Here is a 48,939-nt window from a genome sequence, read left to right on the forward strand (position 1 = left end):
TTGTGGTTCCACCATTCGAGGGTTCGAGTCCCTTCGTTCGCCCTTATTGCGGGTCTCTGGGCAAATGGCTTGCCTAAAGCTTGCCTAAATAGAAGCCCCCAGATTTTGTGAAATCTGGGGGCTTCTGCGTTCAAAAGCTGAGTTAGGCCAATACCTGCCCTGCCATAGTGAACCCAATAGTGTTGGCGTTGTATGTGCCGTTGTTACTGCGCTCCAGTATCGTGATCGAGGTATAGCCTACTGCTGGCAAGTGGTGCAGCGTGGCGATCACGGTCAGGTCATCGGCGACGACATTGGAGCTTGCACCCTGCCCGTCTACCGTGGGAGTCGAGGTGCTGTTGATGCCGAATGCCAGCACCTGGTCGCCGCTGTTTGCAAGGCCGACTGTGGTCAGTTCGATCAAGTCCTCGGATAGCCCGCAAACCACCTCAACTCGGATGTTCGGGTCATTGTTAAGTGGCCTGAACGTGCCCACTCCGTAGCTGTACACCTGGTTCCCTGCCTGAACCCGCAGCTTGCGCCCCACTCGGTTTTGGGCGTTCCAGACGAAGCGCCTGCCGTCGGAGTCTTCGGACTGGCCTGCTGCTACGGTGCGGAACGTACCCAGATAGCGGCGTGTAGCTGCCCCAGAGCGCACCCACACGCCATCCTGCAAGGCAAGGCCGAGGGTGCGGGTTGTGGCGTTTGTCCAGGCGTTCACGTCGATGGCTAGACTGCCTGAATTGTCATACCCGAAGACGTCGAAGACGGTGTTTGCCGTTAGTCCCGAGAGCGAGATCGACATCTGGGTAAATGTCCGGGTCACCCATTCGGTGCCCGTGTAGAGCGAAATTCGGTTACCCCGAAACGGGGTGTAGAAAAGCGTCGTTGCTGCGGCAATGCCAGCGGTGGGAACAGCTACACCGTTCTGCAGGGTGAGTCTGCCTTCGGCTAGCCCGTTATCGACCCATAGCGGCACTGTAGCCCAATTGCCTACTCCAAGCCGCCGAGCCAGCCCCGTTCCGGTCAGTCCTGCTAGGGCGTCTAGGTCGAGATCCCATGCCTGCACCTCTTCGCCTATTGTCAGGCCGATGAGGCCCTGCAGCAGCGCATCAACCTGGCCCTTGAGCCATCGGGTGCGGTCTGTGAGTTGCTTGAGCTGCAGGTTAGGGGCGTTAATTTCATTGCCGCCCAGAGCGATATCATTCGCCTCAATCCGGGTGACAGCAGCCGTAAAGCTGTTGGATTCGCTTAAATCGACCATCAGATATTCCTCTCTCCGTCAAAGGTTTGTGCGCCGTTGTAACCCCACAGCCCATCGTGCAGCTGCAGGTTGCTGAACAGGCTGATATTGCCAATTCGCAAATCCACAAGGGAGCTGCGGGCGTTTTTCCACTCGTTAATCAAGGCCACAATCAGTTTGATCAAATCAGCGCTAACGAGCGATTGCTGCGAGTCAAGCGTGACAACGAAAGTGCCGTAACTCACGCCTGAAAACTGCCGGGTGCCGTTGAACCTCCAACTACCGTCGAAGCGAAGCCCCGGATTCTCGGTGATGGTGGCATTGGGATACCCCACTAGGGCCATCGCCCGCTTCACGGCATAGGGAGTGCCTGCCGTGCGGTGCAATGCGATCGCCTCCTTGATGAGCGCTCGCCGCTGCGTCTCATTCCCGGCCAGAGTCCACCCGCGGAGGCCGAGCACGTTGAACTGGTCGGCCAGGTCATACAGGGCCTCAGGCGTCACGTTGTCGATGTCGTAGACGGCCAGCACCGAGAGATCTAGCTCTGAGAGCCGGTCCAAAACGGCCTCAAACGCTAGGAAGCGCTCATCCCGAATCGCTAGTGGCAGCAGGCTAGCCGTCATTTGACCCCGCAATGGTGATGGTGACGGCGGTGCAGTTAGCCCACTGGCTGGGAGTAATCACCAGGTCGGTGGCAGGCGTGCTGAGCGTGACCTGATAGACTCCTGCCAGACTCAGTGCAGCGATGATTTGGCTACGGATGATGTCCTGCCCTAGCTTTGCCCGCTTAGCGGTGGCAAAGGCCTGGGCTGCGGCATTGAGTTGAGCCGTGAGCGCGGTTGCATCAGCAGTGCGATACAGGGTGATGCTGGCCGTGATGGTGTAGCCCACAGCCGTTGGAGCCAGGACACTCACCTCGTCTGTCAGCGGCCGAATTGTGTCTCCACTGAGCACCGATTGGACGGCCTGCAAAATCTCTGCGCTAGGTAGTCCTGTGCTGGTGAGCGGGTAGACCTGCACCAGCACAGGGCCGACCCCGCCTCGGTCCTCAGGCCCCAGCACAGCCACATCAACCACCGTTGGGCTAGCTGTGAGCGCCCAATACTTATAGGCCCCCTTTGAGCCAGCTACTGAAAACTGGTTGGGAGCCAGCTTAATGCGGGTACGCAGCCGCTCGTCGGTTTCGATGTCGGTGCCGCCGTTGCTGGTGGTGATGTTGGCTGCTGATACGGTGGCGATCGCATCGAGCATCTCGCTGATTTGGCCAGCGGTGAACCCATTGCCAGCCGTGCCGGTGCTCGCGGCTTGAGCCACAACATTAACGCTGGTCCCATTGGCTGGAATTGTTGCTGCCTCGACGGTGGCAAAGCGCATCTCTGAGCCAGAAACGCCTACCCGCGTGCCCTGCGGAATCAGCAGGGAAGCAGGAGCAGCTGCTCGGCTAAAGCGCAACGTCACCCGGGCAGCTGCTGCAGGCAGTCGAATCACTCCCAGCAGTGCCCCCAGCTGATCAAGCCGGTTGTCCACGGCGTAATTGACCAGGTTTTGCTCAGCTGCGTACTGAATGCCAATGCGGGTTAGGGCCTCGCGGTAGACCAAGCCGTTGAGCAGTAGGCGCTCTGGCTGGCCTGGCAGCAGCGATTTACCCAGCGCCGCCTCAAAGGTTGCTAGGGCCTGGGCTTCAATGGTAGTCGGGTCGCGCTCAATAAAGTTTGGTTCAGCCAATGGCCACCTCCGTCTGCCCTTCTACTGAGCCAATAGTCCACTGGGCGTTGATGGTCAAAGCTGCTTGGTTAGGGCGATACGGATTGACTGAAACAGACTCAAGCTCAACCCTGGGCTCCCAGGTCTCCACGGCCAGCATCGACTCACGGACCACATGGGGCGTGGCCCGAGGTACCGGATAGTCGATGTAGAGCCAGATGTTGCTGGCGAAGTCAGGTCGGTGCGGGTCGCTGCCGTAGGGCGTGGCCAAAATGATTTTGATTGCCTGATCCAGGTCGGTGGCATCTTGCACAATGCCGCTCCTGCCCACAGCAAAGCTCCACCAGACGGCATCGATGCCGTTGGTCGCCAGGGTCGGATCGACCTCGGCTAGCTTTCCCTGCCACCACGCTTCTAGGGCCGCAGTAGTCATCAGTTGCCCCCCAGAGCGGCGTAGACCACCCCAAACATCAAACACAGGACGAAAATATCAAGCATCGCTATTGACCAGAGCTAACGATAGAGTGCCCTGCGTTGTCTGCAGCGCCGATTACGGCCATCTGCTTGCCGTTGATCGCATTGCCGCTGCCACTGATTTTGAGTGTGCCGGTGAGGTCTACATCGCCCTTGATGACTACTTTTCCGGTGAGGATGTGCAGCTGGTTGGCGCTGCTCGCCGGCGGCGGATCAGCTTCGGAGTAACAGCCGCCCAGAATTGCCCCGCCTTCGCCTTTCTCATCAAGCAAGCAGCAGACCAGCTCACCCACTGACGGCATCCAGTAGGCCTGATTTGCCCCAGCGCGGAACTGCAACACGGGCAGCCAGTAGCTCTCCATGCCCAGCTCGGCCACGTTGACTCGCGCCGTACATTTGGCTGAATCTATAGCGCTGATGCGGCCAAAATGAAGGCTCACAACGCCGTTGCTACTGTTGTTCTGTTTGGCTCTGTTGGCTGTCATTTGGTCCTCGGCGCGACAGCCTCAGCGTTCCCAGGCGGGAAACCTGGGGGCATGAATAATCTAGCGATCGCACCCCAAACCCCCGGCCATCTGGTTCCCCAGCAGGCCAGCTCCGACGACCACCTGATTGAGCTTTGGCTGGCGGGCTTCGATTCTCCCAGCACCCGCAAAGCCTATACCAGCGCCATTAATCGGCTGCGGAAGTGGCTTGGCGCTGTGGGCCTGCGCCAGGTCACCGCCTCCGACCTGGTGGACTACCGCGATAGCTTTAAAGCCAGCTGGAGCGACGCTACCCGCAACCAGCACCTGGCGGCCATCAAAAGCCTGTGGAGCTTCGGCTGCGACCTGTGCTACCTGCCCTTCAACGTCCCCCACGCGGTCTACAAGCTCAAAAAGCCGCGCCCGGTTACAGCAGAGCGCATTCTGACCGAGAAGGAAATGCTCAAAGCCATCCAGTTAGAGCCTGACCCAGGAGCCCAAATCTTTCTACGAATTTTGTACGGAACTGGCATCAGAGCCAGCGAGGCTATTAGCCTGCGGTGGTGCGACTTTCAGCGCCGTGGGAATCGAGTTTTTCTGCAGGTTCAAAACGGCAAAGGTGGGCAGTTTCGAGAAATCGGCTGCCCCCCAAAACTGTACCAAGAGCTGATGGCCCGCCAAAGCCCCACGGCAAGCGGTTCTGAGCTGGTTTTTGGGGTGCCCTATATCCACGCCTACAGGTGGGTGAAGCAGGCCCTCACCCGCATCGGCAAACCCGAGGCCTCTCCTCACTGGGCCAGGCACTGTCACGCAGTGGTCAGCCACGAGCACGGAGCAGATTGGCACTCAATCGCCCGCCAGCTGGGCCATAAGCGGGCCTCATTCACGATGGACCGCTATGGCCACTTCACCGGAAAGGCCAGCTCTGACTATATCGACTGCTAAAACCCTGAAAGTCTTGCTATCAGAAGCTTTTAGGCTCTTTAGCCTTGATAAGATAATTACCCTTAATTATCGTTAGTTGTGCCCACGCTTGAAAGCCTTGATCGCCCATGCTACAAAGGCTTCAGCGTTTACAACTTTTGGATTCCTATGAACAAGGGCGAACTCGTAGACAAAGTTTCAGAGAAGGCATCGGTCACGAAGAAGGAGGCCGATGCCATTATCAGCGCGATTATTGACTCCATCGTAGAGGCCGTTGCTGACGGCCAGAAGGTTACCCTGGTAGGCTTTGGTTCCTTCGAGCCGCGCTCTCGGGCCGAGCGAGAGGGCCGCAATCCCAAAACTGGCGACACGATGGTCATCCCAGCCAGCGTAGTACCGGCATTCTCGGCAGGTAAACTGTTCAAAGACCGACTCAAGCCGGAACCCGAGCCGGTGGCCGCCGCTCCAGCCAAGGGCAAAGGCAAAAAGTAGTTTCTCTCGCGTTCTTTCTGCTCTCTATTACCCCGGCCCGTTGGTCGGGGTTTTTTATTGGGCCGGCAGCAGATATTTGCTTAATGCAGCCTCAACCACATCAACCAAAAAGCACCTGTCCTGCTCAGCTCTGTCCTCAATCGCCTCGACCAAGTCGGCATCGAGCTTGAATTTTTTCTCCACCTTGGGCCGATCGCCAATCTGCCGAGCAGGCTTGGCTATGACGTAGTGAGTTATCCGGCCCTGAACGATGGTGCCTGTAACTCGATCCAGCAGCGCTGCTGTCGTGGGCTTCTTTTTAGCTAAGAAATACGCTTTTCCAAACTCATCCAGCATCACCTGGTTGGGATCTTCATCCGGGTGTGCATCAATTCTTCGCTGGCGTTTAGTGGGCACTTTCTGTCTCCTTCAAAAGGGTTCCTATTGACACTTGCCTACAGGGTTCCCGCACTTTTCAATGCAACAGGGGAAATCCCAAAATCCTTCCCTCAAAACCCCCTCTCAGGTTCGTAGGCTTTAGGCTTTGCCCAAAGGAGGAATCCGCGAATCTACTGATATACAACGGTTTTGGCAATTCTGGGCACTCTCTGGGACAGCCGGAGAATAGTTAATATGCAACGCCGAACCAGTCAGAAAACCCAAGGGAAAAAAGCCTCTCAAGCTGTTATTAATAAGGGCTTTAAGCTCTTTTGTCAGCAGCAAACTTTAGCTGCGATCGCAAAGGCAACTGGCTACAGCTCTGAAACTGTCAGCAAGTGGGCCAAAGGCAAATCCCAGACCAACCCCAGCGGCGATAGGAGCGGTCCCTGGAAAGAGCGGCGCATGGAGCTGCTGCTCAAGGCCCAGACCACACCTCCCGCAGCAGCTGCCCTGGCAGTGGCCCCAGCAGCGCCCCGGCAACAGGCCGAGCGGGTTGTGCTGGAGGTGGCCAGCGAGGTGGCCAGCAGCAATGTGGTGGACTTTGGGGCTAGGCGCGATCGCAAATCAATTCTGGAGGATTGCAAGACCATCCGGCAGGAGCTGCGACGGGCGGTGGAGCGCCTGGTGGAGCACGATGACTTTCGCCCCCTAGGCAGCTGCGCCACAGCGTTTGAGAGAATCGCCCGGCTGGAGATTGAGCTGGACCCTGCCACACCGATGGAGTGGGTTCGGACGGCAGTTGAGCGGGGTTGGTCGGTGCCTGATCTGGCAGATGCGATCGTGGCCGAGCGGAGGGTTAGCTAGGTGTGGCCCTTTCATCGCTCAAGCAATGGCATGAGGTAGAGCAGTGGGCGCTGGCTAAGAAGCGCCAGGCCGAGGCATCAGACAAGGTGCTGACGTTCCGTGAGTTCGTCTGCCAGGTGATGCCCTCCTACCAGTGGTATCGGCACTGCGAAGTGCTGGCTGACATTCTGCAGGAGGTGGCCGACGGTAAGCGCCACCGGCTAATGATTTTCATGCCGCCCCGGCACGGCAAAAGCCAGCTCACCTCTCGCCTCTTCCCCGCCTACTACCTCTACCGGCACCCAGAGCGCTTTGTTGGCATCAGCAGCTACGCAGCAGATTTGGCTCACGGCTTCAGCAGAATTTGTCGGGAGAATTACCGCAAGGTAGGTGGCCAAATCAAAAACGATTCTGGCCAGATTAAGCACTGGGAAACGGTCAGCGGCGGTGGCCTGTGGGCGGCAGGGGTGGGCGGCCCCATCACGGGCAAGGGCTACCACCTGGGCCTGATTGACGACCCCTTGAAGAACCACGCCGAGGCCTTCAGCGAGACCATCCGGCGAGGGCAGAAGGAGTGGTATGAATCGACTTTCGCCACTCGTGAGGAGCCTGGCGGCGCTCAGATTGTCATCCTGACCCGATGGCATGAGGACGACCTGGCAGGCTGGCTGCTGGGCCGGGAAGTGGGCGATGACGAGGAAAGCCCGCCGGAGCACTGGCACGTCGTCAACCTACCTGCGATCGCAGAGGACGAGGCGATCAAAATCCCCGATACCTGCACCCTGGAGCCGGACTGGCGGCAGCCAGGGCAGCCGCTGTGCCCCGAGCGCTACTCGCTCTCGCGCCTAGCCAAGTTCAGGAAAAACCCCTACTTCTGGGCGGCCCTCTTCCAGCAGCGCCCCAGCCCACTGGAGGGCGACTACTTCAAGCGCGACTGGTGGCAGTTCTACCAGCAGCCCCCGGCCAAGTTCGACCGGGTGATTATCTCGGGTGACTGCGCCTTCAAAGAGACCAGCAGCAGCGACTTTGTGGTGCTCCAGGTGTGGGGCGTGGTGGGCGGCCTGTATTACCTGCTAGACCAGGTGCGAGGTCGCATGGACATCAACGCCACCCTGACGGCGGTGCAGGCCCTCTCGGCCAAATGGCCGCAGGCCCGCGCCAAGCTGATTGAGGACAAGGCCAACGGCCCGGCGGTGATCGACCTGCTCAAGCGAAAGCTGCCAGGTATGATTCCGGTCAACCCCGAGGGCGGCAAGGTAGCGCGGGCAGTGGCTGTGAGCCCCTACGTGCAGTCGGGTAACGTGTTCCTGCCTGAGTCGGCGCGGTGGGTGCTCGACTTCATTGAGGAGTTCGCCGCCTTCCCCAATGGCTCACACGATGACCAGGTGGATGCGATGACCCAGGCGATCAACTGGCTAGAGACCGAGGCTCGCAGCCACGGCCCTGCTCAGAAGTCTGGCCGCCGCTTTGCTTAGGCGTACTACAAGCGGCCTGGGCTAGATCTGGACTAGATTTGGCCTACTGGCACATAGGTTTTGGGCGTAATCGGGCGTACTACAGAGGCCTCAACCCCGCATTCTCGCGTTGATTAGTTGCCTATACAGCAGCTAGTCACGGCTGGGAGATTACCCACTAGGGAACTCTGAGGGCACCTGAGCCGCAGCCCTGCCATGACCTACGACCGAAGCGCCGAGAGACTTAAAGCCACACCCATCAACGACGGCCAATCGCCCTTTCCTGACAAGGTGAAGGCGGCGGCTGAAGACAATAAACCTGGCCCCCGCACCCCAGGGGCAAAGTACCGAGAGATGGAGCGCTTTTGGCAAAAGCTGCGCGATGTGCGCGGCGGCACCGAGGCCATGCGCGACGCGGGCAAGAGTTACTTGCCAGAGGAGCCCGACGAGGCCCCAGAAACATACGCCAACCGACTGGGCCGAGCCACGCTGGCCCCCATCTACGAATGGCTGGTGGGCGTGTTTGTCGGCATGATTATGCGCAAGCCAATTGCTCTGCCGACTGAGGGCATCCCCAGCGATGTGCAGGCCCACCTGGCCAATATCGACTTGGAGGGCAGCAGCCTTGATCAGTTCGCCAGTGACCTGCTAGAGTCGGCCATCGACTACAGCTACTGCGGCGTGCTGGTGGAGTACCCCACTGCCGAAGGTATCGCAACTCGCGCCGATGAGGTGGCTGCGGCCCTGCGGCCCTACTGGGTGGCTTACCCCGGCGATCGCATTCTCGATATGCGCTGGCACCAGCAGGGCAGCCAGCACTACCTCAAGCAGCTGCGGCTGCTGCAGCACCTCTGCGAGCCCGACGGCGACTTTGGCGAGCGCTCAGTGGAGCAGGTGATGGTCTATGACAGAACCCCTGCAGGCGTGACCTGGCGGACGTTTCGGGAGAGCAAAGAGAAGAAATGGGTGGAGCACCAGCAGGGCACTCTCAGCCGCGCCGAAATCCCCTTTGAAGTGCTCTGGACAAATCGCAAACAGAAGATCACCAAGCCGCCGATGATTGAGGCTCTAAACCTCAACATCAGGCACTACCAGCTATCGGCTGACCTGGATTACAGCCTGCACATCGCCAGCGTCCCCCGCTGGCTGTTCTTCGGCACTACGGCTGAGGATTTGGGCAGTGTGGGCAGCGTGAGCGAGGCCATCTGCTTCCCCAACGAAAACGCCCGCGCCGAGTGGAGCATCCCCGATATTTCAGCTTTTGAGCCAGTGCGCGATCGCATGGGTGAGGTGGAGCGCCAGGCCAAAGCAATGGGTCTAGCAGCGATGGTGGCCCAGAAGAACGTGGGTGAAAGCGCCGAGGCAAAGCGCCTGGACCGTGGCCAGGGTGACTCTCGCCTGGCAGTGCTGGCCCAAACGCTGCAGCAGGTGATCGACCGCTGCCTGGGCCACCACTACGGCTACATGGGCCTAACCCCTGCCCAGGCTCCGGCCTGCCAGGTCAACCGCGACTTCGACACCACCACCCTCGATGCAGGGATGCTCGGTGCCCTCACCGGCGCTGCCAATGCTGGCAAGCTGAGCGACCTGACCTACCACGGCCTGCTCAAGGCGGGCGAAATCGGGCTGCCGGACGATTGGACCCCTGAGCTAGAGGCAGAGCGGCTGGAGCAGCAGCGAGCCCGCGACACGGCTCGCCCGCTGCTGGCCAATGGCCTGAAAAATCCGCTCGATTCGCTCCTAGAGGGCTAGGGAACACTGCGGCTGTAAGCTCTGTGAGCCCCTAGTAGGGAAGAAGCCAATGCCTTTTCAGCTCAAAACCGAATTTGAAAATGTCGATGATGCGATCGCATACATCAAAACGCAGGTAGCCCCTGAACTAACGCGACTAGCAGTTATCGAAGAGACCGATTTGCCTGCTGTCAAGCGAAACCGTGATGCCCTCAAGGCCGAAAAAGTGGCGACTCAGGAGAAGCTCACCGCCGCCGAAACCAAGGTGAGCGAGCTGGAAGGTAAAACCGCATCCACCGCAGACAAAGACGCCGAGTTCAGTCGCATTCTGGCTGACCAGAAGGCTGAATTTGATAAGCGCCTCAAAGAGATTGAGGACCGTGAGGCGGTGAAAGAGAAGCAGGCCGCCCAGAATGCTCTGGAGCGAGATGCGATCGCAGAGCTGAGCAAGGGCCAGTATCGGGTCAATAACGCGGCTCAGGTGTTGGCACTCCACAAGGCCAAAGTGCTTGGCGTGAACGGCGACCTCAAGCGCGACGAGGCCACCGGTGAGGTATACGTTGACCTAGGCGACTATAAGCGCCAAAGCATTGAGCAGTTTGTCGAGTCGGTAGAGGCCAAAACCGAGAACCAGCACCTGTTCAAGCCTAAAGGCGGCTCGGGTAGCGAGACTCCGGCGGGCGCTGGCAGCACCGGCGGCGGCGGTGGGGCGGGCGTGAACCCCTTTAAGAAAGAGACCTGGAACATGACTGAGCAAACCCGTCTCTACCGCACCAACCGGCCCCTCTACGACCGCTACAAGGCCGAATCTGGCAAGTAATTTAGCTTTCCATCCCAACAGACCATAGGCAGCGCCCCGACTCAAAACCGGGGCGCTTTTTTTCGGGAACGTTGAGAGCAGCGCAGGGCAGTGCCCGCGCCATCCGAGGCAGTGCCGACGATGCACAACCCCCACTGACCTCAACACTTCAGAAAAATGGCTACTACTTCTATTGCAGACATCATCGTTCCAGAGATCTGGGTGCCCTACATGCAGGAGCGCACCACCCAGAAATCTGCCCTCTTCCAATCCGGCATCATCGAGCAGTCTGAGACCTACGACGACCTGATCACTAAAGGCGCTAACACCGCCAATATGCCTTTCTTTAAAGACCTCTCTGGCCGCTCTCAGGGCCTGAGCGAGGACATTCCCCTCAACCCCAAAAAGATCGGCACTGGCGGCGATGTGTGCGTGATTCAGCGCCGTGGTGATGCCTGGAGCAGCTCCGACCTGGCCAAGGCCCTCTCTGGCGCTGACCCCGCCGATGCGATCGCAGAACTGGTCTCGGATTACTGGGTGCGTGACATGCAGACCACCCTGCTGTGCATTCTCAAGGGCGTGTTTGGCTCCACGGCAATGGCAGCCGAACATGTTCGCAACCTCGCCATTGAGGCCGGTGCTACGGCCACCGAGGACAACCTGATTAGCTCTGGCGGCGTGCTCGATGCCTTCAAGCTGATGGGCGACAAGCTCGACGCTTTTGCTGGGATCGCCATGCACGGCGATATCTACTGGGAGCTCGAAAAGCAGGACGTGATTGAGTTCTTGGCTCCGAGCGGGCAAAACGACCAGCCGATTCGCACCTATAAGGGAAAAATGGTGATCGTCGACGACACGATGCCCAAAGTTCCTGGCACCACCAGCGGCTTCAAGTACACCACCTACCTCTTTGGCATGGACACCATCGCTTACGGCGAAGGCACGCCCATGGGCGAGTTTGGCGAGGACATCAGCGTCGAAACTGACCGCGACATCCTGGCCGGTAAGGGCTACCTCACCAACCGCCGCCACTTCACCATGCACCCCAAGGGAGTCAAGTGGAAGGGCATCCTCGCAGGCGCTACCCCCACCGACGCTGAGCTCGAAGCAGCTGCTAGCTGGGAGCGGGTGTTTGAGAAGAAGAATGTGCCGATCGCAGCCCTAGTCACCAACGGCTAAGGCCAAAGCCACCCTATTGAGGCAAAACCCATGGGACTAACAGGCTTTGAGCTGGCCCGACGGCTGGCACAGGCAAATGTCGATTACGAGGCGGCCCAAAACCTGATCCGCCAAGTCAGCGCTGCACCTGAGTTGCAGCCACCAAAGGCAGACAAGCCTGCGGTGGTCATCCCCCACGCCCTGGCGCTGATCAATTCCACCGATTCCGCTGCAGCGGAAAAACTTGTGCCACTACCAGGCATTGGCCCAGCTGCAGCTCGCAAACTGCTGGAACGGCGGCCAGAGGGAGGTTACGCCTCCCTGGAGCAGGCGGCTGAGCTGAACCCAGAACTGGCCGAACGGCCTTTCAACGTGAAATGGGATGCGATCGCATCCTGGCAACCCAAAGGAATGCACGATGGCTGACTTCAACTCATTCTCTAAATCAGCGACCAGAACGACCACGGCCGCCAACAGAACCAAAGCTACTGCTAGGCCCAAAGCTAAAGCTGCTGCCAAAACCAAAGCGGCCAAAGCCAAAGCTGCGGAGAAGGCCAAGGCCGCCAAAGCTAAAGCTGCTGCCAAAACCAAGGCCGCCAAAGCCAAAGCTGCGGAGAAGGCCAAGGCAACCAAAGCTAAAGCTGCTGCCAAAACCAAAGCGGCCAAGGCTAAAGCTGCTGCCAAAGCCAAAGCAACCAAAGCCAAAGCTGCTGCCAAAACCAAGGCCGCCAAAGCTAAAGCTACGGCCAAAGCCAAAGCTGCCGCCAAAACCAAGGCCGCCAAAGCTAAAGCTACGGCTAAAGCCAAAGCTGCCAAAGCCAAAGCTACGGCCAAAGCCAAAGCTGCCAAGCCCAAGGCTACTAAGCCCAAGGCCACTAAGGCTAAAGCTACTAAGCCCAAGGCCACTAAGGCTAAAGCTACTAAGCCCAAGGCCACTAAGGCTAAGGCCACTAAGGCTAAGGCAACTAAAGCCACCAAGCCCAAGGCCACTAAGACCAAGGCTACTAAATCTAAGGCAACGGCTGGCAAGGTCAAGGGTGCTAAGCGGGTCATGACTGCTGGCAAAAAAGGTGGCAAGGGCGGCGGCGGTGGCGGCGGTGGTCGCACCTATAACCGCGATAGCAAGGGGAGATTCGCCTAATGCCTTGGACACCAACCACCAAGGCCCGTATCATGGCAGCCCTCCGGCTGCCCCAGGCGGCTCCCCGCTGGTGGGAGCTGGTTGAGGATGCCATGACGCGGGTTGAAATGCTCAGCGGGGGCAGCTCCATCGGCTATGTCGAGGGGCTGCTCACCTCCATTGAGGCGGCTAAGACTGCGATCGCATCTGGGGCGGGGGATTCAGCCCTGGTTCGGGCGGATGTGCTGGAGTGGCAGCCCGGCCAGCGCAACGCCGGGTTTTCTCAGGAGTTGGCGGGCAAGAAGGAAGACCTGATCTGCGCGCTCTTCACCGAGCCTGAGCAGGTGCAGATCCGCCGCATTGCCAGCGGCAGCGGCAACAGAGTGAGGATTCGCAGGTAATGGATAAATCAGAAGTTAAGGCCATTGTCCACGAGCACATAAATCGGCTCATGAACGAGCTGGGTCCAGTGCGCAGCTGGAACGTGACGGTCAAATATGACCGCCTGTCCAGTGATGCCCACACCACGATCAACGCTGAGATCGGCTTTGACTATGCCTATGAGCAGGCGGTCATCACGATAGACCCCGATTCGCAGGATGACGCTAACCACGTTTTGCGCAACCTACGGCATGAGCTGATACATCTGCTGCTAGCCCCCATAGAGGCTTACAGGGGCGTTGTTCGCTCAATGCTGGATGAACAGCAGGAGGAGGTTGAGGCTGCGGCTGAGCGTGTCGCCATTGAGCGCTGCGTGATGAACGTTGAGCGGGTTCTCGACTGGGGCCTGAAGATTCCCCTGATGCCTGAAGAGGCCGCACCTGAGCAGCCCCAGGCAGCCGAGCTTAAGACCCCCCGAAAGCGATCGCAAAGCTGAGAACCATGCCTCAACCTGCCCTCCGGCAAGCCCTTATCACCTTCGCTGCCACCACTACAGAGGGGATGACAACCATGGGTTGGCTCGATGAAGCCCACGAACCAGGGCGTATCGTGATTTGGGCTGATGAGCAGCGCACCGCAGGGCTCTCAATCCCAAAAGAGGCAGCAACCTGCATCACCTACTGCGATCGCAACCCTGAGTAACCCCTAATGCCTGACTACCGCAAGCTCGAAAACCTGGTAGAGCGCTATTCCAACGCCGTTGCCGGGCTCGACGCTGATGTGGTGGAACGGCTATCGGACGCGCTCGATGCGAGCTACCGCAACCTGGAGCGGGAGCTGCGCAAGATTTACCCAGAGTGGGAGAGCATGGGCAGCCTCTATGCTGCTCAGCGTCGCCTACTGCTGATGGATCAACTAAAGCCGGTGCTAGCCATGGTGCGGCCCGACCAAGAAGCTGAGTACGAGGCACTTTTCACCGAGGCCATACGGCTAAGCCACACCAGTGGGGGCACCCTGGCCGATGAGCTGGTGCGCATTGTTGATCCCGGCTACCCGCTGCAAGAGTTTTCGACTATCCCGATTGAGGCTGCGGCATTGCAGGCCCGAGATGGCCTGCAGCGGCTGCGGCGACACGATGAGAAATTTCGTAGCAAGGCCAGTGCGATCGTTGAGCAGGGGCTCTTGCAGGGGTGGGGTGCGGCCAAGGTAGCCCAGCAGCTGGCCAGCGAGCTGGGGGCGCTTAAGAGCAAAGCGGAGACCATTGCTCGCACCGAGACGATGTCGGCTTTTAACGATGCGGCTCAGCAGCGGTACGAGAAGAACGGCATTGAGGGCGTGCAGTGGCTGATTACGCCCAATGAGAACTTGTGCAGTATCTGCGTCGCCCGCAACGGTAACGTGTACCCCGTGGGCAAGGTGCGGCTGCCGGCCCACCCCCGATGCCTCTGCATCTGGCTCCCCTGGTCCAAGGACTGGCAGGAGATGGGCCTCATTGATGAGGCGTTCATGCGAGATTACCACAGGGACAACTTGACCAAGGCCAAGGGAAAGGGCATTGAGCCCGACAACGGCCCTACCTACTGGGAGCGTAAGGCCGGGCAGCAGAAAGCCCCCAAACCCCTATGGAAACCGGCCAACAAGGCTGGCGATGCCAAGGCTGAAGCGGTTGCTCCTAAGCCTAAGCCTAAGCAGGGCAGCGCTGGAGAGGATAAGGGGCCGGTAGTGGTGCGCCCTGCCAGGCCAAAAGGCCCGGAGCCAGCAGTGCCACAGCAGCCCTACCAGACCCCAGCGGCAACGCGCCGGTGGGAAGACGGCAAACGCCTTCAGCCATTTGAATCAGCAGCCATCTTTGACAGCAACGGCAGCCTCATTTTTGAGAAGGACGGTGGCAGCTTTAATGTTGAGTTCAGCGATGCTGAGCTGCGACGGCTGCGAGGGCAGATCCTTACTCACAACCATCCGCCCGACCTGTTGCCGGAGGCAGAACTCAAAAACCACGGCTACAGTTTTAGCCAGGCTGATATTCTGTTTGCGATCGCAAACGATTTACAGGAAATGCGGGTTGTGTCCCCTGGCTACCGCTTCAGCCTGCTGCGGCCTGAGGGTGGATGGCCAGAGTGGACTGGCAGGAGTGAGGCTGAGCTAGGAAAGAGCTACCAGAAGATTTTGAACGGCGAGATAGGGCGGCTACTCAAAGAGATGGACGAGGCCCTAGGGAAAGACCCAGACCTAGCCAAAGCTCTGGATCGCCAGTTCAATACCAATGCCACTCACGAAGCAGCTCGCCGCTTCGCTGAGCAGGAGGGACTAATCTACAAGCGGGAGCGCTGGAAGGAGCAGAAAGGTGACTGACGGCCCTAAGGTGAACAAACTAGATGACGCGCCGCTCTACCAGATGCCAGGACGTGTTTGCCGCAGCTGCAAGCACGTCACCAGCCTGAGAGACCGCACCTGCATCGCATTCTCTCGGGGTATCCCTGACGAGATCTGGGGTGGGGACAACGATCACCGCCAGTCCTACCCCGGCGACAAAGGTATCCAGTTTGAAGCGAGGTAGCTAGGCAACAAATTGGCCGCAGGGAGATACCCCCCGATCACCGCCTTGACTAGCTGCCGAGAGACGCAACTAGTCAACCGTCACAAACACTGGCACAATCGCTGATCCTGCAAGAGGTTGAGGCTGTTTTTGCAGGACTGATAATACAAATCGTATTACACGAGATTTCAACGTTTTAGGTGTGTGACAGTTGGGTTCAAAAGTCCAAAATTAGTCCAACCTGCTTTGTAGTACGTTTTGCGATCACAAGGGTGGGGGGTGCGATCGCCCCTCGATCCTAGCAGTGGGCACTCTGAGGGAGTCCGATGCACCGGAAAAGTTTTATGCCGACTCCGCCAATCCTTCAGCTCCACCAAGCCCTAGAAGCCGTCGCGCCCATTGATGGCGTGGCGGATCTGGGAGACGGCACCTATCGCATTGACTTCAGCGATTCAGCCACTTCAGAGCAGCAAGCTGCTGCAGAGGAACTGGCCAAGATCTGGCAGCCTGAGCCTGAGCAGGAGTGGGCCAAATTCACCGACGCCCTGGCTCAGGTGACAGGCTTCTACGCTGCGGTGGCCCAGTCCCCTATGTGCTCATTCATCACAGCTCGCATGGTGCGACTGGCCAGCAGAGAGGCCTTTCAGGACGCAGCTGACCCGCTGCTGCAGATCTGGAATGCAGCCCCGCCGAACCTGACTGCCGAGCAGCGGGCTGCGGTGCAAGCCCTAGCCGATGCTCACCACCTCCCCCTAGCCTTCCGTGCCAGCAATCAGATTGAGGTGCAGTAATGGCGTCCCCTCTGGCTAGATACGCAAATCTGAGCCTGCTCTTTCAGGTGCCCACCGGCGAGCCGATCGAGAATGCTGACGGGGATGTTGCGATCGCAACGGTGCCCCTGCCGGTGGTGGCCTACGTCAAGCAGCAGTCGAGGAGCAACACGCCCCGCCAGGATGGGGAGCTGTGCCAAACCAATCTCAGTGGGTTCTACCTGGCCCCTCAAATCATCCCGGCTGAGGTTGAGGGTGAGTCGGTGGCTGAGGCTATCGAGTGGGATTTAGAAGGCGGGTTCATCCTGCCTGCTGATGGCTGGGCCACGCTCGCGGAGTATGAGACCTTCATCACGGCCAACACGACCCGCATCCGGCGGCGCAGCGAGTTTGTGTATGCTCCCAACCTGCTCAACCAATTCGGCGTAGACCGGCTGCTGGGGCAGAAGCTGGAGGGTTTCCTGATCCAGCGTTCCGACTGGGTCAACAAGGTTTAGTTGTGATTCGGGTCAAAGTTAAGTCGGCCAGTGCGCTCAAGAAGCTGGCGACTCTGGCTGAAAAGGCCAAGCACATGGATCGGCCCCTGCGGCAGGGTGCGCTTTACAAAGAGCGCTCTACCAAAGAGCAATTTGCTAGTGAAACCGACCCAGATGGGGCCGCCTGGGCACCGCTGGCTCGCAGCACCCTCAGACGGAAGAAAACCAGCTCGATCCTACGCGAAACCGGCTCGACAGCGGTTTCTGTCGCGATGGTCGGCCCTTCTGGGCTGGTGGTGCGCGTTGTGGTGGGGACGGGCTATGCAATCTACCACCAGACGGGTACGACGAAGATGCCTCAGCGCAAAATTCTGGGCTGGGCGGACAAAGACCGAGAAAAAATTGCCAAAATTTTTGAGCGCTACTTTAGCGTCTAACGGCCTGCTCGATCCGCACAGGGAATACTGCGATCGCAACCCTCTGAGCAAAAACCTCATGGATCTCAGCCCTGCAGAACAGTCTATTAAGGTCCGGCTAGCCCCCCTCAAGCAATTGGGCCTGCGCACCCTGCCTGAGACGGCAGCTGAGGCAGGCGTGGTAAGCGGCAATGGAACCCTGACCCTGCAATGGACCTCTGACGAACCCGGCGCGGCCACCGACACAATGAGCCGAATGCAGGACTGCGCGGTCAATTGGGAAATTGACGGGCGTGTGCGTGGCCTGCGTAACCCCACTCAGGGACTGATCAAAATACGGCAGCTGCTCTACTGGCTGACCATTGGCTTTAAGCCAGACGGCTGCGGCCCGCTCTACGCTACGGGGTTTCAGTTTCTTGAGCGTGAGAACAACTACTGGCGGTTCAAATATCAGATGGCCTGCAAGAGCAAGCTGATTGGCCTTGGCATGGAAGAACCCGGCGACCTGGGTGTGAACCTGAGAGAAATCTTCTTCGACGCCGTGGAGTTGAGCGATCGCTACGGCATCAGCATCTCGGAGGGAGACCTGCCAGAACCGCCCCCAATTATCTAGGGAACACTGCGGGGGACAAAGCATTTTGGCCCCGCCATGCCCAGATATCTCTACAGCGGCCCCAGAACCGCCATCAGCCTTCCCCCTGCCTCTGAGGGCCAACCGCCTCAGGAGGTGGCTTTGGTTCCCCATCAGGAGGTGGAGCTGCCTGCTGAGCTGCCCTATGTGCAGCGGCTGGTTGGCAAAGGCCAGCTGGTTGCGATCGCAGCAGAGCCTGAGGCAGAAGCTGAGCCCAAACCCACGCGCAGCCGCACCACCCGCACAACCAAGGAAGAGGGGGATAGTTAATGGTTACAGGTTTTTCCCACGGCGTATTTACCCGCTACGTCGATACCGTCCCCCGCCCAGTCACGGTGGTTCCCAGCGCAGTGATTGCGATTGTGGGCACTGCGCCAACCTACCGATTGGCAGCTGTTGACAGGCATTTGAACGACCCAGTGCGCGTGATCAACGACGTTGATGACGCTCAGTTTGGAGGCCCTAAAAGCATGGGCTTCACTATCCCCTATGCTCTCGACGCACTGCGCGACAACGGCGCGGGCACCGTCGAGATTGTCAACGTCTTTAATGCGAACGTCCACAAGACCACGGCCCAGGCCGTGAGCCACACCTTCGCAACCACTGGGGCAATGGCTGACAAGCTGCAGCTGCAGCAGGTAACGGGCACTGCTCCCACCCAGACGGTGGTAAGCGGAACCAAGGCTGAAGGCCTGACGGACACCTTCACCCTCACCAACCAGGCCGGGGGCACGACCTACGCGGCGGGCACCGACTACACGTATGACGCCATCACGGGCATCGTCTCTCGCGTGAGCGGCGGCACTATCCCCAGCGGAAGTCAGGTCAAAGTGACCTACACCTACGCTGACCCATCGAAAGCAACCTCGACTGACGTTGTTGGGGCGGTCACCAATGGCGATCGCACTGGCCTGCAGGCGCTCAAGGATATCTACAACCTGCGTGGCTACCGGCCCAAAATCATTATCTGTCCTGGCTTTAGCGACCTGACCACGGTGGCTGCTGAGATGGGTGCGATCGCAAATGACCTGGAAGCCTACTACATCCTCGACAGCGCGGTGGGCCTCACTCGGGATGAGGCTGTTGCAGGCCGAGCTGGGACATCGCCAGCGGCCAACTTCGGCACGGCATCCCGGCGGGCCATCTTGGCCTACCCCCGCGTCTATGACACGCAAGAGGTGCCTCAGTTACAACCCTATAGCCAGTATCTGGCTGGCGTGATGGCCAACACCGACGCTGAGCTGGGCTACTGGTGGAGCCCTTCTAACAAGCCAATCCAGGGGATTACGGGCGTTGAGCGCCGCCTGACGGCAGATTTTACCGACCCCAATACGGACGTGACAGCCCTCAACGCGGCTGGCGTGACCACCATTTACAACAATTTCGGCAGCGGGTTCCTGGTGTGGGGCAACCGCTCTGCGCTGTACCCCAGCGACACCACGCCGCTCAACTTTATCGCCGTGGGCCGCACGCTGGACATCTTCCACGAGTCGCTGCAGCGGGCCTCGCTCCCGTTTGTAGACCGGCCCATCAACAACGCTCTGATCGATGCGATCGTCGAAACCGGCAATGGTTTCATCCGTGAGCAGGTCATCCTGGGGGCGCTGCTGGAGGGCTCAAAACTGTTTTACGACAAGGCTAAAAACCCGCCCACCTCGCTGGCTGCGGGCCGCATCGTGTTCAGCATCAGCATGATGATCCCGACCCCCGCCGAGACCATCATCTTCGAGACCACGCTCGATATCAACCTGCTCGGCAATCTGGGAGGCAATAGCTAAATGAGCAAAATCTACAACTTCGACACCCTGGCGGTCTGGCTTGACGGTGTTAGCTTGGCAGGCCACATCAATGAGGTTGAGCTGCCGGAACTGGAATTTGACATGCGCGAGCACGAGAGCCTAGCGCTGCGGGGCACTAGCGAGTATCCCACTCGCATGAATGCCCTTGAATGCACCATCACCTGGGCAGACTACACCCCCGAACTGGCCAGGGCAGCAGCCAACCCGTTTAAGGCCGTAAACCTGCAGATGCGAGCCAACTTTGCTGAATACACGGCTGGCAGCAAGACCGGCGATGTGCTCCAGGTGATCAGCCTAACTGGGCGCTTCAAAAACAATCAGCTGGGCTCCTACAGCCCCGGCGAGATGGAGCGCGAGTCAGTCTTGGCCATCGACTACGTGAAAGAGGTCTGGAACGGTCAGGTCATGCTGGAATTCTCTGTCAACCCTCCCATCTACCGCTCTGGCCCCGGGGCTCCTGACCTGTTCGCGCTACTGAGAGCCAACCTGGGTCTCTAGCCTTCTACCTTTCATCCTCCGCCCCCTGCCCTCTACCCACTCACCCCTAAATCATGACCACCAACCTAGAAGTTATCCGCACCCTGGAACCCGCTGCAGCTCCTGCTTCCAGCGTCAGCCTGCCCTCCTCTGATCCGGTGGCTCACGCCTGGGACGGTCGGCCCATCTACCAGATCTCGGAAGAAGACTTGGATGCGGATGCATATTTCCAATTTCAACGGATGGCCACGCAGAACAAAAAGAACCCCGATGAGGCCATGCGCTGGCTCATGATTCGGCTGTTCACGCTGGGAGATTGCGATCGCATGACGCTAGACCACATCAGCGGCAAACCCTCGCAGAATCCCCAGTGCATCGGCTTTAAAGCGCTAGCCATCCTGGGCACGCTCACCGGGCAGTTTGTCTCGGGGATGCCCTCGGGAAAGGACTCGTCCACCTCTGCCGATTTGCAGGATGGAGTTTAGGCGATTTTAGAGGGCTCTCGGTAGCTGAGCTGCGCTATTGGATTGACGAGATATCAGCAGCTCAGAAGGACGTGGCTGAGGCAGAAGAGCAGGCCCGACGTGAAGCGGAGAAAAAGCGAAAATGAGCGTCGAGTCACTGCAAATCTTGCTGGAGGCCGTAGACCAGGCCTCTCAACCGATTCAGGCTGTTGCCGATTCGATTGAGGGGCTAACTAAGCTATCAGGCGACATGAAGTCGCTCGGCCAGGGCGTCTCTGACTTTGGCCAGGGCATGGTCCGCAACGTCACGCTGCCCATTGTGGCGGGCCTGGGCGAAGCGGCGCGGGTGGCGATTGAATTTGAGTCAGTAATGGCCGACCTGAACAAGGCCTACGGCTTTGAGCAGGGCACTCAGGAAGCAGCCGAAGGTCAGCGGGTGGTCAAGAAGCTCAGCATGGAGCTGGGACGAATGCCCACCGACATTGCTGCGATCGGCACCGAGGCCGGTAAGCTCGGCGTCAAATTTGACCAGTTCGAGGACTACACGCGCCTGGTCACCAGTGCGAGCGTGGCCTTTGACATGAGCGCCCAGCAGGCCGGTGAGAGCATTGGCGTGATTACCAACGTGCTCGGCTACATGGATAACCAGGGTCGGGTCAACATTGAGGGCTTGGGCAAGCTCGGCGATGCCATCAACTTCCTGGCTGACAGCGGGGCCACCTCCGAGAGCGCCATCATTGGCGTGCTTCAGCGGGCGGGTGGCACGACCCGAACTTTTGGCCTGGCCAGCGAGTCGGCGGCAGCGCTGGCGGCGAGCTTCCTCAACCTGGGCTACCCCCCTGAGGTGGTGGGGACGGCGCTCAACGGAATGCTGCCAATGCTGCAAAATGCCACCCAGCAGACGAGCAAATTCCAGCAGACCCTAGAGGATATCGGGCTCCCAGCGGCTGAGCTGGAGAAGATGATCAAGCAGGATGCGGTGGGAGCTATCGACACTCTGCTGCAGACCATTGCAGACTCGGGCGACACATCGGTCATCTCTAAGATGTTCGGCACCGGCAGCGATGCGGCCATGATGACCAGCATGGTGCAGAACTTGGAGCTATTCAGAAAGACCATGGGCAGCCTCGACAAGGTGGAGGCGGGCTCGATGATGGACACGTTTGCCAAGCGCAGTGCCACGACAGCGGCTGGACTAGAGCGGCTGCGGGCTACCACCTACATCTTGAGAAATGAGATCGGCTCGGCCCTGCTGCCAGCCATCAACAGCATTTTGGGGGCTTTAACGCCTCTCGTGCAAAAGTTTGCGACCTTTGCAGAAGCCAACCCTCAAATCGTCAAAATGGGCATTGCCCTGCTGCTGGTGGCCGCCGCAATTGGCCCTATTGCGATCGCAATAGGCGGCGTCATAACCACTCTTGCAGCCATCCCAGCGGCTCTAGCAGGCTGGCAGGCGCTGATGCTGATGTTTGCCTCAGGCGGTGGCATAGCGGCGGCTCTGGGGACCGTGAAAGCGATGATCATGGGCGTTGTGACCAGCGCGGCAAGCCTAGGAGCCATCCTGCTTGGGGTGGTCTATGGCGTGTTTGCCCTGGGTGGCGCACTGATGGGCGTGAGCGTGAGCTTCGGCACCTTTCTGCAGACCATCAAGTTTTCGCTGATGGAGCTGCCTGCCAACCTGGCAGCGCTGCCCGCAGCGGTGGGAGCAATCTTCTCTGCGATGGCTGCAGCAGCCCGCATGGCTGTGATGAACATCGTCATCACGTTCAGGATGATGGTCACCACCATGAGCAGCGTGTGGGCCCAGGTGAGGGCGGTGGCCACCGCTGGCGTAATGAGCGTTGTGGCCGCTATTCGCGCCGGAGCATCTGCTGCTGTGAGCGCTGTAACAGGCATGGGCAGTGCAATTCTCGCTAGCATCCGTGCGATCGCATCCCAAGCATTTGCAGCGGGCAGAAACATCGTCACCCGCATCGCAGACGGCATCAGGTCGGGCATTGGGGCGGTGCAATCGGCAGTCAGCTCGGTGGCCGCAGCGGTGCGCTCCTTCCTGCCCAACTCGCCGGTGCCAGAAGGGCCTTTGACCATCCTCAACAACCTCAGCAACAACCCAGGCACCAAAATCGTGGAGATGCTGGCGGCGGGCATGGCCGGAGCAGCTGGCACCCTGGGCGACACAATGGGTGCGGTGGGTGGCGGCGCGGTGGGTGGCCTGAATGTGCCGGTGAGCGCCGGCGGCGGCAGCGCCCCTGTGAGCATCGTCGTGCAGGTGAATGGGGTGGGCAATGCGCAGGAGGCTGAGGCTATTGGCGACAGCTTCGCTCAGCGGGTGCGCCAGGTGTTAAGCGACGTGGAGCGGCAGAAGGCACGAGTCAGCTATGGTTAACAGCGCCATTACCCCTAACAAACGGCCTAAAGCAGGCACCCAACCCTTTGGCCTGCTGGGCGATATCGAGATTGAGGTCAGCCTGGCCCCGCGCAAATTTAGCTACAACGAGGGCAGCAGCTTTGCCGAGCACCCCCGCATTGAGGGCACACCAACCCTCCAATACACGGGGGAGGAGCTGCGCAACCTCGATTTGGCGTTTCGGTTTCACTTTGGCTGGTGCAACCCGGATGAGCAGCTGAAGAAACTGCAGAAAGCCCGGCGCGATCGCAAGCCGATGCTGCTGCTGATTGGCACTGGCAGGTTCAAGACCTACTACGTGATTGAGGAGATCAAAGTTGCGCTGACGGACTGCCTGCCCGACGGCGTGACCCTCTCGATTGAGGTTGATGTAAAGCTGGTCGAGACGACTGATCGGCCTAAGCCGCTGAGCTTGCAGTCCGCCAGCCCCTTCAAGAAGAGGTTGGTCTGATGGAATTCACGGCATATCAGACTCTGCAGGGGCAACGGTGGGACGCGATCGCTCAGGCGGTCTACGGCTCACCCTATGCCTATGAGGGCATCATTTTCGCTAATCCCCAGTACCGGCACCTGCTACAGCTGCCGGGGGGCGTGGTGCTGCGCATTCCGGTGGTGGCTCAGACCGAGCCGACGATTCCCAAGGAACTGCTGCCGCCGTGGAAGCGCTAGACCCTATCAGGGCAGAGCTGTGCTGGCGGCCCGCTGGGGTTCACCGCACATGGCATGAAGGGATTCGGGTCGAAGTACTTGCAGCCGGGGCAGCCTGCAAAGCGGGATACGGCTGGAGGTGAGGGTGGTGGGGCAGCTGGCGGGTCGATGATGCAGCGGCAACGCGGGAGCGGCGGCAGGGATGCCCATCGCTCTCGGAACGCCTCACTAGCAGCAAGAAGCTCTGGGCCAAGATTCTCAAAGACTTTTGTTGCTGCTCGAAGCGCCGCCGCCAATGGCTCAATATTCACTGAAATTCGTAACTGCATCGACCGCCGATGGTGCAGCTTTCCACCTCGGTATCTGAGCTTGCCGGTAGTCAGCAGGGTGTAAATGCGCTGATACGAAAGCCCAGACTCGGCTCTGTAGGCTGCGATCGCAACCTGGGCCGAGTCTGGGCTGATTTGGAATAGCTGAGTCATTACCACGGTTAGGCGGACAATGTGGCGCTCAGTCATGGCGAGTTGATTGAGAGATGTCCAATTCTACCCACTCACATCGGGTCGATCCCAATAACCAGCGCCTGGTCTAGCCACTGGCTAATCGTCGCTCTGTTGCCGCCGGTGACCATCGCATCAAAGCTCTGCCGCAGCACCTCTAGCTGGCCAGTATCGTCGCGCCACCCTGGGTAAAAGGCCCAGATCCGGAAATAGGCAGCCAGGTGCGATCGCTCTTCGGCTGTCAGCTCCCGATCTTCTGTGCAGTAGACCTTTACGGCTTTGGCCAGCTCGCCGCTGGTCTCGTTTCGCCAGTAGACAAGGATGTTTTCCACTATCTCCTCCAAATGAACAGATCTGACTGAGCTTTTTTCCAGTCCTGATGGCCAGAGCGAGGGACGTTGACCACAACGGGACCATCAGGGGTTTGAGCGATCATTTCGCGGATGCAGGGCACCTCACGGATCAAAACGACAGGGGCTTGTGGGGGCATAGTTGTAGGTTCAACTTTTAGCTTGGCTTGTGATGCGTTGGCGGGTAAGCACGTTGCCGTTGGCGTCAACTTTGTAGGTGAAGGCCTTGGGGTCGCCACCGAGGAAAAAGTGGGTGACGTAGGCTCTTTGAGTCTCGTTCAAGTCTTCGTAAAACATATTGGGTGAAATAAAGTTGCGGGGAATCTAGGCAGTTCCTTGGGCCTGGCGCACCCAGGCGATCAGCTTTTGCTGCCACTGGCGGTCTCTCTGCTGGTGCAGGTAGACGCCGATGCCAAACAGCTCGCAGGCTGAGCGAATAGCGTCGGCGGTGGCCCGTTCGATGGGGTCACCCTGGGCCATGTCGTTGCCGTCTCTGCTGATCAGCTCGTGCTCGGCTGAACCTGGGGCCTGGCGGGGCACTCCGCAGATGGTTAGGGTGCAGCGGATCACGCAAAACCGCTTGTCTTCATGCACCAGGAAGATGGGGTCTGAAAATGCGATCGCCCAGTCTTCGGGGCAAATCTGGTCAAGGTAGGCCAGCAGGCTCCTCCAAGGGATGAAGACCCACTGCCCGCCACCGGGCAGCTTGCGAATCCGGTGAACCTCTGGAGGCAGCTTGGCAGTGAGCTTAGGCAGGACTTCAGTGAGTTTCATTGGTCTTCTCCTGGCGAAAATCTTTGGTCAGTTCGTCAACAACTCGCGCCTGCTCTTGAAGCCAAACGGCGCGGTGGATGGCCTGCTGCTGGGTGAGTGTCGGATCAGCTTTCCGAAGCCGGTTGGCTATGGCCTGTGTTTGTCGGGAAACTTGAGGCTCGGTCATTTTTCAATTGCTGTAGGGAGTGCTGGAGTGAGGCGAAGGGCGGGGCGGCCCGCCCGTGGGATTTAGCAGTCAGTTAGCGGCTGCGGGTCGCGCTCGGTCCAGCTCCAGTTCACGGTGTTGGCAGACTGGGTAGCGTAGACAATTTGGCCTTGGCTGTCGCGGGGGCGTCGGCCCAGTTCGCGCAGGTAGCCCTCCAGATAGGGGCGGTTGAGGAATCGGATTGCATTGCCAAAGGCGGCATCGCAGCTGCCCCAGCAGCGCCACTCGGTCTCATCCATGACAGCGTCACGCTCGTCGATGGCGATGCGCAGGGTGACCTCCTGAGTGGAGGGTGCGATCGCATTGAGCCGGGCCAGCAGCTGCTCGATATCAGGCTCGGTGTCGCGGCCAGAGCCACGGTTAATGCCGGGAGCTGCGACGGCGGTAGAACTTGCGATCGCGGGAAATGTTGATACCATTTGAGTTGAAACTCCATCGATGTGGTTTTCGCAAAACCCCCGCCGACGCCCTGGAAAAGCTGGTGGGGGTTTTGTTGTGTGAGCGGTTAGGTGGCTCACACCTCCTATTGTCTACAATAGATTGTAGATTGTCAATGCCCTATAATAGGCTATTGACTAATACTAGTTAACTGTTTATGATTGCCTCACAAAGACTGATAATTCGGGAGGCGATTATGACGGCTGCGTTGATGGCGACTATTGATATTTCTGCGTTTTGGCCTGAGGCCAAGACAGTAAACGCTGTGTACGTGGAGTATGGGCCTAAATTTGGCCTCAATGCTTACACGCTCAAGAAGGCTAAAGAGGGGGATTTGGAGAGCGCAAAGATGGACAACCTGCTGGCTCTGCGACGGCTGTGCAGCGAATGGGCAGGGCGCGAAGTCTCTCTAGACGAAATTGTCAGGAGCTAGGCCGTGCTTAAGCACGACTCGGTGGGCCGCTCCGAGCTGCGCCCCTAATTTTTCCGCCGCATCGGAATGAGGCACTAGCCCCCGGCACTCGCTGGGGGCTAGTGCTGCAGGGGCACTCTGAAGCCATCCCACACCGCTCCTGCTATGCCCCGCGCCGCCGTCTTTAAGCTCACTTACCTGGGCACCGACATCACCAACGAGATCAACCCGCTGACCCTCCAGATTGCCTACACGGACAACCTGGAGGGGGAGGCCGATGACCTGGCCATTGCGCTGCTCAACTCTGACCTGCGGTGGCTCGATACGTGGTTGCCCGCCGAGGGTGATCGCGTGGCCTTGGAGCTGGGCTATGAGGGTGAGGCGCGTCTAGGGCCGGTGCAGTTTGAGGTGGATGAGCCAGAGTGGTCGGGTATGCCTGACGGGTTCAAGTTGCAGGCGCAGGCGGTGCCGCTGACCTCCAGTTTGAGGGAGCGCCGCAGTCAGGCTTACGAGAACACGACCCTGCGTGCGATCGCAAGCCGAATTGCTGAAAAGCACGGCCTGGAGCTGGTTGGCGAGATTCCTAACATCAGGTTCAAGCGCCTGTCACAGTCGGAGCAGACCGATCTCGAGTTTTTGCGCGAGACGGCGGCTGAATACGGCCTGCTGTTCAAAATTGAGGGCACCACGCGCCTGGTATTTTTTCAAGAGAGCGACCTGGAGGCGGCAGCGCCGGTGCTCACCGTCAAGCGCACTGAGATGGCCAACTACCGGCTCAGACGGAGCGCGTCGGGCACCTACAAGGCGGCCACCGTGAGCTACCAGAACGCTGAGAGCGGCGAGTTCATCGAGGTCACGATTGACCTCAACGGAGCCGAGGTGCCCAAGCCCAAGGATGGGCAGGAGGGTGCGATCGCGAGTGAGTCGATCCTGCGTATCCGCGAACGGGTGGAGAGCCGGGCCCAGGCTCGATTAAAAGCGGTGGCTGCCCTCAAGCGGGCCAACAGTGCGCGGGTGGAGCTGGACTTTGAGGCTGAGGGCAATGTGCTCTTTGCGGCGGGCAGCTGCTTCACCTTGGAGGGTTTCAAACGGCTCGACGGCAAGTATCTGCTCAGCCGGGTGCGGCACCAGCTCGATAAGGGCCGAGGCTATCGGTGCAGCGTGGAGGCGCGGAAAGTCGAGGGCTGAGCCTCAGGGAACTTTAAAGGTGTGGCAAGTGTGCCATCGCTCCATCCACCCTCAGCACCAATGGCCAGACTTGCCTGTTATTTCGTCGCTTCGACCCGCCCGCGCATTCTCGATACGGATCAGGCTCCAGAAGGTAAGTCCCCCTGGACTGTGGGCCGGTCTCCTGAGAGCCAAATCACCTTCCACAAACCAACCGTCTCCAAAGCTCATGCCCTAATTCGCTACTTTGAAGAGGTAAGGGCTTGGCAGCTTTTGGATTGTGGCAGCCTCAACGGCACGTTCGTTAATGGCGAGCGGATCGCCCCTTCTCAATGGCGAAACCTGATGGAAGGGGACACAATCGACTTTGGCACCATTGCAGCTCGCGTTCGCATCTCTTTTGATGATGATGAAACCCTGCATACCATCGCTGAAGACGAGACGCCAACCTGCAATTTGAAGCCGGCCCTAACTCCGGCTGTTGGTCCAAAGCCAGAGCCAACTGTTCAACAGGGTGCCGGAGACAAAAGCAAGATGCCGTGGGCGTTGGCTGCGGATGCTCTCGACTGGCTGCAGTCGCCCATCTCTCTGTCGGGAGCAATGTACCGACTCCTCGTGTTACTGGCTTTCCTGACGGCTATGGTCGTAGTCGTAATCCACAAATGATTTCAACTCTGGCTGCCGCGATCGCGCTGTGCCCTACTGCCGCTGCTGCCGTCAATAGCAGGGGGGTGATCTGGCTGTGCAATGAGCCCTTTGCGGCGCTGCTGGGGCACTCCAGAAGCGAAATTGAAGGGCAGGTATGTTTGAGCGAACTGGCCCTCCTAGGGGAGCAGGCAGCGGCCCACAAGCAGCATCAGGCGCTGATGGCGGGCAGCGTGGAGAGCTATGAGCTGGACGGCCACTGCTGCCGCCCAGACGGACAAAGTTTTTGGATGCATCTGGTGGTGGGGTGCTTCGACCATAGCTACTCGCTTGTGTTTGCCCACAGCATCACCCGGCATCAGGAGGTGTCGGCCTTGGAAGTGCTTAAGGATGAGCTGTTGGAGGCAATCCGCTTGCGGCAGTTCGTCCTGTGGTATCAACCCATTGTCCACCTGGCTACCGGCAGGATTTTGGCTCAGGAGGCGCTGGTGCGGTGGCAACACCCTAACGGCCTGCGCTACCCAAATTACTTTTTGCCCTTTGCCAGGCACCTGGGGCTGGAGACCTGGATCTGCCGTATCGTCTTGGGGCTGGCCGCAAAGCAGCTGCGGGCTTGGTCTGATACTGGCGAAACCTGGGCTGTGGCTGTCAATATTGAGCCCTCAACACTGGAGCTGGTGGCCTTTGAGGAGATGGTCGAGTTTGCAATCGCGCGCTACGGTGCCCCCGCAGACAGGCTGTGGCTAGAGATTGTGGAGACTCAAAGTCTCGACATTGAGTCTCTGGTCGATAAGTTGAGGCGGTTGAGCAAGCGCCACCTGTTGGCCATCGACGATTTTGGTGCGGGCTATTCCAATCTGGGAGCAGTCACCCGCTATCCAGTGCAGGCACTCAAAATCGACAAGCACCTGATCAAAGGGGTGGACCACGATCCGGGCCTGCAAACGGTGGTGGGCACAGTTATTGTCATGGCTCACGAGTTGGGCCTAAAAGTCGTCGCTGAAGGTATTGAAACCGAGGCGGAGCTGCAGTGGCTTAAGACTTACGGCTGCGATTTCGGGCAAGGATTCTGGCTGGGCAGACCTGCGGCGGCGAAGCAGTAGGCAGCAAATCTACGCATGGCTCTGGCGGGCTGACTTAGAAATTCAGTAGTTGTCTCAATGGCACGGTCTAAAGCGCTACCGATGATAGGTTTAGCCACCTCGCCCCCGCCTCAGTATGCGCCCGTCTACTCCCGCCGCTACGAACTGCCTCGAAGCTTTGATTGCTTACAAGCAAAACCCTTCAACCGAAGGCCGAAATAAATTGGTACGGCTCAATGCAGGCCTAGTGCGAAAAGTTGCACACCGCATCCTACAGCAGTGCAATGAGCCCTATGAAGACCTGGAGCAGATTGGTTACCTGGGCCTGATCCGGGCCATCGAGCGCTTCGATCCGACTCAGGGCTGCGCTTTCAGCTCGTTTGCGGTGCCCTACATTCGGGGGGACATGCTGCACTACCTGCGCGATCGCAGCGGCACCGTCAAAATCCCCCGCCGCTGGCAGGACTTGCAGAAGGAGGCGCAGAAACTGCAGCCGCAGCTGCAGCGGGTGCTGGGGCGCACGGCTGATGAGACTGAGCTGGCCCAGGCGCTGGGTGTGCCGGTGAGCGAGTGGCAGGAGGCTAAGTTCTCGAACAAAAATCGTCACCTCCTAAGCCTTGATGCCAGGGTAGGCGGACAGGATGATTCTGCGATTACGCTGGGAGAAACTCTCCCGGATGCGAACTACCAAGTAATGCAAAAACTTGAGGAAGATCGGGCGCAACTGCAGCGAGCTATGCAGGGCTTGGAAGAGGGCACGCGCACTGTGATTGAGTTTGTGTTTTACAACGGTCTATCTCGAAAAGAGGTAGCTAAAAAAATTGGTGTTAGCCCTATGACGGTCAGCCGCAGACTTCAGGAAGGCCTGCAGCAAATGGCTTCATGCCTGGGCGCTGCTAAGGCATGAAAAAACCGCCCAGGAGAGGCGGCGTGGTGCGGTTTGTATGGGTTTCTCCTACTAAGAACCATGTGTGCCAGTCGGCTCAGGATGCCGCTTAAGCCAATTCAGGATGCTCAGGACGTTTCGCTCAGGATTTTCAGGATAGGACTCTCAGGACGGCTCAGGATGCCCATCCTGTCGATAATCCTGAGCCGTCCTGAGGGGTTTTCGGATTCCATCCTGAGTATCCTGAGCATTTTGCCTAGGCTGTGCCACTTACGGCATAGAGGGGGGCACCATTCTCAAATCTGCTCAGAATCATTCCCTCTTCAGCCATTCGGTTCAAGACCGCTTTAGCCTCCTCAGCAGAGAGTTTTTTTAGGTCTGTGATCGCACTCTTGATTTGGTGCCCAGGGACAAATCCGTCTTGTCGTTCTAGGTAAGCGACTACCTTGGCTTCTACCGATTCAGATGTCTGCTGTTGGAAGGCATTCTCTAGCCGCTGCTGGTCAGTTTGGGGTGCGGCTCCATAGGTGGGTTCAGCATCTTGAGAGGGGCTCGGGTAGGCCATACGACCGGGTACAAGGCAGGGTTTTACATCTCCGTCGAACTGAGGGAATGAGCACAGCAACGGCTCACCTTTGACGGCTGCCAGCTGATAGAAACCGCTATCAAGTTTCTTCAATTCTGCCACCTGCGGCCCGGTCAGAGAATCGACGTGCTTCGAGTACCATGCCGGCATGTGGGAGAAGCCATCGGCGCACCGCTCCGATCCGCAGATGACAGACCAAAGGTTTTGCAAACTGGCGGCAGAGATGCCCTTGATATCGCTGCCGTTTTGGGTCTGCGACATCAGGGCCAGCATTGCCCCTTGGGCGGCTCCGGTCGCCAGCAGGAGCTTAATCAGGCTGCTGAACTGTTTGGTCACTTTCTTGTCTTCGTCGGTTTCGGCCTGTGACTCTAGCAGGTCAGTGACGGCCAGGGCCTCGTCTAGCACCAGCCAGTGAGTCTCCTTGCACCGGCCATCGAGAATGGCGGCAATCATCGGCTGCACCTCTGCCAGGACAGCAGCGACATCGGCATGGATGTTGAATGCCCGCAACCGGTAGCCCTTCCAGTGGTGGGGCACGCGATCGCTGTCCTTCAAGGTCAGGTAGGTGACATGCTGAGCGTCTTTCAGCAGGTGCAGCAGCGTGTTGGTCTTGCCGCCCCTAGACGGTGCCAGCAGCTTCAGGTGCGTCTCTGGGCGCAGCGACAGCACTCCGCGAGGAATGGCAGTTCTGACGGCTGAACTGTCGTCACAGGGCTGAACCGACTCAGCTGGGACTGCGATCGCACCTAGCCGGGTAGTCGGCCCAATGTTGCCCCCGGTCGGCTGCGGCTCGGGTTCAGGCGTAGAGTCTGCCGGCAGGGCTGCTTGCTGCTGTGCCCCTGCCCGTAGCCGCTTGAAATCATCCTCACTGGCTAGGACGTACTCAGCCACTTCGGCAGCATCAACGGCCATCAGCAGCTCGGGGGTGTGCTTGATGTGTTGCCCGTACAGCTCATGGAACCGGCGCTTTGCCACGCTGTAGGCAAAGTAGCGGTGCTCGTCACTGGGGAGCTGAGCTAGGGCATGGGCCAGCCTGTTGCCGCAGGTGAGGATCAAGGCGTACTCAGCCTTTTGGGCGGCGCTCATGTAGCTGTAGTCTTCGAGCTCTGGCAACTCCATCTGAGCACCAGAAGCAGCCCCTAGCATCTCGGCGGTACCGGTATCGCTGAAGGGGATGAGCATCACCCGGCCAGTCTTCTTGGCCTGGCCCATCACCCCAGCTATGTAGGTCACTACACCGATGCCGATCGGGATGGTGGCCAGCCCGCCAGTCGTGATGGCAGCCAGGCCCCCTAGCGCTAGGCTGGTCAGCCCCAAGGTCTTGCTCAGATTCCCGGCGGCGCGCTCGGCCTGGGCGTCTTCCACCAGTGATGTCAGACGGCGCTTGAGGACGATCTGAGCGTTTGAAACTTGCTGCTGAATCTCGGTGCTCATGCCTGCACCTCCTCATCTTCCAGGTCGGTCAGCCCGGTCAATTTGTAACAGCTCTCGAAGCCGAACACCTCGATCACCCCGTTGAGCAGCAGGAACACAACGGTGCTGCCGCTGTGCTCAAAAGTGACCAGGAAGCAGCCGATTTCAAAAACGTAGCTGGTCACAATCACCAGGCCATCGAAGATGTAGTTGTCTACCTCGGCGTACTGAAATTCAGCGTTTCGGATCTTTGCGATCGCTAGAGCTCTGGGGCTGAGGTCATCTACCCGATATTTGCGAACCCGGTCAAGCCTGGCTTTACGAACTTTGATGCTGACCGAGCGGATTGCTTTGGCCTGAAGGATGCCGCTGACCGCAGCTCCCACTAGCGCGATGTAGAAGTTGGGGTCAGCCCAGACGAGGTAATTGTCGAAGCTGGTGTTGCCGAAAGCTCGGTAGCCCGGCACCCAGCCGAAAGCGAAGTTGGAGCTTAGGCGGACCAGCTTCAGGGGACTGGGCAGCACTCGGCCCAGCTGAGCCCCATCAGAGACGCCTAGCTTCGGAACGAATCTGACGTCTTCGGCGACCCGGCCAGAGCCGTAAATCTCGCTGGTGCCGGCGTTGAGCAGCACGAGCAGACTCTCGGTGGTGAGGCCGTAGGCATAGACCATGCCGGCACTGAACAGCAGCACCTTGCCGGTGATTTCAATCTTGCCTCTGCCCTTGGCTTCCTCGGGTTCTGTCAGCCAGGCCAGGCCGCGAGCAATCCAAACGATGGGGCGGCCCAGCTGAGCCAGCAGGGGCGTTTTACTAGAGGCTTTAGGCTTCCAGTTGTTGTCCCTGGTAGCGGTGTCTGCAGGTGTGGTGGTGTCTGCGGGAGGATTAGCTGATTTCATCGGTTGAGTCTCCAGTTACTTGAGTTGGCCAAACGTGCACATCTTTCCGGCGCTCATGGCGGGCTCGGTGTCGATGGTGATGACCGCGCCATCCTTAACGGCTGCGACCAAGTGGCCGGATTCCGCATAGAGGGGATACCAGCGCCCCAGCGCGGGGTTGAAAATCGGTGCAGTGGGGTTGAGGCCCCAGTTGATGAGGTCTTGATCGACGGTGCCGGGGTTGTAGCGAAATCGGTTGAGCCTGACCCCGCAGGTGTGGTCGAGCACGTTGGCCCGCTGGTAGGCGTCTGAGAGTTGCGCTCGCTGCTGAATCTGGGCTAGCTCGGCCTCGGTTTTTTCCTGAGCTCGCAGCTGAGAGCGCTGCACTGAAACCCGCGTCATTGTCTCGCGCTCGCTCATGTTGTCCCAGACTGCCAGCGTGTTCTGAGTTCCCAGCAGGCCCATACACGCAGAAAACCCAGCGAGGACTGGCAGGCCCCACCGGCTAACGGCTTTGTGTTTATCGGTTGGAATGAAATTCATGGCTGTCCCTGAATCACGGCAAAGGCCCCTACCGACAGCAGTAGGGGCGAGGAAGCTAGACGCTTGCGTAGCAGAGGCTTTCTGCGATCGCATTGACCAAGGTGACTGCTTCCCCCCAACTCGTGAGTTCTTCGTCAAGCTGCTGCACCAGAGTCAGCAGTTCGCTGTCGGCGGTGGGGTAAGCGTCTAGCAGGGCAATGTCTAGGCGCTCTGAGATGCCGTCCTGCTGGACAGCTGATGCGGCATACGCTAGGGCGGCCATCAGGTGCAGGCGAGTCTCTACGGTGAGGTGCTGCAGGGTGCTGCCGTAACGCTGCTGTAGGGCCTGCACCGAAGGCAGATCGAGGTAATAGGTCAGGCAGTTAGCCATAATTGGGTTAAGTCCTTACGTAGTTTGCGTGGGATGAAGGCCCCCGAAAGTGGCGTGGAAACTGGTTTCGGGGGTTATCTAGTCATTTTTTTCGGCTGCAGCCGTTGGGGGAGACTTCCAGGCGGGGCAACCTCAGCGATTTCCGTTGCCAGTTTCTTAAGCAGGTCTGGCCGGTCGGCCAGCTGCCCGATGTAGTTTTTGGCTGTCTCGAAGGCTGCTTCTTGAAACGATTGGTCGAAGTTGCTATTCATAATTGGGTTAAGTCCTTACGTGGTTTGCGTGGGATGAAGGCCCCCGAAAGTGGCGTGGAAACTGGTTTCGGGGGTTATTCTGTGATCTGCTGTTGCAGGAGCCAGACAGCACGGCGGCGGGCTTGTCTAGCGGTCAGCTCTGGGCTGGCGGACTGGATGCGAGCGGCCAGAGCTTCGATCGTCGGTCGGTCAGCTTTTTGGGTCATAGGTCATCGCTTTGATTTTGAGAATTTACGATCGCACTCAACGGCCAGAGCGCTACTGCTGCAGACGTTTGCGGATATCCTTGCGGGCCTGCAACCTGCCCTCAATCTCGGCGAGCTGACGGGCCATCTCCTTCTCGTAGGCCCGTTCCCTGATTAGTTCCAACTCGGCCTCTCCGGCCTCCACCTCGCCCAAATCATCGGCATCTATCTCAGCTACGAGGGCGTCGAGCTTGTTTTTGGCGCTGAGAACGATTGCCCCTCGCTCCTTCTCAAGCTCCTCCTTGCGAGTTTTCCAGTTTTCGGCAACGGACTCTTTAGGAATGGTGGTAACAGCCTCAGGCAGTGCTCCCACAACCTCTGCGAGACCGTGAATCCAAGCGGCCCCGGTTAGCTGGTCTGCCCTCTGAAAATACGCCTGCATAAGCGACTTCCCTAGCTCAGTAAACTTGTCATCCGCCTTCAACAGGTCGCTTGAGACGACCTGAATCAGAGCTTTATAAGCTTTCCTTACGGCTGTATCGCTAACGCCAAACTCACGGGCCAGCTCGCGGGCCGAAAATGCCCCGTCTGCTTTGTCGTGAGTCGAAAATAGGCTCCCAATCTCGCTCCAGTAGTTAATCGGTTCGACCTGGTTCGCAGCAGGTTCGGGGGTGGTTTGCTCTTGGTTCTCATTCGGTTCGATATTGCTGGACTTCTCGGTTTGTTGCTCGGTTCCTTCGTCAATCAGCATCTGTTTTTTCCTTGTTTTGGCAAAGTTTTTGGCGCGGTTCATGAGCGGTTCGCGTGAAGAGTTTTGTCAGTTCGCAAACCAGGTTCGCACATTCTCAATATACCGCATGGGTAGGGCATGGGTGGAGCACTCATGCCGAATTAGTCACAATCCTATAACTTACGGGTACTGCATGGGTGCTTGATTGCGTAGGATTGGGCTAGTGATTAGTGAGCAGCCATGCCAGATGAACAGCCAATGAAGGATTGCGATTGGAGCAAAGTCACGCTCCCAAGGCCCTCCAAAGCTCAATCAAGGCCTTCCATTGGTGAGCTGAGTGACCTGGACTGGGCCAAGCTGATGGTGGTCTCCAAGCTCATCCACAAGTCAATTGCGTCAGTGCTGCAAACTGCCGTGATCACTTATCTCAACCGCAACTGGCATAACCACCTGGAGCGGCTGCACATAGTCGCTAACCGCGAGAACATCAGCATCGAAGAGGCTTTTGAGAAAATCGTTAAGGAAGAATTGGAGCCATGACCCAAGTTTGTGTTTGCGATCGCTGCCGTGTGCCGGCAACTGAGGAAACGATGTCACTCACCGGCTGGTGGCACCTGGTCACCGAGTCTAAAAAGAGCCGCCCCGCAAAGCCTAAAGGCCAACCGCGCCTCAAAGCTGATATTTGCCAGCCGTGCATTGAGGAAATGGGACTGCGCACGAATCTTGAGCCAACTCGGGGAGAGCTGTACCTACGCTGGATGAAGGAACACCCAGGTCGCTCAGCAATAGAAGGGCTGCGCAAGACTGCTCTGGCCGATGCCTACATTGAAGATACGTTTTGCGATCGCTGTGAAGAGATTTGCTCTGAGCAGTACGTGCGGCTGGAGAGCACCTGGCTGACTGAGGCTCAGGAAAAGGTCTGCATAGACTTGTGCCCTAGCTGCGCTGCGGCAGTAGAGATGCCCGTTGCGCCGCTGGAGAGCCAAGCGCTAAGTGTGTGATCTAGGGCAAACTGTGGACAGGAACAAACGCAAAAGCCCCCTGGCCTTAGGCCGGGGGGCTTTTTGTTGAAAACTTGGTCTCAGCCTGCGGGTTTGACTACCAGCATTACAAAGCCCAGATCCTCGGAAAAGCTTAGGGTGTAGGTTTTACCGTCATGAGCAGTTTGAATTTCCGTGTCGGAAGTTGAGGCAAGAGTGTCCAAGCCATTTCGTAGCCAGTCTTTGCCGCCGTCCCATCCCGGTGAGGCAAGATGCATAAAACCCGTGAGGTGAACAGAGTTTTCGGCTAGAGCATAGTCATCGTCATTCGGTAAACCCGCAATCATGGTTGCCTGCGTTAGCTCGTTATCAGGGCCGATTAACTCAACATGAACTAGGTTGTTTTCAGAGGTTCCCTGCACCCTAGGTTGGCCACCAACGGGAGAGCTTTGCTCAAAAACAAAGCCAATTTCAGGCTTTTCAAATATGCTCTGAAAGCCAGCCCTGGAGAGGCCGATACCGGCTGGTGCCTCTAGTGCCGGTGCAGGCTCTGGTGCTGCAGCCACTTGCTGCACGGGCGGGGCAGCAGCCACCTCAACAGCGGCAGGATCTGTGGCAATGAGGCTGACGAGGGGCGCGGAGCAGAAAATCAAGCTTCTAATGAGCAGGCGCTTGGGCACGGAGTATTTGCCTAAAAGCCTTCCGGTAGGCGGTGCGACGGAGGTGGCCATGGTGAGCATTGCTAGGGCTATGCCGATCTGGCTAACGCTGACAAGAGCGCAGAGGCCGAACAGGCCAGTGAAGGCCCAGCCTGCGCGGGTCGTGAAGGTTTTCATGAGCTAGGAACAGAAACGCTTAGCTCAGAATTCCCGGCAGCTTGAGCCGATTCCCGTTGGATGTTATGAGGCAGATATGATTTGATGCTCAAAGGCTAACCTGAGGGCTGCAAATGATGCTAACCGAGTACCTGGAGCAGTTTGACCGGATCGAGGGGTGGTTGCATAAGCCGACAGCCATCATGACCTTTAGGCTATGCGAGTTTCAAAGGCACATGCGGTTCGCTGGGAACCTGGTGGAGATTGGGACTTACCACGGTCGCTACTTTTTTGCGTTTTCCGGTGCAGCGGAAAAGGGAGAGATCTGCATCGCGGTTGACCTGTTTGAGGACCAGGCCCGCAATGAGGACTTGCCGGGCTATGACGAGGTGGGCTCAACGGGCATCCATTCCTTGACCCAGGACATTTTCAGGGACCATGCCAGAAATCTGCTGCCAGAGCACAATGTGCTGATAGTTCAGGCCTCCTCGCTCGACATCAGCCCACGCCACCTAATGCCCAACGGGCTACAGGCCAGGTTCTTTTCCATAGACGGTGGCCACTCTGCTACGGTCTTTAAGCACGACCTGCTGCTGGCTGAGCAGGTCATTGCAGAGCACGGCATCATCGCAATCGATGACATCCTCAACCCCCAGTGGCCTGGCATCATCACCGAGGTGATCCGTTACCTCGACCGGGGAGAGCCACAGCTCAAGCCGATTGCGTTTCTGCCCAACAAACTGCTGCTGGGTAAGGGAAATTTCGTGGAGCTGTATAAGAGCTTCCTCCGGGTCAAGTTCCCGGAGGCCCTAGAGCGCAAGGATGCAGAGCTTTCAACCTTCTTGGTTGACCAGTACCGAGGCTGATGCAGTTTCGAGGGCTTTTACCTACGAAAGTCTCAATTTGAGCGCCCTAGCCCTGATTTCTGGTTCAGAATAAAACCGTTAGGGCAAATGTTTGCATAACGGGACTTCATGGTTTCTACGCCTCTGCAACACACGCTGATCAAAGAGCGGATTCTTGCGAACCTTAAGGCTGAATACCCCTTTATCGTCGATTGCTCAATACAGCTAGCAGCCAACGGATGGCAACTGGGCATCCGCACGGATCCAATGCCAGATGGCTTTTTTGATGAGATGGGCAACGTGCTAGCGATCGCAGAGCGTGTTGCAGAATTTCGCACCCTGAAACTCAATGACAATCAGCCTGTTGAGGCAGAGGGGCTACGGGCCTGGTGCGAGCAACTTTTCACGGACGACTCAGGGGAGGGTGACCTCAAGGAGCTGTGCAGATTCCTGATGAAGGATGCCAGACAGCTCCGCAGCATCATCACCATCAGCCCCAGCGGGGTTTACCTCAGCTTCATCCCACAGCAGGGGCAAAGGTCCAAGGTAGCCCCCAATGAGCTTTTGGGAAAAACCATTGCTCAGGTAATTGGCCAGACGGCCCATGACGAAATTATCAGCGCCGTCAGACGGTCTCAAAGCACTGGCCAGGACCAGTTCTGCGTGTATGAGGCGGTGTTTGGCGACGGGGAGAGGCAGCGCTACACCGCCAGAGTCTCAGCTAAGCCAGATGGGTCACTTGCTTGGCTTGCCGTTACCCGTCTTGAATCCATTTCTCACGACTAGGTCACCGTTCGCGGCTCTGACGCCAATAATCACTTCCTGAAGGGCGAACATGGTTACCGGGTCACCGTTGGGAAATTTGAAGGAGCCCATAGCTTCGAGGGCAAAGGCAATTCCAGAGTTGGGGAGCGAGGCGAAACTGGTGCTCTGGTACCGCTGAAACATGGATCTTGGTGGAGAGTAGCCGGTTTTTTCCTTGAGAAGGTCCACAAAGTCCTGCCAATTTTCTAACCCCAACTGCTCTCGACAGTGAAGCAAAACCATTGAGTACGCTTCGATTCCAGCCCTAGACGCCTTGGTTGGATCCATAAGTTTGAGATTTGAGGTCACACATCCATGATTCAGGATTTAACCCCGATCCTAGGGTTTTTCGGGTGAGCGTCTCCTAACTTTCCTGAATCTTGGTACTTACTGTTGCGATCGCAAGAGTTAGATCGTACACTCAGGATCGCGGATTCAAGATTGGAGTGAAGAAAATGCCCCGAGGCGATCACCTAGCTGGAATTAATGTCTACAGGTCCACGCAGAAGCGACTCTCCACGTTCTGCCGACTGACTGGCCGCTCTCAGGTTTGGGTTATCAGCACGTCTATCGAAGAGTGGCTAGCCAAACAGCCGGAGGCACAGAAGGTGGAGGAAATGCTGGCAGAAGAGGCCGCAAAAGCATCTCAGGAGCAGGAGGAGGAGCAATTGCTCTCCCCAAAGCAGCGAGCGGCTTAGCGGTTAATAAAGAGCCCCCACAGGTAGGACTGTGAGGGCTTTTGAGAATTTTTTACTTCAACAAATTGCAGCCCAAAGGGGGCAACAACTTGGATATCGCAGTGACGGGCACCGAAACGCAGGCGTCGCAGTGACGAGCATCACAACGATGGCTATCTTAATGAATCTAACACGAAGCAACACTCGGAATCGGGACGGAATTCCCGAACAGTCAGATTTTACATGCACTTCACCCGCTCAGTCAGCTTGCTTAAGCACGCTGCTGCAGTGCGATCGCTCGGTAGTGAGTTCAGGCGTGGCTTTGGCCGACGCCTTTTTGTTTGCTGTTTTGAGGTTCTGATGGTTTCGATAGACACTCCACCTGCCCCAAGTCATATCGCCCCAAAGCACTGGCAGGAATGGGTTACAGGCAGCCAAGTATCTCCCCATATTGCGGCACTTAATCTGTCTGAATACTCCGGTCAGGCGGTCATTGAGATGCTGGCTGACAAGCCCCTTAGCAAGCTGGGGCCACACTCAAAAATCTATGTCACCGCTGGGATGAGGCGCATTTTGCAGCGCTACGAAGGCCCTAGCCAGGGGGGATGGGGTCTTTTTGGGCTTGACCCGCTCAACGACTGGCAGCAGTCGAGCTGGTTCAGGTTCAAGCCTGACACTCCTCACTTTGACTCAGAGCGACAGCGCCCGGTCAAATACGAGAGCCCAGCCGGGGAACCAACCCGCGCTACGTTCCTGCGCGTGAGTTACGCCGATTCAGTTTTAACAGCAGAGAGGATCAAAGACAGTTATGAAACAGCGTACTGTGCATTCCGGTCAAGGCTTTATGACAAGCTCCAACAAGCGGCGAAAGCCAAGGGCCAGCAACTACAAAGTTCACAAGAGCCCGCTACTGGAAGTGATGACGATAGACCTGCACAGATTTTTGAGGGGGATGCCTGGTTCGCAGCCGCCAGAGGTCAGTTCAAAAAAGCTCATCAAATCCTGAGCCAGGCACGAGAACCCATTGAGGATGAAGGCTTCTGGCCGTGGGTAGACCGCTTCGTTTTACCTGTGGCTATTGTCGAGGGGGAGAAGAAGGCTGGGGCCATGCTCTCTCTCGGTATCCCCGCGATCGCAATTCCAGGTATTCGCAACGCCGTGCGCACCCGTGACAAAGAGGGCAACCGGCTGCTGGAGCCCTACCTCATCCCAGAGCTAAAACACTTTGCCACGGAGAACCGAGAGGTCACGGTCTGCTTTGACTACGAAACCCGCCAGGAGCAGCGGCTGGAGCTAGACCTGGAAATCGAAAAAATCAAGGTGCAGTTCAGCAGGGCCAAATGCCAGGTGAAGGTGCTGGAGCTGCCTGGCCCCCAGAAGGGGGTGGACGATTTCATAGTGGCGCACGGCTGGGAAGCTTTTGCAGCGCTCTACGATGGCGCTCCTAGCTTTGAGCTTTGGACGGTGATCCGCTACAGCAGGCTGACCTACAAAACCGATCTGGAGCTTAACCAGCGCTATTTAGGAGACATCCCCATCCCGCCCACAGCGAAGCTTATTGCCATCAGCTCACCCAAAGGCACCGGCAAAACCGAGAGCTTCCGGTCGCTGGTGGAAGAGGCCAGCGCTCGCGGCCAGCGCACCCTGCTTATCACTCACCGAGTGCAGCTGGGTCAGGCCATTTGCGATCGCGTCTACCTGCCCTACGTGACCGAGCTGCGCAGCAGCGAGGAGGGCTCGCTGCTGGGCTATGGCGTGTGCATCGATAGCTTGCACCCCGAGTCTCAAGCCCGGTTCAATGCCGAGGACTGGAGCAATGCGCTGGTCATTATCGACGAATGCGAGCAGGTTGTTTGGCACCTGCTGAGCGCCACCACAGAGGTCAAAAATCGCCGGGTCGAAGTGCTCAAGCAGCTGCAGACCTTGCTCAACGGCGTGCTGGCCAGCGACAGGGGCCGCATTGTTCTCTCCGATGCCGACCTGTCAGATCTGAGCCTCGATTTTGTTCATTCCCTGCTCAACAACCGGCTCAAGTTTGAGTCCTTTGTGGTGGCCAACCGCTACCAGCCGCAGGAGCCTTGGGAGGTAACGCTCTACCGCCAGAGCAAGCCCGCCCAATGGATGGCAGCACTGCTGGAGCACATCGGCGACGGGGGCAAGCCCTTCGTAGTTACGCAGTCGCAAAAAACGAAATCCAAGTGGAGCACCACCACGCTGGAGAAGCTGCTCAATGAGCGATACCCAGAGCTGCGGGTGCTGCGCATTGATAGCCAAAGCGTGGCCGACCCCAGCCACCCAGCCTACCTCTGCACCTCCAACCTCAATGAGGTACTGCTGGGGTATGACGCGGTGATAGCCTCTCCCACCATCGAAACCGGGGTGAGCATCGACATCAGAGGCCACTTCACCAGCGTCTGGGGCTGTATGCAGGGTGTGCTGCCTGAGAACTCTGCCAGGCAGTCACTGGCCCGGGTGCGAGAGCCGGTGCCCAGGCACATCTGGTGCAGCCCTTTTGGGGTAGGCCGAGTTGGCAACGGCGGCACATCTGTGCGCTCAATCCTGGCCGCAGAGTACAAGCTCGCTAAGCGCAGCGCCCAGGTGCTCAGCTACGCAGCCCTGGGAGATGACATGATCTCGGCCTTTGGCTCGGTGCTGCGAATTTGGGCAGCAATGGCCTGCCGCATCAATGCGGGAGCAGTTCGCTATCGGGACTCGGTACTCTACGGCCTGCAGCAAGAGGGGCACACCGTTACGGAGGACGACCAGGTGCGGCCCATTGTGGGGTTAAACGTTGACCTGGAAAAAATTAAGCGGGAGCAGTTCGCCAAGGAATGCGAAGCCACTTCAGCTGAGGAGGAGATTCACACCGAGCGCGAGTATGAGGAGCTGAAGGGCAAAAAGGCCAAAACCAAATCCGAGTGGTATAAGCAGCGGAAATACGAAATTCAGCAGCGCTACGGGCAGGAGGTGACCCCCGAGCTGGTGGCAAAAGATGCTGACGGTTGGTATCCCCAGCTCAGGCTTTTCTACTACCTCACCCTCGGCAATAGCTTTCTGGCAGAGCGCGATCGGGGAGCTTTTGACACCCAGCTGAAATCTGGTGCTGCCTGGCTACCCACCCTCAACCGCTCGCAACTAAGCCTGCGGGTGAAGGCCCTCGACTACCTGGGCATCAAAAAGCTTTTCAACACCCAGGAGTGCTTTAACGGTGGCACCAGGGCCGATGAGGCCGAGATTGAGGCGGGCGATCGCACTCACTACGATGATGCACACCCCCTCCTCTTGGAGGTCGCCGAGGCGGCCCGCAAATTCAGCTGGGAGATCAGGGCCATTTTGGGCATCACCACTAGTGAGAAAATGTCGCCAATACAGATCTGCCAGGCTCTTTTGGGCAAGGTAGGCATAAAGCTTGAGTGTGTTTGCCAAGAGGGTCCGCGTGGAGCCAGGCAGCGCATTTACAGGTTTAGACAGCCGCAGGACGGAAGGGCTGAAGTCCTTGAAGGCTGGTATCTGCGAGACGTTTCAGCTCATGACGCCGGGGGAGCGGTGCACACCCCTGGTAATAAAGAGATTTACTCTGGGGAGGCCGCATGATGACGCAGCTTCCCGCCTGGGTCAAACCCGGCGCGATCGCATTCGACCGCAGCACCTTCACCTGCTTCACCGTCTGCCGGGTTCGCCAGGCGAAAGGCAATGGCCCGCTCTACCTGATGCACAAGCACGAAGGCGATCTAGGGGCTGGCCACCGGCTGGAGGATTGCAAGCTGGCAGAGCTAGGCGACCTGCTGAACTGCCGCCGGTACATCTTCGAGGACCTGGCCTTGGCGCTGACCCTGAAAGGCAGCGAAATCGTGCTGACGCGGTCCCAGAGCAGTGCCATCGTGGCTCTACCAGAGGAGCAGATCGACTTTGCCGCTTCAGTTCAGAGCTTTGCCAACTTCTTCAGCGGCGTGATTGTGGCTGAGGAGGTGGAAGCGTGATTGAGCAGCTCAGCCTACTAAGCCTCACCCCCGAGCCCGAATCTGAGCCAGCCCCTGCTCCTGAAATCCCACTCTGCCACTGCTGCGCGGTTCCTGGCTGCGACAGCCTGATCAGCGAAATCCTGCTGATGTGCAGCCGCCACTGGGGGCAAATTCCGAGGGAGTTGCAGGCGATCTACTGGGCGCACTACCAAGCCCCTGACTCCCCCGAGTGCATCGCAGCTACTGCGGCAGCGGTGGCTGCCGTTAGTCCCCCGGTTCTAGAGCCGTCCCGTAATCAGATCCGCTTCCTAATCGGCGATCGCGTCTGCATCACCGAGCCAATTCAGGGTCGCTCCAGGCCAAACCCAGAGGACAAGAAAAAACCCATCCCTGTTTGGTTCACCCCATGGGAGGGCCGTGTTGGTACCTACTGCGGCCTCAACAGAGCGGGCTTGGCGCTGGTCGATTTTGGCGTGGGGCTTTACCCCGTTTCACTCAAATCACTTTCATTTGCGGAGATGACCTGATGTCGCTCGACAAACTACTGATAAACCAAAAGCTCACAGACATCACGATAGGTCAGTTGGCCCAGCTGCTGAAGGAGTCGGGAGCTGGGCGCATGTCACTCTCCCAGGACTACATAAGCGGCAAAAGGCACTGGGTGCTGGTGATGGCCCACAACGACAGCGCTGATCGGCTTAGTCAGTGCATCAAGCAGCTTGATGCAGAGGACTTAGCGGCAGAGGTGGAAGAGAGCTAATGCCAATGCAGCGTGAGCTTTATCCGCCGAATTGGGATGCGATCGCACTGGCCAAAAAAGAGTCTGTGGGTTGGCACTGCGAGAACTGTGATCGCCCCTGCCGCATCAGCGGTGAGTCCCTCTACGACTTCATCCTCCGCATTGAGGGCGAGCCCCATCCTGACTTGGATTGGGTCAATCAGGCCGCTATCTCAACCATCTGCGAGAAGCCGCAGCGCTGGACGCTCACCGTGGCTCACCTGAACCAAGAGCCCAGCGATTGCTCTGATGCAAACCTCAAGGCCCTCTGTGCCCCCTGCCACCTGGAGCACGACCGGCCCTTCCGCTTAGCCAACAGGGCCAGAAAGTTGGAGCGCCAAGGCCAACTCAACCTGCTCCGGCCACCGGCGATCGCACCCATCGCAGCAGACCTAGGCAGAGACCCAACCCGTATCCAGCCGACCCTTTGGAGTTAGGCACATGGCAACCCGACCCCGACAGCAATTCGCCCCAGGGCAACTGGTCAGGGTTGCCCATCCCCTTCCCGCAAACAGAGACCTGAAAAACGAAGTTTTGGAGATAGTCGAGATGGTAGGAAAGAGCGCAGTTGTATCGAAGGACTCAAAGCGCCGTGTCGTCGGCACTGAGCAGTTAGAGACGGTTGAGCGGCCTATCCCTGCTGAGCCTACGGTTGAAAGCTCACGGCCAGAACCAGAGGCCCCAGAGCGGAAGTTCCAGCTTGGCGACCAGCTCAAGCAAGACCTCAACACCGAGGGCACTGGCAGCTTGCCTTCCCTCATTAGCTACGGCGTCCTAGTAGACTACTGCCCAATGCCCAACGCGGGACCAAAGCTTCTACCGTTCCTGCGCTGGGAGAACGGCACTCAGGGCTGGGCCTCAGAGGATCAGCTAGAGCCAGCTGATCGGCCCGTAGTGGTTCCAAAGTTCTGCGCTGGAGATCGCGTACAAACTGACTACAGCAAGCATGATCAAGCCTCACCACCCCCTGGCCTAAATGGCGTAGCGGATAGGCAGCGAGGCTATGTTGAGGCAGTAAGGCCTCGTCACGGTTACTTCGGCTATTGGGTGCGATTTGACGGTTTTGATCGAGCCGTTGAAGTTCCTCTGCAATTCCTAGCATCCGAGCAGTCCGATTCTGACGCAACGGAAAGTGAGATCGCAGCGGTTGAAGCCGAGATTGTGGAAGCCGAGCCAGCTGCTCGCTTGGCCCAGCTTGAAGAGGAAATTCAGGCTAGCTTGACCCAGATTGACGAGGGTCGCTCTCGGCTCTGGTCCGCCGTGGCAGCCGTGAAAAATGAGGAGCTATGGCGCGAGGCTGGCCACCCCAATTTCATCAGCTACTGCAAAGAGCGCTGGGGCTGGGAGAAGTCCAACGCCTACGACAATGCGATCGCCGGTGAGGTCTATCAGTCCCTAGTGCTTTCCGGCGCAGCGGAAAACGAGCTGCCTCAGAGCCTGGGAGCGATGCGCGAGCTGGCCAAAGTGCCAGAGAGTGAGCGCATGGAGGTGCTGCAGCAGGCACAGGTGGCCACCGGTGGCCGAGTCACGGGTAAAGCGGTGAGAAATGCGGCCAGGCCTAAAGTAGACCCCGATCAGCCCGCCGATGAGGAAAAAGCCGAGCTAGAGGAACCCACCTACCACGACGCCGACGGTAGGCCCCTTTGCCTAAACGATGCTGTGGTCTCCGCCAAAGGCTACGCCCTGCTGGGCAAGGTTATTGCCTTTGACCACAACCACTACCTGCCCGTGGTCATCCTTCAGCCCGACGGCACAGAGTCGAACGTCAAGCCCGAAACCCTACTGGTAGCAGAGCTGAACGAATTGCCAGCCAGCCCCGCAGAGCTGCCGCAGCCAGCCGCCCCAGAGGCGAAAAACGCCCACTCGGATGCGGAAACGCCCTCGCCTGTTGTAGAGGCTTCTGGAGGGGGCTGGCAGATCGGAGACATCGTGGTAGACGAGTATCGCCCCTACAGCCCCATGGTCATCACCAAAATGAGCGAGACTCAGGCCTGCTGCTGGGACATGCTCAACGAGACCTGGATCGGCTGGAAGAGCCTACAGCCCTACACCGAAAAGACCTCAATCAGCCTTGAAAGCATCTGCAAGTGGCGGCTGCAGAAGCTGGTGAAGGTGCTGGGCAAGGATGCTGTCACCGCAATGCTGGAGGAGGTGTGAGTCATGCCCATAAAGCTCATCAAAATTAGCTACAACCCTCGCCTAAAAAGCGTTGTAGACGCAGCTATTCACCTGCTCAACGTCACTCTATATGGGCGCTGTGAGGTGAGTATCCAGCACTTTGAGTCAGAGCAGGAGCTGGAAACCTTTCTGCTTAACGGTGCCGACGGCCCAGAGCAGGAGCATGAAATCCCTACTTTCACTTGCCCGGAGTGCCACCGCACCAGCTATAACCCCAACGACGTGCTCAACAGCTACTGCGGGGCCTGCAATCGTTTTTTTGAGGAGTCAAACGTTGATGGCTAAAGGTTTTGGAAAAGAGCAGCAGTCGGATCAAATTTGGGTCGAGTCACTAGTCAAATCTCGCACACTGCAACCTGCGATCAACCTCAAATGGGGCAAGCAGCAGGCGCAGCTCACCCCCCAGGAGGCAACCCACCATGCCCTGGCAGTACTCGAAGCGGCGGCAGCTGCTGAGCTAGACAGCGCTCTGATGCGGTGGGCCGTGGAGGTTGCTGGCTCGTCTCCAGTCCAGGGCGCTCAACTGCTGCAGCTATTTAGGCAGCAGCGCGAAGCAGGCCAAATTCCGAGTTGCACTATGGACCTGGGGGATGAGTCGATCCGCCCTGACACGGCTAGAGAGCGGGCTAAATACTTGCTGATGAATGCGTTCAACACCGAAGTCGAGGCATTTCTGTTGGTCTTTGCCATACAAGATTTGGGCTTGGCTGCAGAGCAGGCAGACCAAATGCTGCAGGAGTTTCGGGCACTCAGAGGTCTACAAACTGATTGGAACCGTGAAGGGCTAAGGGGTGATGGCGATGAGTAACGAATCTACTCGGTTAGAAGAGCTGAAGCAGCGATATTTTGCCCTGGCTCATGCCATGCAGACTGGTGTTGCCTTCACGATGGAGTTTGACCCTTCCCAGGTTGCACCCAAGCACCTGAGGGTAGGCGTGAACTCTGCAATGGTTGAGCACTCCGCAGTGGTGCGGCTGCTCTTGGAGAAAGGCATCTTCACCGAGCTGGAGTTTTACGAATCTCTCTGTGAGGTCATGGAGGAAGAGGCGCAGCGCTACAAGAGGCAGCTGCGGGAGCATTACGGCGGAGATGTAGACCTGGCATGACGGACACAGCCCAGACAATAGCCCTGCTGCTAGAAACCGCTGCGGCTCAGCAGAAGCTGGCCGAGGCCGCCCTGGAGATGGCTAGAGATCTACAGCGCCAGACTCAAGAGCATCAGTGGGTGAAACTTACAGAAGCCGCCCTAATGCTGGGCAGCGCCTTCACAGCGGGCAAAATTGGCGACGACATCAAGGCTGGGCTCTTCAAGTACGGGCGAGACTACATCAACACCAGCAACGGCGTGAAGCCTAACTACGCCGTGAAGGTTGCTCGCCTGCGCAAGGTCTACGAGCTGGAGCCAGAGAAGCGCCCCACCTACCCCCAGCCAGAACCTGCTCAGAAAGAGGCTTAGATGGGTCTGTTCAGCCTGGCCCGCTCCCATGCCTGCTGCATGTGGTCCCTGTTCAGAAACTGCTGATAAATCCGGTTGTGAACCACCAGGCTGTGATCCATCATCTTGGCGGCAATGCTGGGGTCTAGGCCCATCACTGCCGCCCTGGCCGCCCAGCAGTGCCTCAGGTCGTAGGGGACAAATGGCATCTGGTTGCGGTTGAAATACTGCGAAACGCGCATCCCATAGTCGCTGTTGCGCTTAGCTGTCAGCCTGGGCAGCTCTACATCCCAAAGCCGAAATCGCTCCCACCAGTCGTCTGGCAAAGGCCAAACGCTGTGGGGCTTTCTGTTTTTGCCATCCTGCACCAGGGCAATACCTGGGGGCTCCTTGAGCGCTTCCAGGTCCACAAAAAACACCTCATGATCCCTAAGACCATAGGTCGCCATGAGGGCATAAACACACTGCCACGGGCGCGACGGTATCTGGTCGTAGTAGGCCAATATTTCTTGGTCACTAGGCAAGTCACGAGGGTTCACCGAGCTGGGGCTATACGCGCCCCTGTAGGCCGTGAGGTTGGCATCGAGCTGCGCCAGTCTGGCCAGTGCTCCATAGGCCATAGCGGCCCGCTGCCGTGCCCTGGTGTCAGGCTTAGTGGTCTCCAGCAGTACCTTGACCAGCAGCTCGGCAGAAAGGTCTTTGTCCGCTGGCAGCCGCCGAAACGGGATCTGGTAATCCTTTTCCCAGGTCGTCTCGCTCTGGGGGTTGCGATCGCGGCGCTGGAAATAGTTTTGCTCGAATGCCTCCACCCAATCGGCGCAGGTTTGGCACCGGCGCTCAGTGGCGGACCAGTCCGCCCAGCTGAATCGCCCCATAGGAAGGTCAGAGGCCAGGCGCTGAGCATCGGCCAAAGATCGCTTCACCCCAGCCGGGTTGAGAAAGACCCCCAAAGCAATCCTCTGCTGATAGGGTTTATCCTTTGAGCTATTGGGCTTCGGTGGTAGCGTGGCCCTTAGGTAGAGCCGGTTGCTTCCCTTCACTTGAACAATCTGCACCCCAGAGCGGGCTGCCTTTAAAGAGGCGTTGGCTTCTGCCAGCAAATCCTCAACGGAACGCTTGCCCACTTGACTAAAACTTGCCTAAAATTCAGCCCAAATAATAGCTTTTAAGTTTGATAAAGCAAACGCAAACAACAGAAAATCAGCGTTATTCGGGCCGCAAAACTGCTTAAACGTGAAATCAAGGTGTTGACAGGGGGTTGTGGTTCCACCATTCGAGGGTTCGAGTCCCTTCGTTCGCCCTT

69 protein-coding genes are annotated in these 48,939 nt (G+C 58.3%); 45 read left to right on the forward strand and 24 right to left on the reverse strand.

Annotated elements, in window-relative coordinates; genetic code table 11:
* Positions 1-142: 142 nt before the first annotated feature.
* The 5 genes from H6G13_RS27775 to H6G13_RS27795 are packed head-to-tail and all read right to left on the reverse strand — an operon-like array spanning position 143 to position 3,840.
* Complete coding sequence (locus H6G13_RS27775) at positions 143-1,243, reverse strand: hypothetical protein (protein ID WP_190488985.1); 1,101 nt, start codon at positions 1,241-1,243, stop codon at positions 143-145.
* A complete protein-coding gene (locus H6G13_RS27780; RefSeq protein ID WP_190488987.1) occupies positions 1,243-1,845 on the reverse strand; it encodes a phage tail protein in 603 nt (200 codons plus the stop codon). Before H6G13_RS27780 ends, H6G13_RS27775 begins: the two co-directional genes overlap by 1 nt.
* Positions 1,835-2,947, reverse strand: a complete 1,113-nt coding sequence (locus tag H6G13_RS27785; protein ID WP_190488989.1) for a baseplate J/gp47 family protein — start codon at positions 2,945-2,947, stop codon at positions 1,835-1,837. The genes H6G13_RS27780 and H6G13_RS27785 overlap by 11 nt, the downstream gene beginning before the upstream one ends.
* A complete protein-coding gene (locus H6G13_RS27790) occupies positions 2,940-3,404 on the reverse strand; it encodes a GPW/gp25 family protein (protein WP_199306945.1) in 465 nt (154 codons plus the stop codon). Before H6G13_RS27790 ends, H6G13_RS27785 begins: the two co-directional genes overlap by 8 nt.
* Positions 3,405-3,426: 22 nt before the next feature.
* Entirely contained in the window at positions 3,427-3,840 is a 414-nt protein-coding gene (locus tag H6G13_RS27795) for a phage baseplate assembly protein V (RefSeq protein WP_206756554.1), read from the reverse strand.
* Positions 3,841-3,936: 96 nt separating this feature from the next.
* On the opposite strand from H6G13_RS27795, the gene H6G13_RS27800 reads away from it, so the two are divergent.
* Both H6G13_RS27800 and H6G13_RS27805 read left to right on the forward strand, forming a co-directional pair.
* On the forward strand, positions 3,937-4,809 hold the full coding sequence (locus tag H6G13_RS27800; protein ID WP_190488994.1) for a site-specific integrase: 873 nt from the start codon (positions 3,937-3,939) through the stop codon (positions 4,807-4,809).
* Positions 4,810-4,956: 147 nt separating this feature from the next.
* Positions 4,957-5,280, forward strand: a complete 324-nt coding sequence (locus H6G13_RS27805) for an HU family DNA-binding protein (RefSeq protein WP_190488997.1) — start codon at positions 4,957-4,959, stop codon at positions 5,278-5,280.
* Between the two features lie 54 nt (positions 5,281-5,334).
* Here the strand turns inward: H6G13_RS27805 and H6G13_RS27810 are convergent, their stop codons facing one another.
* Entirely contained in the window at positions 5,335-5,676 is a 342-nt protein-coding gene (locus H6G13_RS27810) for a hypothetical protein (RefSeq protein ID WP_190488998.1), read from the reverse strand.
* 216 nt (positions 5,677-5,892) lie between these two features.
* On the opposite strand from H6G13_RS27810, the gene H6G13_RS27815 reads away from it, so the two are divergent.
* From H6G13_RS27815 to H6G13_RS27925, 23 genes are all read left to right on the forward strand, one after another.
* Positions 5,893-6,504: a hypothetical protein gene (locus H6G13_RS27815; protein ID WP_190489000.1), complete on the forward strand. Its 612-nt coding sequence runs from the start codon at positions 5,893-5,895 to the stop codon at positions 6,502-6,504.
* Positions 6,505-6,506: 2 nt separating this feature from the next.
* The gene (gene terL, locus H6G13_RS27820) at positions 6,507-7,958 is read left to right on the forward strand and encodes a phage terminase large subunit (RefSeq protein ID WP_190489002.1); all 1,452 of its coding nucleotides are present in this window, start codon (positions 6,507-6,509) and stop codon (positions 7,956-7,958) included.
* 195 nt (positions 7,959-8,153) lie between these two features.
* Positions 8,154-9,689: a DUF4055 domain-containing protein gene (locus tag H6G13_RS27825; RefSeq protein ID WP_190489004.1), complete on the forward strand. Its 1,536-nt coding sequence runs from the start codon at positions 8,154-8,156 to the stop codon at positions 9,687-9,689.
* Between the two features lie 49 nt (positions 9,690-9,738).
* Positions 9,739-10,488, forward strand: coding sequence for a hypothetical protein (locus H6G13_RS27830; protein WP_190489006.1), 750 nt, complete (start codon positions 9,739-9,741; stop codon positions 10,486-10,488).
* A gap of 156 nt (positions 10,489-10,644) precedes the next feature.
* A complete protein-coding gene (locus H6G13_RS27835; RefSeq protein ID WP_190489008.1) occupies positions 10,645-11,646 on the forward strand; it encodes a coat protein in 1,002 nt (333 codons plus the stop codon).
* A gap of 30 nt (positions 11,647-11,676) precedes the next feature.
* Positions 11,677-12,051: a hypothetical protein gene (locus H6G13_RS27840; RefSeq protein WP_190489010.1), complete on the forward strand. Its 375-nt coding sequence runs from the start codon at positions 11,677-11,679 to the stop codon at positions 12,049-12,051.
* The gene (locus H6G13_RS27845) at positions 12,044-12,766 is read left to right on the forward strand and encodes a hypothetical protein (RefSeq protein WP_190489012.1); all 723 of its coding nucleotides are present in this window, start codon (positions 12,044-12,046) and stop codon (positions 12,764-12,766) included. Before H6G13_RS27840 ends, H6G13_RS27845 begins: the two co-directional genes overlap by 8 nt.
* The gene (locus H6G13_RS27850) at positions 12,766-13,146 is read left to right on the forward strand and encodes a hypothetical protein (protein WP_190489014.1); all 381 of its coding nucleotides are present in this window, start codon (positions 12,766-12,768) and stop codon (positions 13,144-13,146) included. Before H6G13_RS27845 ends, H6G13_RS27850 begins: the two co-directional genes overlap by 1 nt.
* Positions 13,146-13,622 (forward strand): hypothetical protein, encoded by a 477-nt coding sequence (locus tag H6G13_RS27855; RefSeq protein WP_190489016.1) that lies wholly within the window; start codon positions 13,146-13,148, stop codon positions 13,620-13,622. The genes H6G13_RS27850 and H6G13_RS27855 overlap by 1 nt, the downstream gene beginning before the upstream one ends.
* A 5-nt stretch (positions 13,623-13,627) precedes the next feature.
* The gene (locus H6G13_RS27860) at positions 13,628-13,828 is read left to right on the forward strand and encodes a hypothetical protein (protein WP_190489019.1); all 201 of its coding nucleotides are present in this window, start codon (positions 13,628-13,630) and stop codon (positions 13,826-13,828) included.
* Between the two features lie 6 nt (positions 13,829-13,834).
* Positions 13,835-15,478 (forward strand): minor capsid protein, encoded by a 1,644-nt coding sequence (locus H6G13_RS27865; protein WP_190489027.1) that lies wholly within the window; start codon positions 13,835-13,837, stop codon positions 15,476-15,478.
* The gene (locus H6G13_RS27870) at positions 15,471-15,683 is read left to right on the forward strand and encodes a hypothetical protein (protein ID WP_190489029.1); all 213 of its coding nucleotides are present in this window, start codon (positions 15,471-15,473) and stop codon (positions 15,681-15,683) included. Before H6G13_RS27865 ends, H6G13_RS27870 begins: the two co-directional genes overlap by 8 nt.
* Before the next feature lie 323 nt (positions 15,684-16,006).
* Positions 16,007-16,453 (forward strand): hypothetical protein, encoded by a 447-nt coding sequence (locus tag H6G13_RS27875; RefSeq protein ID WP_190489030.1) that lies wholly within the window; start codon positions 16,007-16,009, stop codon positions 16,451-16,453.
* Complete coding sequence (locus H6G13_RS27880; protein ID WP_190489031.1) at positions 16,453-16,929, forward strand: hypothetical protein; 477 nt, start codon at positions 16,453-16,455, stop codon at positions 16,927-16,929. Before H6G13_RS27875 ends, H6G13_RS27880 begins: the two co-directional genes overlap by 1 nt.
* Positions 16,930-16,931: 2 nt before the next feature.
* Positions 16,932-17,345 carry a phage virion morphogenesis protein gene (locus H6G13_RS27885; protein ID WP_190489032.1) on the forward strand — a complete coding sequence of 138 codons (414 nt, stop codon included), beginning with the start codon at positions 16,932-16,934 and terminating at the stop codon, positions 17,343-17,345.
* A complete protein-coding gene (locus H6G13_RS27890; RefSeq protein ID WP_190489033.1) occupies positions 17,323-17,937 on the forward strand; it encodes a Gp37 family protein in 615 nt (204 codons plus the stop codon). The genes H6G13_RS27885 and H6G13_RS27890 overlap by 23 nt, the downstream gene beginning before the upstream one ends.
* Before the next feature lie 36 nt (positions 17,938-17,973).
* The gene (locus tag H6G13_RS27895) at positions 17,974-18,225 is read left to right on the forward strand and encodes a hypothetical protein (RefSeq protein WP_190489034.1); all 252 of its coding nucleotides are present in this window, start codon (positions 17,974-17,976) and stop codon (positions 18,223-18,225) included.
* Complete coding sequence (locus H6G13_RS27900) at positions 18,225-19,733, forward strand: phage tail sheath subtilisin-like domain-containing protein (protein WP_190489035.1); 1,509 nt, start codon at positions 18,225-18,227, stop codon at positions 19,731-19,733. The genes H6G13_RS27895 and H6G13_RS27900 overlap by 1 nt, the downstream gene beginning before the upstream one ends.
* A complete protein-coding gene (locus H6G13_RS27905; RefSeq protein ID WP_190489036.1) occupies positions 19,734-20,252 on the forward strand; it encodes a phage major tail tube protein in 519 nt (172 codons plus the stop codon).
* Between the two features lie 53 nt (positions 20,253-20,305).
* Entirely contained in the window at positions 20,306-20,716 is a 411-nt protein-coding gene (locus H6G13_RS27910) for a hypothetical protein (RefSeq protein WP_190489038.1), read from the forward strand.
* Positions 20,717-20,837: 121 nt separating this feature from the next.
* On the forward strand, positions 20,838-23,081 hold the full coding sequence (locus tag H6G13_RS27915; RefSeq protein WP_190489040.1) for a phage tail tape measure protein: 2,244 nt from the start codon (positions 20,838-20,840) through the stop codon (positions 23,079-23,081).
* Positions 23,074-23,553 (forward strand): phage tail protein, encoded by a 480-nt coding sequence (locus H6G13_RS27920; protein ID WP_190489042.1) that lies wholly within the window; start codon positions 23,074-23,076, stop codon positions 23,551-23,553. The genes H6G13_RS27915 and H6G13_RS27920 overlap by 8 nt, the downstream gene beginning before the upstream one ends.
* Entirely contained in the window at positions 23,553-23,771 is a 219-nt protein-coding gene (locus H6G13_RS27925; RefSeq protein ID WP_190489043.1) for a tail protein X, read from the forward strand. The genes H6G13_RS27920 and H6G13_RS27925 overlap by 1 nt, the downstream gene beginning before the upstream one ends.
* Here the strand turns inward: H6G13_RS27925 and H6G13_RS27930 are convergent.
* The 7 genes from H6G13_RS27930 to H6G13_RS27960 form a co-directional block, all read right to left on the reverse strand.
* Positions 23,768-24,268, reverse strand: a complete 501-nt coding sequence (locus H6G13_RS27930) for a hypothetical protein (protein ID WP_190489044.1) — start codon at positions 24,266-24,268, stop codon at positions 23,768-23,770. The two genes, H6G13_RS27925 and H6G13_RS27930, sit on opposite strands and share 4 nt — an antisense overlap.
* Before the next feature lie 35 nt (positions 24,269-24,303).
* Positions 24,304-24,582 carry a hypothetical protein gene (locus H6G13_RS27935; protein ID WP_190489045.1) on the reverse strand — a complete coding sequence of 93 codons (279 nt, stop codon included), beginning with the start codon at positions 24,580-24,582 and terminating at the stop codon, positions 24,304-24,306.
* Positions 24,582-24,740 carry a hypothetical protein gene (locus H6G13_RS27940; protein WP_190489046.1) on the reverse strand — a complete coding sequence of 53 codons (159 nt, stop codon included), beginning with the start codon at positions 24,738-24,740 and terminating at the stop codon, positions 24,582-24,584. Before H6G13_RS27940 ends, H6G13_RS27935 begins: the two co-directional genes overlap by 1 nt.
* A 10-nt stretch (positions 24,741-24,750) precedes the next feature.
* Positions 24,751-24,897 carry a hypothetical protein gene (locus tag H6G13_RS27945; protein ID WP_190489047.1) on the reverse strand — a complete coding sequence of 49 codons (147 nt, stop codon included), beginning with the start codon at positions 24,895-24,897 and terminating at the stop codon, positions 24,751-24,753.
* Positions 24,898-24,924: 27 nt separating this feature from the next.
* Entirely contained in the window at positions 24,925-25,374 is a 450-nt protein-coding gene (locus H6G13_RS27950; protein ID WP_190489048.1) for a Rad52/Rad22 family DNA repair protein, read from the reverse strand.
* Positions 25,361-25,540, reverse strand: a complete 180-nt coding sequence (locus tag H6G13_RS27955) for a hypothetical protein (protein WP_190489049.1) — start codon at positions 25,538-25,540, stop codon at positions 25,361-25,363. Before H6G13_RS27955 ends, H6G13_RS27950 begins: the two co-directional genes overlap by 14 nt.
* Before the next feature lie 62 nt (positions 25,541-25,602).
* Entirely contained in the window at positions 25,603-25,998 is a 396-nt protein-coding gene (locus tag H6G13_RS27960) for a hypothetical protein (RefSeq protein WP_190489050.1), read from the reverse strand.
* 215 nt (positions 25,999-26,213) lie between these two features.
* On the opposite strand from H6G13_RS27960, the gene H6G13_RS27965 reads away from it, so the two are divergent.
* Positions 26,214-26,450 (forward strand): hypothetical protein, encoded by a 237-nt coding sequence (locus tag H6G13_RS27965; RefSeq protein ID WP_190489051.1) that lies wholly within the window; start codon positions 26,214-26,216, stop codon positions 26,448-26,450.
* On the opposite strand, the gene H6G13_RS27970 is transcribed toward H6G13_RS27965, so the two are convergent.
* The gene (locus H6G13_RS27970) at positions 26,427-26,582 is read right to left on the reverse strand and encodes a hypothetical protein (protein ID WP_190489053.1); all 156 of its coding nucleotides are present in this window, start codon (positions 26,580-26,582) and stop codon (positions 26,427-26,429) included. The two genes, H6G13_RS27965 and H6G13_RS27970, sit on opposite strands and share 24 nt — an antisense overlap.
* A 12-nt stretch (positions 26,583-26,594) precedes the next feature.
* On the opposite strand from H6G13_RS27970, the gene H6G13_RS27975 reads away from it, so the two are divergent.
* The 4 genes from H6G13_RS27975 (at position 26,595) to H6G13_RS27990 (ending at position 30,230) form a co-directional block, all read left to right on the forward strand.
* A complete protein-coding gene (locus tag H6G13_RS27975) occupies positions 26,595-27,617 on the forward strand; it encodes a contractile injection system protein, VgrG/Pvc8 family (protein WP_190489055.1) in 1,023 nt (340 codons plus the stop codon).
* A 60-nt stretch (positions 27,618-27,677) separates the two neighbouring features.
* On the forward strand, positions 27,678-28,262 hold the full coding sequence (locus tag H6G13_RS27980; protein WP_190489057.1) for an FHA domain-containing protein: 585 nt from the start codon (positions 27,678-27,680) through the stop codon (positions 28,260-28,262).
* Positions 28,259-29,344, forward strand: coding sequence for an EAL domain-containing protein (locus H6G13_RS27985; protein WP_190489059.1), 1,086 nt, complete (start codon positions 28,259-28,261; stop codon positions 29,342-29,344). Before H6G13_RS27980 ends, H6G13_RS27985 begins: the two co-directional genes overlap by 4 nt.
* Positions 29,345-29,459: 115 nt before the next feature.
* Entirely contained in the window at positions 29,460-30,230 is a 771-nt protein-coding gene (locus H6G13_RS27990; protein WP_190489061.1) for an RNA polymerase sigma factor SigF, read from the forward strand.
* A 235-nt stretch (positions 30,231-30,465) separates the two neighbouring features.
* On the opposite strand, the gene H6G13_RS27995 is transcribed toward H6G13_RS27990, so the two are convergent.
* The 7 genes from H6G13_RS27995 to H6G13_RS28020 all read right to left on the reverse strand — a co-directional run bounded on the left by H6G13_RS27995 (position 30,466) and on the right by H6G13_RS28020 (position 35,183).
* Complete coding sequence (locus H6G13_RS27995; protein ID WP_190489063.1) at positions 30,466-32,229, reverse strand: hypothetical protein; 1,764 nt, start codon at positions 32,227-32,229, stop codon at positions 30,466-30,468.
* Entirely contained in the window at positions 32,226-33,104 is an 879-nt protein-coding gene (locus tag H6G13_RS28000) for a hypothetical protein (protein WP_190489064.1), read from the reverse strand. Before H6G13_RS28000 ends, H6G13_RS27995 begins: the two co-directional genes overlap by 4 nt.
* Positions 33,105-33,119: 15 nt before the next feature.
* Positions 33,120-33,626 carry a hypothetical protein gene (locus H6G13_RS28005; protein WP_190489065.1) on the reverse strand — a complete coding sequence of 169 codons (507 nt, stop codon included), beginning with the start codon at positions 33,624-33,626 and terminating at the stop codon, positions 33,120-33,122.
* A gap of 55 nt (positions 33,627-33,681) precedes the next feature.
* On the reverse strand, positions 33,682-33,996 hold the full coding sequence (locus tag H6G13_RS28010) for a hypothetical protein (RefSeq protein ID WP_190489066.1): 315 nt from the start codon (positions 33,994-33,996) through the stop codon (positions 33,682-33,684).
* A 74-nt stretch (positions 33,997-34,070) separates the two neighbouring features.
* Positions 34,071-34,247: a hypothetical protein gene (locus tag H6G13_RS28015; protein WP_190489067.1), complete on the reverse strand. Its 177-nt coding sequence runs from the start codon at positions 34,245-34,247 to the stop codon at positions 34,071-34,073.
* Between the two features lie 74 nt (positions 34,248-34,321).
* On the reverse strand, positions 34,322-34,453 hold the full coding sequence (locus H6G13_RS29320) for a hypothetical protein (RefSeq protein WP_277882563.1): 132 nt from the start codon (positions 34,451-34,453) through the stop codon (positions 34,322-34,324).
* Positions 34,454-34,505: 52 nt separating this feature from the next.
* A complete protein-coding gene (locus tag H6G13_RS28020) occupies positions 34,506-35,183 on the reverse strand; it encodes a hypothetical protein (protein ID WP_190489068.1) in 678 nt (225 codons plus the stop codon).
* A gap of 219 nt (positions 35,184-35,402) precedes the next feature.
* Here H6G13_RS28020 and H6G13_RS28025 point away from each other — a divergent pair, with 219 nt between their 5' ends.
* Positions 35,403-35,702, forward strand: coding sequence for a hypothetical protein (locus H6G13_RS28025; RefSeq protein WP_190489069.1), 300 nt, complete (start codon positions 35,403-35,405; stop codon positions 35,700-35,702).
* The gene (locus tag H6G13_RS28030; RefSeq protein WP_190489070.1) at positions 35,699-36,163 is read left to right on the forward strand and encodes a hypothetical protein; all 465 of its coding nucleotides are present in this window, start codon (positions 35,699-35,701) and stop codon (positions 36,161-36,163) included. The genes H6G13_RS28025 and H6G13_RS28030 overlap by 4 nt, the downstream gene beginning before the upstream one ends.
* Before the next feature lie 80 nt (positions 36,164-36,243).
* On the opposite strand, the gene H6G13_RS28035 is transcribed toward H6G13_RS28030, so the two are convergent.
* Positions 36,244-36,978, reverse strand: a complete 735-nt coding sequence (locus tag H6G13_RS28035) for a hypothetical protein (RefSeq protein ID WP_190489071.1) — start codon at positions 36,976-36,978, stop codon at positions 36,244-36,246.
* Between the two features lie 113 nt (positions 36,979-37,091).
* On the opposite strand from H6G13_RS28035, the gene H6G13_RS28040 reads away from it, so the two are divergent.
* Entirely contained in the window at positions 37,092-37,823 is a 732-nt protein-coding gene (locus H6G13_RS28040; RefSeq protein WP_190489072.1) for a class I SAM-dependent methyltransferase, read from the forward strand.
* Positions 37,824-37,931: 108 nt separating this feature from the next.
* The gene (locus H6G13_RS28045; RefSeq protein WP_190489074.1) at positions 37,932-38,588 is read left to right on the forward strand and encodes a hypothetical protein; all 657 of its coding nucleotides are present in this window, start codon (positions 37,932-37,934) and stop codon (positions 38,586-38,588) included.
* On the opposite strand, the gene H6G13_RS28050 is transcribed toward H6G13_RS28045, so the two are convergent.
* Positions 38,538-38,894 (reverse strand): hypothetical protein, encoded by a 357-nt coding sequence (locus H6G13_RS28050; protein ID WP_190489076.1) that lies wholly within the window; start codon positions 38,892-38,894, stop codon positions 38,538-38,540. The genes H6G13_RS28045 and H6G13_RS28050 overlap by 51 nt on opposite strands.
* A gap of 167 nt (positions 38,895-39,061) precedes the next feature.
* On the opposite strand from H6G13_RS28050, the gene H6G13_RS28055 reads away from it, so the two are divergent.
* The 11 genes from H6G13_RS28055 to H6G13_RS28105 all read left to right on the forward strand — a co-directional run bounded on the left by H6G13_RS28055 (position 39,062) and on the right by H6G13_RS28105 (position 47,657).
* Positions 39,062-39,304, forward strand: a complete 243-nt coding sequence (locus H6G13_RS28055; RefSeq protein ID WP_190489079.1) for a hypothetical protein — start codon at positions 39,062-39,064, stop codon at positions 39,302-39,304.
* 339 nt (positions 39,305-39,643) lie between these two features.
* Positions 39,644-42,877 carry a plasmid replication protein, CyRepA1 family gene (locus H6G13_RS28060; RefSeq protein WP_190489081.1) on the forward strand — a complete coding sequence of 1,078 codons (3,234 nt, stop codon included), beginning with the start codon at positions 39,644-39,646 and terminating at the stop codon, positions 42,875-42,877.
* Positions 42,874-43,263, forward strand: a complete 390-nt coding sequence (locus H6G13_RS28065) for a hypothetical protein (RefSeq protein WP_190489083.1) — start codon at positions 42,874-42,876, stop codon at positions 43,261-43,263. Before H6G13_RS28060 ends, H6G13_RS28065 begins: the two co-directional genes overlap by 4 nt.
* The gene (locus H6G13_RS28070) at positions 43,260-43,772 is read left to right on the forward strand and encodes a hypothetical protein (RefSeq protein WP_190489085.1); all 513 of its coding nucleotides are present in this window, start codon (positions 43,260-43,262) and stop codon (positions 43,770-43,772) included. The genes H6G13_RS28065 and H6G13_RS28070 overlap by 4 nt, the downstream gene beginning before the upstream one ends.
* Positions 43,772-44,005, forward strand: coding sequence for a hypothetical protein (locus H6G13_RS28075; RefSeq protein WP_190489088.1), 234 nt, complete (start codon positions 43,772-43,774; stop codon positions 44,003-44,005). Before H6G13_RS28070 ends, H6G13_RS28075 begins: the two co-directional genes overlap by 1 nt.
* Entirely contained in the window at positions 44,005-44,460 is a 456-nt protein-coding gene (locus H6G13_RS28080) for a hypothetical protein (RefSeq protein ID WP_190489090.1), read from the forward strand. The genes H6G13_RS28075 and H6G13_RS28080 overlap by 1 nt, the downstream gene beginning before the upstream one ends.
* A gap of 4 nt (positions 44,461-44,464) precedes the next feature.
* Positions 44,465-46,180 (forward strand): hypothetical protein, encoded by a 1,716-nt coding sequence (locus H6G13_RS28085; RefSeq protein ID WP_190489092.1) that lies wholly within the window; start codon positions 44,465-44,467, stop codon positions 46,178-46,180.
* Positions 46,181-46,183: 3 nt separating this feature from the next.
* A complete protein-coding gene (locus tag H6G13_RS28090; RefSeq protein ID WP_190489094.1) occupies positions 46,184-46,486 on the forward strand; it encodes a hypothetical protein in 303 nt (100 codons plus the stop codon).
* A complete protein-coding gene (locus tag H6G13_RS28095; RefSeq protein WP_190489096.1) occupies positions 46,479-47,009 on the forward strand; it encodes a hypothetical protein in 531 nt (176 codons plus the stop codon). The genes H6G13_RS28090 and H6G13_RS28095 overlap by 8 nt, the downstream gene beginning before the upstream one ends.
* Complete coding sequence (locus H6G13_RS28100) at positions 47,002-47,307, forward strand: hypothetical protein (protein ID WP_190489099.1); 306 nt, start codon at positions 47,002-47,004, stop codon at positions 47,305-47,307. Before H6G13_RS28095 ends, H6G13_RS28100 begins: the two co-directional genes overlap by 8 nt.
* Entirely contained in the window at positions 47,304-47,657 is a 354-nt protein-coding gene (locus H6G13_RS28105) for a hypothetical protein (protein ID WP_190489101.1), read from the forward strand. Before H6G13_RS28100 ends, H6G13_RS28105 begins: the two co-directional genes overlap by 4 nt.
* Here the strand turns inward: H6G13_RS28105 and H6G13_RS28110 are convergent.
* Positions 47,654-48,760, reverse strand: coding sequence for a site-specific integrase (locus H6G13_RS28110; protein WP_190489103.1), 1,107 nt, complete (start codon positions 48,758-48,760; stop codon positions 47,654-47,656). The genes H6G13_RS28105 and H6G13_RS28110 overlap by 4 nt on opposite strands.
* Positions 48,761-48,939: the final 179 nt, after the last annotated feature.

This window comes from Pseudanabaena sp. FACHB-2040 (assembly GCF_014696715.1).
GTDB lineage: Bacteria > Cyanobacteriota > Cyanobacteriia > Phormidesmidales > Phormidesmidaceae > JACVSF01.

Bases quoted from the DNA above. Each gene is read 5' to 3' on its own strand.
- H6G13_RS27775 (WP_190488985.1), bottom strand. From the start codon at position 1,243: ATGGTCGATTTAAGCGAATCCAACAGCTTTACGGCTGCTGTCACCCGG.
- H6G13_RS27780 (WP_190488987.1), bottom strand. From the start codon at position 1,845: ATGACGGCTAGCCTGCTGCCACTAGCGATTCGGGATGAGCGCTTCCTA.
- H6G13_RS27800 (WP_190488994.1), top strand. From the start codon at position 3,937: ATGAATAATCTAGCGATCGCACCCCAAACCCCCGGCCATCTGGTTCCC.
- H6G13_RS27805 (WP_190488997.1), top strand. From the start codon at position 4,957: ATGAACAAGGGCGAACTCGTAGACAAAGTTTCAGAGAAGGCATCGGTC.
- H6G13_RS27815 (WP_190489000.1), top strand. From the start codon at position 5,893: ATGCAACGCCGAACCAGTCAGAAAACCCAAGGGAAAAAAGCCTCTCAA.
- H6G13_RS27825 (WP_190489004.1), top strand. From the start codon at position 8,154: ATGACCTACGACCGAAGCGCCGAGAGACTTAAAGCCACACCCATCAAC.
- H6G13_RS27830 (WP_190489006.1), top strand. From the start codon at position 9,739: ATGCCTTTTCAGCTCAAAACCGAATTTGAAAATGTCGATGATGCGATC.
- H6G13_RS27835 (WP_190489008.1), top strand. From the start codon at position 10,645: ATGGCTACTACTTCTATTGCAGACATCATCGTTCCAGAGATCTGGGTG.
- H6G13_RS27840 (WP_190489010.1), top strand. From the start codon at position 11,677: ATGGGACTAACAGGCTTTGAGCTGGCCCGACGGCTGGCACAGGCAAAT.
- H6G13_RS27845 (WP_190489012.1), top strand. From the start codon at position 12,044: ATGGCTGACTTCAACTCATTCTCTAAATCAGCGACCAGAACGACCACG.
- H6G13_RS27850 (WP_190489014.1), top strand. From the start codon at position 12,766: ATGCCTTGGACACCAACCACCAAGGCCCGTATCATGGCAGCCCTCCGG.
- H6G13_RS27855 (WP_190489016.1), top strand. From the start codon at position 13,146: ATGGATAAATCAGAAGTTAAGGCCATTGTCCACGAGCACATAAATCGG.
- H6G13_RS27860 (WP_190489019.1), top strand. From the start codon at position 13,628: ATGCCTCAACCTGCCCTCCGGCAAGCCCTTATCACCTTCGCTGCCACC.
- H6G13_RS27865 (WP_190489027.1), top strand. From the start codon at position 13,835: ATGCCTGACTACCGCAAGCTCGAAAACCTGGTAGAGCGCTATTCCAAC.
- H6G13_RS27875 (WP_190489030.1), top strand. From the start codon at position 16,007: ATGCCGACTCCGCCAATCCTTCAGCTCCACCAAGCCCTAGAAGCCGTC.
- H6G13_RS27880 (WP_190489031.1), top strand. From the start codon at position 16,453: ATGGCGTCCCCTCTGGCTAGATACGCAAATCTGAGCCTGCTCTTTCAG.
- H6G13_RS27895 (WP_190489034.1), top strand. From the start codon at position 17,974: ATGCCCAGATATCTCTACAGCGGCCCCAGAACCGCCATCAGCCTTCCC.
- H6G13_RS27900 (WP_190489035.1), top strand. From the start codon at position 18,225: ATGGTTACAGGTTTTTCCCACGGCGTATTTACCCGCTACGTCGATACC.
- H6G13_RS27905 (WP_190489036.1), top strand. From the start codon at position 19,734: ATGAGCAAAATCTACAACTTCGACACCCTGGCGGTCTGGCTTGACGGT.
- H6G13_RS27910 (WP_190489038.1), top strand. From the start codon at position 20,306: ATGACCACCAACCTAGAAGTTATCCGCACCCTGGAACCCGCTGCAGCT.
- H6G13_RS27915 (WP_190489040.1), top strand. From the start codon at position 20,838: ATGAGCGTCGAGTCACTGCAAATCTTGCTGGAGGCCGTAGACCAGGCC.
- H6G13_RS27920 (WP_190489042.1), top strand. From the start codon at position 23,074: ATGGTTAACAGCGCCATTACCCCTAACAAACGGCCTAAAGCAGGCACC.
- H6G13_RS27925 (WP_190489043.1), top strand. From the start codon at position 23,553: ATGGAATTCACGGCATATCAGACTCTGCAGGGGCAACGGTGGGACGCG.
- H6G13_RS27930 (WP_190489044.1), bottom strand. From the start codon at position 24,268: ATGACTGAGCGCCACATTGTCCGCCTAACCGTGGTAATGACTCAGCTA.
- H6G13_RS27940 (WP_190489046.1), bottom strand. From the start codon at position 24,740: ATGCCCCCACAAGCCCCTGTCGTTTTGATCCGTGAGGTGCCCTGCATC.
- H6G13_RS27945 (WP_190489047.1), bottom strand. From the start codon at position 24,897: ATGTTTTACGAAGACTTGAACGAGACTCAAAGAGCCTACGTCACCCAC.
- H6G13_RS27950 (WP_190489048.1), bottom strand. From the start codon at position 25,374: ATGAAACTCACTGAAGTCCTGCCTAAGCTCACTGCCAAGCTGCCTCCA.
- H6G13_RS27955 (WP_190489049.1), bottom strand. From the start codon at position 25,540: ATGACCGAGCCTCAAGTTTCCCGACAAACACAGGCCATAGCCAACCGG.
- H6G13_RS27960 (WP_190489050.1), bottom strand. From the start codon at position 25,998: ATGGTATCAACATTTCCCGCGATCGCAAGTTCTACCGCCGTCGCAGCT.
- H6G13_RS27965 (WP_190489051.1), top strand. From the start codon at position 26,214: ATGACGGCTGCGTTGATGGCGACTATTGATATTTCTGCGTTTTGGCCT.
- H6G13_RS27975 (WP_190489055.1), top strand. From the start codon at position 26,595: ATGCCCCGCGCCGCCGTCTTTAAGCTCACTTACCTGGGCACCGACATC.
- H6G13_RS27980 (WP_190489057.1), top strand. From the start codon at position 27,678: ATGGCCAGACTTGCCTGTTATTTCGTCGCTTCGACCCGCCCGCGCATT.
- H6G13_RS27985 (WP_190489059.1), top strand. From the start codon at position 28,259: ATGATTTCAACTCTGGCTGCCGCGATCGCGCTGTGCCCTACTGCCGCT.
- H6G13_RS27990 (WP_190489061.1), top strand. From the start codon at position 29,460: ATGCGCCCGTCTACTCCCGCCGCTACGAACTGCCTCGAAGCTTTGATT.
- H6G13_RS27995 (WP_190489063.1), bottom strand. From the start codon at position 32,229: ATGAGCACCGAGATTCAGCAGCAAGTTTCAAACGCTCAGATCGTCCTC.
- H6G13_RS28000 (WP_190489064.1), bottom strand. From the start codon at position 33,104: ATGAAATCAGCTAATCCTCCCGCAGACACCACCACACCTGCAGACACC.
- H6G13_RS28005 (WP_190489065.1), bottom strand. From the start codon at position 33,626: ATGAATTTCATTCCAACCGATAAACACAAAGCCGTTAGCCGGTGGGGC.
- H6G13_RS28010 (WP_190489066.1), bottom strand. From the start codon at position 33,996: ATGGCTAACTGCCTGACCTATTACCTCGATCTGCCTTCGGTGCAGGCC.
- H6G13_RS28015 (WP_190489067.1), bottom strand. From the start codon at position 34,247: ATGAATAGCAACTTCGACCAATCGTTTCAAGAAGCAGCCTTCGAGACA.
- H6G13_RS29320 (WP_277882563.1), bottom strand. From the start codon at position 34,453: ATGACCCAAAAAGCTGACCGACCGACGATCGAAGCTCTGGCCGCTCGC.
- H6G13_RS28020 (WP_190489068.1), bottom strand. From the start codon at position 35,183: ATGCTGATTGACGAAGGAACCGAGCAACAAACCGAGAAGTCCAGCAAT.
- H6G13_RS28025 (WP_190489069.1), top strand. From the start codon at position 35,403: ATGCCAGATGAACAGCCAATGAAGGATTGCGATTGGAGCAAAGTCACG.
- H6G13_RS28030 (WP_190489070.1), top strand. From the start codon at position 35,699: ATGACCCAAGTTTGTGTTTGCGATCGCTGCCGTGTGCCGGCAACTGAG.
- H6G13_RS28035 (WP_190489071.1), bottom strand. From the start codon at position 36,978: ATGAAAACCTTCACGACCCGCGCAGGCTGGGCCTTCACTGGCCTGTTC.
- H6G13_RS28040 (WP_190489072.1), top strand. From the start codon at position 37,092: ATGATGCTAACCGAGTACCTGGAGCAGTTTGACCGGATCGAGGGGTGG.
- H6G13_RS28045 (WP_190489074.1), top strand. From the start codon at position 37,932: ATGGTTTCTACGCCTCTGCAACACACGCTGATCAAAGAGCGGATTCTT.
- H6G13_RS28050 (WP_190489076.1), bottom strand. From the start codon at position 38,894: ATGGATCCAACCAAGGCGTCTAGGGCTGGAATCGAAGCGTACTCAATG.
- H6G13_RS28055 (WP_190489079.1), top strand. From the start codon at position 39,062: ATGCCCCGAGGCGATCACCTAGCTGGAATTAATGTCTACAGGTCCACG.
- H6G13_RS28060 (WP_190489081.1), top strand. From the start codon at position 39,644: ATGGTTTCGATAGACACTCCACCTGCCCCAAGTCATATCGCCCCAAAG.
- H6G13_RS28065 (WP_190489083.1), top strand. From the start codon at position 42,874: ATGATGACGCAGCTTCCCGCCTGGGTCAAACCCGGCGCGATCGCATTC.
- H6G13_RS28075 (WP_190489088.1), top strand. From the start codon at position 43,772: ATGTCGCTCGACAAACTACTGATAAACCAAAAGCTCACAGACATCACG.
- H6G13_RS28080 (WP_190489090.1), top strand. From the start codon at position 44,005: ATGCCAATGCAGCGTGAGCTTTATCCGCCGAATTGGGATGCGATCGCA.
- H6G13_RS28085 (WP_190489092.1), top strand. From the start codon at position 44,465: ATGGCAACCCGACCCCGACAGCAATTCGCCCCAGGGCAACTGGTCAGG.
- H6G13_RS28090 (WP_190489094.1), top strand. From the start codon at position 46,184: ATGCCCATAAAGCTCATCAAAATTAGCTACAACCCTCGCCTAAAAAGC.
- H6G13_RS28095 (WP_190489096.1), top strand. From the start codon at position 46,479: ATGGCTAAAGGTTTTGGAAAAGAGCAGCAGTCGGATCAAATTTGGGTC.
- H6G13_RS28100 (WP_190489099.1), top strand. From the start codon at position 47,002: ATGAGTAACGAATCTACTCGGTTAGAAGAGCTGAAGCAGCGATATTTT.
- H6G13_RS28105 (WP_190489101.1), top strand. From the start codon at position 47,304: ATGACGGACACAGCCCAGACAATAGCCCTGCTGCTAGAAACCGCTGCG.